The sequence below is a fragment of the Levilactobacillus yiduensis genome, from assembly GCF_024718525.1.
Classification (GTDB): Bacteria; Bacillota; Bacilli; order Lactobacillales; family Lactobacillaceae; genus Levilactobacillus; species Levilactobacillus yiduensis.
On record NZ_JAMXAZ010000001.1, the window covers coordinates 1 to 56,062 of the forward strand.

Annotated in this window: 60 protein-coding genes, 1 tRNA gene and 2 riboswitches (1 of these 63 cut by a window edge); of the genes, 32 read left to right on the forward strand and 29 right to left on the reverse strand. The window is 52.1% G+C overall.

Annotated features, from left to right (window positions below):
- The first annotated feature begins 308 nt into the window (after positions 1-308).
- Positions 309-794 carry a C40 family peptidase gene (locus NGM66_RS00005; RefSeq protein WP_208909046.1) on the forward strand — a complete coding sequence of 162 codons (486 nt, stop codon included), beginning with the start codon at positions 309-311 and terminating at the stop codon, positions 792-794.
- 355 nt (positions 795-1,149) lie between these two features.
- On the forward strand, positions 1,150-2,052 hold the full coding sequence (locus tag NGM66_RS00010) for a rolling circle replication-associated protein (protein WP_208909044.1): 903 nt from the start codon (positions 1,150-1,152) through the stop codon (positions 2,050-2,052).
- On the opposite strand, the gene NGM66_RS00015 is transcribed toward NGM66_RS00010, so the two are convergent.
- The 4 genes from NGM66_RS00015 to NGM66_RS00030 form a co-directional block, all read right to left on the reverse strand.
- Complete coding sequence (locus NGM66_RS00015; protein ID WP_208909042.1) at positions 2,049-3,431, reverse strand: hypothetical protein; 1,383 nt, start codon at positions 3,429-3,431, stop codon at positions 2,049-2,051. The two genes, NGM66_RS00010 and NGM66_RS00015, sit on opposite strands and share 4 nt — an antisense overlap.
- 14 nt (positions 3,432-3,445) lie before the next feature.
- A complete protein-coding gene (locus tag NGM66_RS00020) occupies positions 3,446-4,309 on the reverse strand; it encodes a hypothetical protein (protein ID WP_208909040.1) in 864 nt (287 codons plus the stop codon).
- A gap of 200 nt (positions 4,310-4,509) precedes the next feature.
- Complete coding sequence (locus tag NGM66_RS00025; RefSeq protein WP_208909038.1) at positions 4,510-5,337, reverse strand: hypothetical protein; 828 nt, start codon at positions 5,335-5,337, stop codon at positions 4,510-4,512.
- A 35-nt stretch (positions 5,338-5,372) separates the two neighbouring features.
- Positions 5,373-5,540: a hypothetical protein gene (locus tag NGM66_RS00030; RefSeq protein ID WP_208909036.1), complete on the reverse strand. Its 168-nt coding sequence runs from the start codon at positions 5,538-5,540 to the stop codon at positions 5,373-5,375.
- Between the two features lie 294 nt (positions 5,541-5,834).
- On the opposite strand from NGM66_RS00030, the gene NGM66_RS00035 reads away from it, so the two are divergent.
- The gene (locus NGM66_RS00035; RefSeq protein WP_208909034.1) at positions 5,835-6,206 is read left to right on the forward strand and encodes a helix-turn-helix domain-containing protein; all 372 of its coding nucleotides are present in this window, start codon (positions 5,835-5,837) and stop codon (positions 6,204-6,206) included.
- A 146-nt stretch (positions 6,207-6,352) separates the two neighbouring features.
- Here the strand turns inward: NGM66_RS00035 and NGM66_RS00040 are convergent, their stop codons facing one another.
- Both NGM66_RS00040 and NGM66_RS00045 read right to left on the reverse strand, forming a co-directional pair.
- Complete coding sequence (locus NGM66_RS00040) at positions 6,353-6,787, reverse strand: GNAT family N-acetyltransferase (RefSeq protein ID WP_208909032.1); 435 nt, start codon at positions 6,785-6,787, stop codon at positions 6,353-6,355.
- A 14-nt stretch (positions 6,788-6,801) separates the two neighbouring features.
- The gene (locus NGM66_RS00045) at positions 6,802-7,467 is read right to left on the reverse strand and encodes a histidine phosphatase family protein (protein WP_125577770.1); all 666 of its coding nucleotides are present in this window, start codon (positions 7,465-7,467) and stop codon (positions 6,802-6,804) included.
- A gap of 345 nt (positions 7,468-7,812) precedes the next feature.
- Between NGM66_RS00045 and NGM66_RS00050 the strand changes: the two genes are divergently transcribed.
- Positions 7,813-9,903, forward strand: a complete 2,091-nt coding sequence (locus NGM66_RS00050) for an LTA synthase family protein (protein ID WP_208910999.1) — start codon at positions 7,813-7,815, stop codon at positions 9,901-9,903.
- 722 nt (positions 9,904-10,625) lie between these two features.
- On the opposite strand, the gene NGM66_RS00055 is transcribed toward NGM66_RS00050, so the two are convergent.
- The gene (locus NGM66_RS00055; RefSeq protein ID WP_208909023.1) at positions 10,626-11,621 is read right to left on the reverse strand and encodes an NAD(P)/FAD-dependent oxidoreductase; all 996 of its coding nucleotides are present in this window, start codon (positions 11,619-11,621) and stop codon (positions 10,626-10,628) included.
- A 34-nt stretch (positions 11,622-11,655) separates the two neighbouring features.
- Between NGM66_RS00055 and NGM66_RS00060 the strand changes: the two genes are divergently transcribed.
- Positions 11,656-12,411 (forward strand): alpha/beta fold hydrolase, encoded by a 756-nt coding sequence (locus NGM66_RS00060; protein WP_208909021.1) that lies wholly within the window; start codon positions 11,656-11,658, stop codon positions 12,409-12,411.
- On the opposite strand, the gene NGM66_RS00065 is transcribed toward NGM66_RS00060, so the two are convergent.
- The gene (locus NGM66_RS00065; RefSeq protein WP_208909012.1) at positions 12,396-13,436 is read right to left on the reverse strand and encodes a PrsW family intramembrane metalloprotease; all 1,041 of its coding nucleotides are present in this window, start codon (positions 13,434-13,436) and stop codon (positions 12,396-12,398) included. The two genes, NGM66_RS00060 and NGM66_RS00065, sit on opposite strands and share 16 nt — an antisense overlap.
- 313 nt (positions 13,437-13,749) lie before the next feature.
- Here NGM66_RS00065 and NGM66_RS00070 point away from each other — a divergent pair, with 313 nt between their 5' ends.
- From NGM66_RS00070 to NGM66_RS00085, 4 genes are all read left to right on the forward strand, one after another.
- Positions 13,750-14,709 carry a nucleoside hydrolase gene (locus tag NGM66_RS00070; protein ID WP_125577762.1) on the forward strand — a complete coding sequence of 320 codons (960 nt, stop codon included), beginning with the start codon at positions 13,750-13,752 and terminating at the stop codon, positions 14,707-14,709.
- 214 nt (positions 14,710-14,923) lie between these two features.
- Positions 14,924-15,106 (forward strand): hypothetical protein, encoded by a 183-nt coding sequence (locus NGM66_RS00075; RefSeq protein ID WP_208909010.1) that lies wholly within the window; start codon positions 14,924-14,926, stop codon positions 15,104-15,106.
- Positions 15,107-15,132: 26 nt separating this feature from the next.
- Positions 15,133-15,579 (forward strand): SRPBCC family protein, encoded by a 447-nt coding sequence (locus NGM66_RS00080; protein ID WP_208909008.1) that lies wholly within the window; start codon positions 15,133-15,135, stop codon positions 15,577-15,579.
- 74 nt (positions 15,580-15,653) lie between these two features.
- The gene (locus NGM66_RS00085) at positions 15,654-16,100 is read left to right on the forward strand and encodes an RrF2 family transcriptional regulator (protein ID WP_209280002.1); all 447 of its coding nucleotides are present in this window, start codon (positions 15,654-15,656) and stop codon (positions 16,098-16,100) included.
- 55 nt (positions 16,101-16,155) lie between these two features.
- On the opposite strand, the gene NGM66_RS00090 is transcribed toward NGM66_RS00085, so the two are convergent.
- The 5 genes from NGM66_RS00090 to NGM66_RS00110 form a co-directional block, all read right to left on the reverse strand.
- A complete protein-coding gene (locus tag NGM66_RS00090; RefSeq protein WP_208909006.1) occupies positions 16,156-16,818 on the reverse strand; it encodes a hypothetical protein in 663 nt (220 codons plus the stop codon).
- A 79-nt stretch (positions 16,819-16,897) separates the two neighbouring features.
- Complete coding sequence (locus NGM66_RS00095; protein WP_208909004.1) at positions 16,898-17,713, reverse strand: Cof-type HAD-IIB family hydrolase; 816 nt, start codon at positions 17,711-17,713, stop codon at positions 16,898-16,900.
- Between the two features lie 128 nt (positions 17,714-17,841).
- On the reverse strand, positions 17,842-18,642 hold the full coding sequence (locus tag NGM66_RS00100; RefSeq protein ID WP_208909002.1) for an alpha/beta hydrolase: 801 nt from the start codon (positions 18,640-18,642) through the stop codon (positions 17,842-17,844).
- Complete coding sequence (locus NGM66_RS00105; protein WP_208909000.1) at positions 18,632-19,912, reverse strand: PTS transporter subunit EIIC; 1,281 nt, start codon at positions 19,910-19,912, stop codon at positions 18,632-18,634. The genes NGM66_RS00100 and NGM66_RS00105 overlap by 11 nt, the downstream gene beginning before the upstream one ends.
- A gap of 80 nt (positions 19,913-19,992) precedes the next feature.
- Positions 19,993-20,850: an HAD-IIB family hydrolase gene (locus NGM66_RS00110; protein WP_208908991.1), complete on the reverse strand. Its 858-nt coding sequence runs from the start codon at positions 20,848-20,850 to the stop codon at positions 19,993-19,995.
- A gap of 284 nt (positions 20,851-21,134) precedes the next feature.
- Between NGM66_RS00110 and NGM66_RS00115 the strand changes: the two genes are divergently transcribed.
- The gene (locus NGM66_RS00115) at positions 21,135-21,887 is read left to right on the forward strand and encodes a DUF2087 domain-containing protein (RefSeq protein WP_208908989.1); all 753 of its coding nucleotides are present in this window, start codon (positions 21,135-21,137) and stop codon (positions 21,885-21,887) included.
- Between the two features lie 23 nt (positions 21,888-21,910).
- Positions 21,911-22,576, forward strand: coding sequence for a chloramphenicol acetyltransferase (locus tag NGM66_RS00120; protein WP_208908987.1), 666 nt, complete (start codon positions 21,911-21,913; stop codon positions 22,574-22,576).
- A 49-nt stretch (positions 22,577-22,625) separates the two neighbouring features.
- Here NGM66_RS00120 and NGM66_RS00125 read toward each other — a convergent pair whose 3' ends face one another.
- Both NGM66_RS00125 and NGM66_RS00130 read right to left on the reverse strand, forming a co-directional pair.
- Complete coding sequence (locus tag NGM66_RS00125; protein WP_208908985.1) at positions 22,626-23,792, reverse strand: D-alanyl-D-alanine carboxypeptidase family protein; 1,167 nt, start codon at positions 23,790-23,792, stop codon at positions 22,626-22,628.
- A 591-nt stretch (positions 23,793-24,383) separates the two neighbouring features.
- A complete protein-coding gene (locus NGM66_RS00130) occupies positions 24,384-25,553 on the reverse strand; it encodes a D-alanyl-D-alanine carboxypeptidase family protein (RefSeq protein ID WP_208908976.1) in 1,170 nt (389 codons plus the stop codon).
- A 222-nt stretch (positions 25,554-25,775) separates the two neighbouring features.
- A riboswitch (TPP riboswitch) is annotated at positions 25,776-25,866 on the forward strand.
- 87 nt (positions 25,867-25,953) lie between these two features.
- Here NGM66_RS00130 and NGM66_RS00135 point away from each other — a divergent pair.
- The 5 genes from NGM66_RS00135 (at position 25,954) to NGM66_RS00155 (ending at position 30,144) form a co-directional block, all read left to right on the forward strand.
- On the forward strand, positions 25,954-26,520 hold the full coding sequence (locus NGM66_RS00135; protein ID WP_208908974.1) for an ECF transporter S component: 567 nt from the start codon (positions 25,954-25,956) through the stop codon (positions 26,518-26,520).
- Positions 26,521-26,964: 444 nt separating this feature from the next.
- Positions 26,965-28,377, forward strand: coding sequence for an ABC transporter ATP-binding protein (locus NGM66_RS00140; protein WP_208908972.1), 1,413 nt, complete (start codon positions 26,965-26,967; stop codon positions 28,375-28,377).
- Positions 28,374-29,027: an energy-coupling factor transporter transmembrane component T family protein gene (locus NGM66_RS00145; RefSeq protein ID WP_208908969.1), complete on the forward strand. Its 654-nt coding sequence runs from the start codon at positions 28,374-28,376 to the stop codon at positions 29,025-29,027. Before NGM66_RS00140 ends, NGM66_RS00145 begins: the two co-directional genes overlap by 4 nt.
- 19 nt (positions 29,028-29,046) lie before the next feature.
- The gene (gene tenA, locus NGM66_RS00150; RefSeq protein WP_208908967.1) at positions 29,047-29,691 is read left to right on the forward strand and encodes a thiaminase II; all 645 of its coding nucleotides are present in this window, start codon (positions 29,047-29,049) and stop codon (positions 29,689-29,691) included.
- Positions 29,692-29,781: 90 nt separating this feature from the next.
- Positions 29,782-30,144 (forward strand): hypothetical protein, encoded by a 363-nt coding sequence (locus NGM66_RS00155; RefSeq protein WP_373418435.1) that lies wholly within the window; start codon positions 29,782-29,784, stop codon positions 30,142-30,144.
- A 509-nt stretch (positions 30,145-30,653) separates the two neighbouring features.
- Here NGM66_RS00155 and NGM66_RS00160 read toward each other — a convergent pair.
- Entirely contained in the window at positions 30,654-30,827 is a 174-nt protein-coding gene (locus NGM66_RS00160; RefSeq protein ID WP_208908954.1) for a hypothetical protein, read from the reverse strand.
- A 289-nt stretch (positions 30,828-31,116) separates the two neighbouring features.
- Between NGM66_RS00160 and NGM66_RS00165 the strand changes: the two genes are divergently transcribed.
- Entirely contained in the window at positions 31,117-31,311 is a 195-nt protein-coding gene (locus NGM66_RS00165) for an LBP_cg2779 family protein (protein WP_125577738.1), read from the forward strand.
- Positions 31,312-31,395: 84 nt separating this feature from the next.
- Here NGM66_RS00165 and NGM66_RS00170 read toward each other — a convergent pair whose 3' ends face one another.
- From NGM66_RS00170 to NGM66_RS00190, 5 genes are all read right to left on the reverse strand, one after another.
- Entirely contained in the window at positions 31,396-31,911 is a 516-nt protein-coding gene (locus tag NGM66_RS00170) for an O-acetyl-ADP-ribose deacetylase (protein ID WP_208908951.1), read from the reverse strand.
- Between the two features lie 5 nt (positions 31,912-31,916).
- Entirely contained in the window at positions 31,917-32,171 is a 255-nt protein-coding gene (locus NGM66_RS00175) for a zinc-ribbon domain-containing protein (protein WP_208908941.1), read from the reverse strand.
- A 12-nt stretch (positions 32,172-32,183) separates the two neighbouring features.
- Complete coding sequence (locus NGM66_RS00180) at positions 32,184-32,528, reverse strand: DUF1682 domain-containing protein (protein WP_208908939.1); 345 nt, start codon at positions 32,526-32,528, stop codon at positions 32,184-32,186.
- A gap of 514 nt (positions 32,529-33,042) precedes the next feature.
- The gene (locus NGM66_RS00185; RefSeq protein ID WP_208908937.1) at positions 33,043-34,206 is read right to left on the reverse strand and encodes a hypothetical protein; all 1,164 of its coding nucleotides are present in this window, start codon (positions 34,204-34,206) and stop codon (positions 33,043-33,045) included.
- Between the two features lie 81 nt (positions 34,207-34,287).
- The gene (locus NGM66_RS00190; protein ID WP_308706578.1) at positions 34,288-35,271 is read right to left on the reverse strand and encodes an asparaginase; all 984 of its coding nucleotides are present in this window, start codon (positions 35,269-35,271) and stop codon (positions 34,288-34,290) included.
- Positions 35,272-35,400: 129 nt separating this feature from the next.
- Here NGM66_RS00190 and NGM66_RS00195 point away from each other — a divergent pair, with 129 nt between their 5' ends.
- The 10 genes from NGM66_RS00195 to NGM66_RS00240 all read left to right on the forward strand — a co-directional run bounded on the left by NGM66_RS00195 (position 35,401) and on the right by NGM66_RS00240 (position 44,461).
- The gene (locus NGM66_RS00195) at positions 35,401-35,556 is read left to right on the forward strand and encodes a hypothetical protein (RefSeq protein ID WP_208908933.1); all 156 of its coding nucleotides are present in this window, start codon (positions 35,401-35,403) and stop codon (positions 35,554-35,556) included.
- Between the two features lie 51 nt (positions 35,557-35,607).
- Positions 35,608-35,706: riboswitch (purine riboswitch) on the forward strand.
- A 118-nt stretch (positions 35,707-35,824) separates the two neighbouring features.
- Positions 35,825-37,195: a nucleobase:cation symporter-2 family protein gene (locus tag NGM66_RS00200; RefSeq protein WP_208908931.1), complete on the forward strand. Its 1,371-nt coding sequence runs from the start codon at positions 35,825-35,827 to the stop codon at positions 37,193-37,195.
- A 191-nt stretch (positions 37,196-37,386) separates the two neighbouring features.
- On the forward strand, positions 37,387-38,283 hold the full coding sequence (locus NGM66_RS00205) for an ABC transporter ATP-binding protein (RefSeq protein ID WP_208908929.1): 897 nt from the start codon (positions 37,387-37,389) through the stop codon (positions 38,281-38,283).
- Entirely contained in the window at positions 38,276-39,493 is a 1,218-nt protein-coding gene (locus NGM66_RS00210) for an ABC transporter permease (protein WP_208908927.1), read from the forward strand. The genes NGM66_RS00205 and NGM66_RS00210 overlap by 8 nt, the downstream gene beginning before the upstream one ends.
- 74 nt (positions 39,494-39,567) lie before the next feature.
- Positions 39,568-39,640, forward strand: a tRNA-Ala gene (locus tag NGM66_RS00215).
- Between the two features lie 565 nt (positions 39,641-40,205).
- Positions 40,206-40,340 (forward strand): hypothetical protein, encoded by a 135-nt coding sequence (locus NGM66_RS00220; protein WP_258115281.1) that lies wholly within the window; start codon positions 40,206-40,208, stop codon positions 40,338-40,340.
- Positions 40,341-40,682: 342 nt separating this feature from the next.
- Positions 40,683-41,792, forward strand: coding sequence for an ABC transporter ATP-binding protein (locus tag NGM66_RS00225; RefSeq protein ID WP_208908925.1), 1,110 nt, complete (start codon positions 40,683-40,685; stop codon positions 41,790-41,792).
- Positions 41,770-42,594 carry an ABC transporter permease gene (locus tag NGM66_RS00230; protein ID WP_208908917.1) on the forward strand — a complete coding sequence of 275 codons (825 nt, stop codon included), beginning with the start codon at positions 41,770-41,772 and terminating at the stop codon, positions 42,592-42,594. The genes NGM66_RS00225 and NGM66_RS00230 overlap by 23 nt, the downstream gene beginning before the upstream one ends.
- Positions 42,591-43,394, forward strand: coding sequence for an ABC transporter permease (locus NGM66_RS00235; RefSeq protein ID WP_208908915.1), 804 nt, complete (start codon positions 42,591-42,593; stop codon positions 43,392-43,394). The genes NGM66_RS00230 and NGM66_RS00235 overlap by 4 nt, the downstream gene beginning before the upstream one ends.
- Positions 43,391-44,461 (forward strand): ABC transporter substrate-binding protein, encoded by a 1,071-nt coding sequence (locus tag NGM66_RS00240; protein ID WP_208908913.1) that lies wholly within the window; start codon positions 43,391-43,393, stop codon positions 44,459-44,461. Before NGM66_RS00235 ends, NGM66_RS00240 begins: the two co-directional genes overlap by 4 nt.
- A 54-nt stretch (positions 44,462-44,515) precedes the next feature.
- On the opposite strand, the gene NGM66_RS00245 is transcribed toward NGM66_RS00240, so the two are convergent.
- The 5 genes from NGM66_RS00245 to NGM66_RS00265 all read right to left on the reverse strand — a co-directional run bounded on the left by NGM66_RS00245 (position 44,516) and on the right by NGM66_RS00265 (position 49,077).
- The gene (locus tag NGM66_RS00245) at positions 44,516-45,346 is read right to left on the reverse strand and encodes a hypothetical protein (protein ID WP_208908911.1); all 831 of its coding nucleotides are present in this window, start codon (positions 45,344-45,346) and stop codon (positions 44,516-44,518) included.
- Between the two features lie 108 nt (positions 45,347-45,454).
- Complete coding sequence (gene pstB / locus NGM66_RS00250; protein WP_208908903.1) at positions 45,455-46,258, reverse strand: phosphate ABC transporter ATP-binding protein PstB; 804 nt, start codon at positions 46,256-46,258, stop codon at positions 45,455-45,457.
- A gap of 12 nt (positions 46,259-46,270) precedes the next feature.
- Positions 46,271-47,158 carry a phosphate ABC transporter permease PstA gene (gene pstA / locus NGM66_RS00255; protein ID WP_208908900.1) on the reverse strand — a complete coding sequence of 296 codons (888 nt, stop codon included), beginning with the start codon at positions 47,156-47,158 and terminating at the stop codon, positions 46,271-46,273.
- Positions 47,148-48,101: a phosphate ABC transporter permease subunit PstC gene (gene pstC, locus NGM66_RS00260; RefSeq protein ID WP_208908898.1), complete on the reverse strand. Its 954-nt coding sequence runs from the start codon at positions 48,099-48,101 to the stop codon at positions 47,148-47,150. Before pstC ends, pstA begins: the two co-directional genes overlap by 11 nt.
- A gap of 82 nt (positions 48,102-48,183) precedes the next feature.
- Positions 48,184-49,077 (reverse strand): phosphate ABC transporter substrate-binding protein PstS family protein, encoded by an 894-nt coding sequence (locus NGM66_RS00265; protein WP_208908896.1) that lies wholly within the window; start codon positions 49,075-49,077, stop codon positions 48,184-48,186.
- Between the two features lie 285 nt (positions 49,078-49,362).
- Here NGM66_RS00265 and NGM66_RS00270 point away from each other — a divergent pair, with 285 nt between their 5' ends.
- The gene (locus NGM66_RS00270) at positions 49,363-49,713 is read left to right on the forward strand and encodes a hypothetical protein (RefSeq protein WP_208908894.1); all 351 of its coding nucleotides are present in this window, start codon (positions 49,363-49,365) and stop codon (positions 49,711-49,713) included.
- 63 nt (positions 49,714-49,776) lie between these two features.
- Here the strand turns inward: NGM66_RS00270 and NGM66_RS00275 are convergent, their stop codons facing one another.
- Both NGM66_RS00275 and NGM66_RS00280 read right to left on the reverse strand, forming a co-directional pair.
- On the reverse strand, positions 49,777-49,980 hold the full coding sequence (locus tag NGM66_RS00275) for a hypothetical protein (RefSeq protein ID WP_208908892.1): 204 nt from the start codon (positions 49,978-49,980) through the stop codon (positions 49,777-49,779).
- Positions 49,981-50,146: 166 nt separating this feature from the next.
- Positions 50,147-50,419 carry a PTS sugar transporter gene (locus tag NGM66_RS00280; RefSeq protein ID WP_208908890.1) on the reverse strand — a complete coding sequence of 91 codons (273 nt, stop codon included), beginning with the start codon at positions 50,417-50,419 and terminating at the stop codon, positions 50,147-50,149.
- A 153-nt stretch (positions 50,420-50,572) separates the two neighbouring features.
- Here NGM66_RS00280 and NGM66_RS00285 point away from each other — a divergent pair, with 153 nt between their 5' ends.
- From NGM66_RS00285 to NGM66_RS00295, 3 genes are read left to right on the forward strand one after another with little or no spacing between them, the layout of a single operon-like run.
- Positions 50,573-52,936: an ATP-dependent DNA helicase gene (locus NGM66_RS00285; RefSeq protein ID WP_258115291.1), complete on the forward strand. Its 2,364-nt coding sequence runs from the start codon at positions 50,573-50,575 to the stop codon at positions 52,934-52,936.
- Positions 52,933-53,625 carry a hypothetical protein gene (locus NGM66_RS00290; protein WP_208908885.1) on the forward strand — a complete coding sequence of 231 codons (693 nt, stop codon included), beginning with the start codon at positions 52,933-52,935 and terminating at the stop codon, positions 53,623-53,625. The genes NGM66_RS00285 and NGM66_RS00290 overlap by 4 nt, the downstream gene beginning before the upstream one ends.
- Positions 53,622-54,539: a sce7725 family protein gene (locus NGM66_RS00295; protein ID WP_258115293.1), complete on the forward strand. Its 918-nt coding sequence runs from the start codon at positions 53,622-53,624 to the stop codon at positions 54,537-54,539. Before NGM66_RS00290 ends, NGM66_RS00295 begins: the two co-directional genes overlap by 4 nt.
- 166 nt (positions 54,540-54,705) lie before the next feature.
- On the opposite strand, the gene NGM66_RS00300 is transcribed toward NGM66_RS00295, so the two are convergent.
- A complete protein-coding gene (locus tag NGM66_RS00300) occupies positions 54,706-55,746 on the reverse strand; it encodes a lactonase family protein (protein ID WP_208908881.1) in 1,041 nt (346 codons plus the stop codon).
- 139 nt (positions 55,747-55,885) lie between these two features.
- Here NGM66_RS00300 and NGM66_RS00305 point away from each other — a divergent pair, with 139 nt between their 5' ends.
- Positions 55,886-56,062, forward strand: the 5' portion of a protein-coding gene (locus NGM66_RS00305; RefSeq protein WP_208908879.1) for a GNAT family N-acetyltransferase. 267 nt of this gene lie beyond the right edge of the window; only the first 177 of its 444 coding nucleotides appear in the window; its start codon is at positions 55,886-55,888; its stop codon lies off the right edge, out of view.

Consider the following 56,062-nt stretch of genomic DNA (forward strand, 5'->3'; position numbering starts at 1 on the left):
CTGAAGCGGATCCACCGAGGGTTCAAAGGACTCCAGGACACCTTGGAAGCATCATTTATTTAAGTTAGATACATATTATATGTACGAAGGCATTTCGTTTACACAAGATTCTTGACGCTACCGCTTATGTAAACTAAGTTACCAATTATGTGAGATACTTGCAAATTATACCCCCCAATTACGGTCTTCTGGTCAAAAGTAATGATTTGTTTAAGACATTTAACAGCTCTGAAACTGGCTTGTTACATGTTTGTCATATTACATTGCTATTCTAGAACTTGTAAAATTCATGAGGGGTGTTTATTAGGATGAAAAAATTTATTAAAACAATCGCAGCAAGTGCTTTAGTTTTCGTTGGCTTTTTCGCTTTTAACGCTAGCAACACGACGACCGCTTCGGCCGCTACTAAGAGTGACTTCACGTCAATCTACAAGGTTGCCAAGTCTCACTTAGGTGCCCGTTACGTTTACGGTGCTACTGGTCCTTCCGCATTTGATTGCTCCGGCTTTACCGGTTACATCTACAAGAAGGGTGCTGGCGTGACCTTACCACGGACTGCACAAGCCCAATACAATGCTTACAAGCACGTTAGCTACAAGAACATCAAGAAGGGTGATTTGGTCTTCTTTGGTGGTAGTGCCTACTCCATTTCCCACGTTGGGATGTACATTGGTAAAGGCAAGATGATCGATGCCCAAAACCGTGGGGTCGTTCGCGAAGCCGTTCATGCCCCATGGTGGCACGCTGTTGGTTACGCACGGGTAGCCACTGATACCGCTGACGACGCTGATTAATTAAATTGACATCCGTTCAGTAAACACCTCATGAATTATCTGAACGTTAAAAATGCGACACGCTACGCACTGGCTAGAGGCCGGTGGTAGCGTGTTTTTTTTCGCACCAAATTCCTGCTGGTCACGCTGATGACCGCAAGAAGCACCCTAGATGCTCGGGCTGGCCACCTGCTCATGAATGTCCACCCTAGTGGCGTGTTTCCAAAGCTGATTACGTCTCAGGATTAGCCGGATATAAATTTTCGACAAATCTAAACTTCGGAGGCTGCTACTATGAAGCACCCTAATTCAGTTCCATTTAACTTGATTAACACCAAACTTCTCACCGCTCGCACCATGTGGGGAGGTGACTACCATGCCTGAAACCAAGCAAATTCGTATCATCCATCCAGTCGAATCCATTGACGCAAACGCTCGGGTCAGCGTCACGCGGATGCAGCAGATTACTGAGGTCCAGTATTGTCGCCGGCGTAATACCTGTGCCACCATTCGCCGCCTCAACAAGGCCAAGTACCTGGTCCTCAGTACCGGTGAGGTTAAATTCTATACCCACAATGACAGCCGTGCCCAAAATCTCGCTTCACTCAAGGCCAGCTTCAAACGGCTCCGGCGGCTGATCAACAATAACTTTTCGGGAGCTAGTGATGAGCTGTTCATCACCCTGACCTATGCCGAAGATGTCACGGATCCAAAACAAATCAGTCACGACTTCGATTGCTTCATGAAACGGCTACGGCGCCGCTACCCTGACTGCGAATACATTAAGATTGCGGAACCCCAAGGACGGCTCAAATCCGGTCGTGCGGTCTGGCACTACCATCTTCTCCTAAAAGGCGTGACCGTCCTAACCCCTACGCAATTAACTCAGCTCTGGCCTCACGGTTACACGAAGACCAAGGCCCTGCACGACGTCGATGACATTGGTCGTTACCTCACCAGTTACCTGACGGACATCCCCTTAGCGGAACTGAGCCGCGTCGACCATTTCGAAGGTAATCCACCTATCGTGACCAAGCACGTTGGCAACCAAACCAAAGCCATCGTGAAACGTGGTCGCCTCCAGTATTACCCGTCAGGAATGAACTTCTATACCTCTTCACGGGGAATCAAAGCGCCCACCAGCACCCTCATGGCCTACAATGAAATCAAACGCGACCCGCACCTGGGCAAGCGAACCAGTGCCCGCGAAGTCATCATCGAGTCTGCCAACTTCCACAACAAAATTATCACCGAAGAGTACAATGCCAAACGCCATTAATGGCGGCACCACAGACTGCTAGCAGAAGCTGGCGGTCTGTTTTTGATACCAACGGGCCATTTCAAGTCCACGTTGGGGTGCTTGGTCATGTAGTCCCCCATGTTCCCCGTGATATGGAAGGTGACCTTCTTGTTCTTGCCGTCCAGCTTGTCATTCTTCAGGGTTGCCTTAAACTGGTGGGTTGCATTGACATCCGCCACAGAATTATGCGAGAAGTTGGTGACAGAAGAAATCTTCGTGACGGTAAACCGCTTAGGCAAGGCATCGGTAATGTAGGCCCCCTTCTTGGCCGAGACGGTCGCGTTGATGTTGTAGACCATGGGGTCGTCTTTGTCCTTCAACGTATTGGCTTTGGTGGTCTTGCCGTTGTAGGTGATGGATTTGGAGATGGAAGACTTAGATTTCTTAGGAGAAACCTTGATATTAGCATCAGACAAAATAAATTCATCATTTCCTTGAGAGTGTCCACCTAACAAAAACGATATATCCTTAGATCCAGAAGCAGCCTTGTAAACTGCAATTGCCCCAGTATAATGCAAACCTGCACGCAAGTCTCGGTTCAGAGCAGTTGGGTAAGTCCAGAAACTGTGAATATACTGGCGAACTGAAGACTTTTCTTTTTCGACCTTCTTAGTTTCTGGGTTGTAACCGTACCCCTTCTTCAACGAGGAGTACAATGGGAAGTTCCAAAAACTGTTACTCTTGGCCTTATCCATATGAAAGTAACCATTATCAGCATCAGCATTATTCAAAAAAGTCTGTTTACCCGTCAAATTACTGTACGGGTTCCAACTATCAATGGCAGATATTTTTTTCACATACTGGCCAAAAGATTTAGCAACCACTCCGTCAGCTCCAAGCTTTTTAGGCTCCAAATCTGAAAAGGCAATACCAATAGAATCATCATCCCACTTAACTGCTGTATTCGTTCCATGGTAATAGAAAGATAACTGAACTTTCATAGTACGACCAGCGCGGCCACCACCATTCATGTTAACTGATATACCATGAGCTTTCTTGTAGCCAACCGACGAAATCCTAGAAGACATGCTATACAATTTCACTTTCATGTCAACATACTTCTTAGAATTTGGGTCTTTCCCAATAAACGTATACTTGAACACCGTAGGATCTTTTCGTGAATAAAATACTGGATCTCCGCCTAAACCATTATTACCTATATAGCTACCACCAGATACCTTGGTAATCTTAGTTGTACCCCCAGTATTCACCTTGGGCGAAAATGTTACCGTTGGAAAATCTTCCTGTTTACCATTTGCTGCGTGAGCAGTAGTGGAAGACGCGTTTAGGGATACCCCCAATGCAGTTAATGTTAGTAATGATAATAAAGAATACTTGAAAGACTTAGATAATTTCATGTTAAGGTTCACCCCTATTCGTTATTTACGTGTTTACGCTGGCGAAGCCACAAGGCCAATGCCGTACCCCCAAGACCCAGGATACTAAGAATCCCAATAACTGAGATTAGGACGACATTATGTGAATCTTCACCAGTACCTGGTAAGTTACTCTTTTTAGAATTCGTCTTAGTAGGTGAAACTGCTGTAGAACTTGTAGAACTAGAACTACTACCAGAGTTACCTAGTGCATTCACCTGTTGTTCACTAAATGCACTGGCACTATGACTATTTGGTTTCGTTGAAGAAAAATTTTCAGTGGCAGAACTTGCATTAGAACTGTGAGAAGAATTATTAGTAGCATTACTAATGGCATTTGAGTCACTCCCACTATTATCTACATTAGCTGTAGACTCTTCATACTCATGGGCATCTTGAGTATCAGTGATAGGGTCAGATGAACCAGTATTATCTGTATCTTCTACCCCATCCCCACCATGATTATCGCCAGCTTCGATAGCTTCTTCATCTTTACTGGGGTCTTCATTCTTCTTAGACCCGTCAAGATTATAACCTTCAAAGTATTGGCTAAGTGCTAAACTATAAGACTGCAAATCATCAACAGTTACTTTGCTATCTTTCAACGCCTTAGTTGCATTCTTATACAGTGTCTGCAATTCTGCGTTTGCGGGATTTTTCTCAGCAATAACCTTCATAGAATCCACAGTCTTCTGCAAGTCAGCCTTTGCTTCTGCTACCGTTTGGGTTCGCAAAGCTGCTTCTGCAACAGCGGGTGGACAAAGTACACTAGGTGCAATTAATCCCGTACCCCCCAGAGTCAACGATAGTAAACCAACTGTCGTCAACCCCACCAACTTTCTCTTCTGTATAATTGCCATACCTCTCGACACCTTCCTGATTGGATTATGTAACCGAATTATTCCGTATACAAGAATTGACTTGAGGCTGGTATCTTGTGGTACAGATTAACACCAAAAAGCAAGATTGGTTTACAGGTGACAATATTGGTCAGATTAACCTGCAAAAGGACATAAAAAATACCAACCCAGTTAAGGATTGGTATTTTCGCATACTAAATTTAACAATTAGCACGACTCATCCAAGTATCCACATAATCAATACCTTCATCAATTGTCTTTTGAGTTACTAATCCGCTAGTATGCCCCCCAGCAAACGTTACCTTAAGATCATAGGTGTACCATTGATACTCTTCAGTATAAACTTGGTCTACCAAACGATGGATTTGTTCATGTGTATACTTATTCTTTTTGCCCCAAGCATCCCAAGCAGAGGGATGATTCTTCAGCATAGTACCCCACTGGTTAATCTTATCACGATAAGTGGCAACATTTTTAAGTCCCATGAAGTTAGAGTTAGATACACGGTCAGAAATAATATTTACCTTTACGGCATCCTTCTTGTAAACTGGGTCTGAAGAAGTCTTCTTCAATGGTGTTACCGTAGTCTTCTTGGCAATTTTTACATTAGTCGTTGGTGCTTTCGTTACCTTGTTAGACACGCTGGTCGTCTTGCCCTGCTTACCGGTTAAACGGCCTGACCAAATCCACCCCTTGACGGTGCCCTTCTTGTTGGTGACATAACGATAAGTGGCGCTCTTGCCCGTAGACTTCTTGACTCGAACACTTTGGGTAGAGTAGAACACATGCGTCTTCTTAGTCGTCACGTGCTTCGTCAGATACCGGCTGGAATAAAGCGCAATACCCTTCTTAGGCGCCTTCTTGGTGAAGGTGCTCTTCTTATAATGCGTGTTCTTGGTGATCTTGGTGACACGGAAATTCGTGGTCTTAACAGCCTTAGCCGAAGCATTGTCGACTGTAGCAGCACCGCCTAAAAACAAAGCGACAGACAACAGTGATACGGCTTTGACGACATTGACTTTTTGCATTGATATTACCTCCAGGTTCTGAGATGAGTTGACATTTAATTTCGATAGCGTTTAAAGCCATCAGCAGCCTCTGTAATCCAGTTCAACTGCTGGTTTTTCTTTTCAATCGTCAATGAATACCGAAAACGGACCACACGATTATCATAGTGCTTACTATCGGCATCCATGGAAACTAAATATTCATCAGAATAAGTATTCGTCACTTTAAAGTCCTCCCTTGACTATCCACCATGAGCTAGTATCGCCCAGCCACAATATGTAAAACCTGTGAACGCCACAAATCCAACTCATCACCGCACTAAATCTTAAGAACTCACCTCATAATCCCAAATCAGCCCGGCAGACTTAGTTGCGTAAATTGGCATTTCACAATGTTAAGTTTACTTCTCTATTTTAGCAACGTCAATAAGATTATTATCAGTTTTAGAGATATACCATATCGAAAACTGAAACTTAAGTATACTGTGTTGTGAAAACAGAAAGAGAGGTACTACACTATGAGCAAAACACTAGCCGAACGGGTCACCGACCTCCGAGAGGCCCTAAATATTACGCAAGGTAAGTTAGCTGCTGAGATTGGCTTAGACAAGTCCACCATGAGTCGAATTGAAAACGGCACGCGCAAGGTCTCCAGTGATGAAGTGATTAGCCTTGCCAACTTCTTCAATGTCCCCGCCGACTACCTCTTGGGCCGGACAGATGACCTGATTGAACCTGCTTTGGTCAAAGACCAGCTCACGTCAATTAGGCTCGACGACTTACCTTTCTCCTATCGCTTCGCCACTAAGCTCTTTATCGACTTTCAACGCGAACAATTTCAAAAGGATCTACAGAACGGCAATTTCTCATCTCTCGATTCTTCCAAGTAGCCCTGCCGGCACAAAAAAACCACCTCCTCAACAACTGAGTAGGTGGCATCTTTAGCAAGCAAAATCATTGGCAACAGTAATTTTAAATCATGCACTAAATAAAAACGCCCAATCAGTTAACCTGATTAGACGCCCATTGTGTTACCCTATTTCCCCGCATACCGCACCGTCTGATGCTGAATGCCAGCTTCTTCAAACGGGTCGCCGATGGGTTCAAAGCCGAGTTCTTTGTAGAAATCCATGGCCGTTAGCTGGGCATCCAGCTCGACGTGGGCCACGTCTGATTTCTTGGCGTCCTTGATGATTTGCTTGATCAATTCCGCTGCGTAGCCGTGCTTGCGTTGGTCAGCGACCGTGGCGACGCGTTGGATCTTCACGCGGTTGCCGGCGAGCATGTCGATTCTGGCCGTCGTGACGGGTTCGTCATCAATATACCCAACGTAGTGCATCTTATCTTCGTCGGTCCCGTCCAGCTCTACCTTCGGGTCAATCCCCTGCTCTTCAATAAAAACATCCTTACGCATCTGCAGGGCATCCTTAAATACCGGATTTAATTTACCCCAAGCCATTCTAATTTCCATCAAACCATCCTCGCTTAATCTTTTTGGTTGTAGCTTAAAACCTGAATATCATCAGGCGTTAATAATAATTTTGTGACACTGCCATTGGCTGGCCGAACACTGAGGTCGTACTTGCCTTGACCATAGCGTTCCATCAGGCTCAGCAGCGTGTTGCCGTGACTGATCATCAAGACGTTGTCGCCGTCGTTCAAGTCCGGGTTGTGGCGAATCAAGTCAAAGCCTTGGTCCACGCGCGCCCAGTATTCATCGTTGTTTTCGGCTTGACGGAACGGGTCGGCTTCCTTCAAGAAGTCCTTGGCCTTGCCAATCGAGTATTTCTCTTCAATCGCCTTGAACGTTGGTACCCCATGCGGCGCCCCGGCGACGTACCAGGCCTGGGCCATGTCCGTGCCTTCATAATAGCCGTAGAACTCTTCTCTGAAGAAGGAGGCCGTCGTCAATTGGGCCGCCGGTTGGGAATGATTGGCCGCCAAGATGGTCTTGGCCGTCTGTTCCGCGCGGGTCGTGTCACTGCAATAGGCCGCCGCAAATTGCACGTCCTGGAGCCGTTTACCAGCGCCTTCCGCATCCGCGATACCGGCCTCGGTCAGGGGCGAATTACTCCAGCCTTGGAGTTTATTGTAGATGTTAAAATACGTTTGCCCATGACGGACCACGTACAGCGTGAGTTGTTTCGTCATAATCTAGTCACACCTTTCATCTGAATATACCTCTAGTGTACCAAAGATACTGCGAGAGCGGTTACAATTTTACAGCCTGACTTAAAGTTTTCCTAAACTTGGCGGCAAAACGCGTTACCCGACTGAAAGTTTGCTACCATTAGTGAAATACGTAGTCGCACACCTAGCCATTCAGTGGGTCATTATATAGTAGTAGTAAAGTCATCGCCACCGATCCAGGGCGTTCGGAGTCGCCTCACGACACCCCACTGGTTCTATGGTAAAATGGGACTACTTTAACCGTACATAAAGGAGCGAAAAAACTTGGAACGTTTCAAAAAAATATGGGCCAGAACCGGCACCCGGATGGGCTTTGTCACCCTGATGGTCGTCCTGTTCTGGCTGAAGACTTTGGTCGCTTACTTTGTCGACTTCAAGTTAGGACTCAGTGATCCGTTTCAATTTCTGATCCTGCTCTTGAACCCGCTGGCCACGACCATTCTGCTTTTCGGGCTGGCGCTTTACTTTAAGCGGGCGCGCTTTTTCTACCCGTTTTTATTTCTGATCGACATCTTAAACACCCTACTGCTGTACATCAATGTCATCTACTTCCGTGAGTTCACGGACTTCATGACCGTCAGTACGGTGTTGGGCTACTCCAAGGTCGACCAAGGCCTGTCCGGCAGTTCGCTGGCGCTGACCTCGCCACACGACATTCTGTATTGGCTGGACCTCGTGGTGGTGCTGGTCTTGATGGCCACGCGGCGCATCTACATCGACCCGCGGCCGTTGAACAAGCGCGTGGGGCTGGCCGTCACGTCTAGCGCCCTACTCCTCTTCACGGTCAACCTGACCATGGGCGAAATGGACCGGCCACAACTGTTAACGCGGACCTTCGACCGTACCTACGTGGTCAAATACCTGGGGCTGGACGCCTTCACCGTGTACGACGGCATCAAGTCGCAGCACACCAGCGAGTTGCGCTCGCACGCCAAGAAGTCCGAGCTCAGTGGGATTTTAAAATACGTGCACAAAAACTATGCCGCGCCGAACAAGAAGCTCTACGGCGTGGCCAAGGGTAAAAACGTCATCATCATTCACCTGGAGAGCTTCCAACAATTCCTGATCAATAAGAAGATCAACGGCCAAGAGGTCACGCCGTTCTTGAACAAACTGTACAAGAGCAAGTCGACCTACAGCTTTGACAACTTCTTCCATGAAGTCGGCCAAGGCAAGACGTCCGATGCCGAGACCATGCTGGAGACCGGGACGTACGGCCTGTCGCAGGGCTCGCTGTTCACCCAACTGGGTAACGACAACACCTTCCAGGCGGCTCCCGCCATCTTCGACCAGGCCGGCTACAGCACCGCGGTCTTCCACGGCAACGTCGCCAGCTTCTGGAACCGGAGTAGCACCTACAAGAACCTGGGGTACCAGTACTTCTTCGATGCCAGCTACTACGATACGTCCGGTGACAAGTCGCTGGGTTATGGCCTGAAGGATAAGCTGTTGTTCAATGATTCCGTGAAATACCTGCAGCATCTCCAGCAGCCATTTTACGTGAAATACCTGACCGTCACCAATCACTTCCCGTTCACGCTGGACAGCGAAGACTCCAGCTTCAAGACGCCCAATACCGGTGACAAGACGGTCGACAACTACTTCAAGACCGCTCACTACCTGGACCAATCCGTGAAAGAATTCTACGCCTACCTGAAGAAATCTGGGCTGGCCAAGAACTCACTAGTCATGATCTACGGGGATCACTACGGCATTTCCAACTCTTCCAACAAGAGCCTGGCCAAGCTGTTAGGTGTCGACCCGGATGACTGGAACGATTACGACAACGCCCAGCTCCAACGGGTACCCCTGATGTTCAACATGCCTGGCTACAAGAAGGGCAAGGTCGAACACACCTATGGCGGCGAAATCGACGTGCTGCCAACGTTGATGCACCTGATGGGCATGAATACCAAGAAGTACATTCAGTTCGGGACCGACCTGTTCTCCAAGGCCCACAACCCGGTCGTCGCTTTCCGGAACCGCGATTGGGTCAGCCCCGAGTACACGTCGATCGACGGCACCGTTTACAGCAACAAGACCCAAGAGGAGATTCACCCCACCAAGCAACAGCAAAAGCTGATCGACGCCATGCAAAAGCACGTCAACCAGGGGCTCAATGATTCCGATTCACTGAACCAAAAGAACCTGTTGCGCTTCTACCATCCCAAGGGCTTCAAGGCCGTTGACCCATCCGATTACAATTACTCCGATGGGTTGGAGAAGGAAGAGAAGCTTGAGAAGAAGTTAGGCTTGAAGTCGACCAGCTTGTTCTCCCGCAACGGAGACAAGTCCACGCAGTCGCTCTACAAGACGGATGCGCCTGAGTTGGGCCACAAGACGACCGATTCCAACCGGATCAAGATTACCAACCAGGATGATACTAGTGGGAAGTAATTTTCTAAATTGATCACCGACGTCGCCTGCGGCTGCCAGGGGTTCCGCCTGCTATGGGGGACTTAGCGTTATCTGGCAGCACTGTGCTGAACTGGCCGCCTGCCGTTGCGCGAACCTCTAGGCTGGAACGCTGGGGAAGGACGGCCCGAGCCAAAGCCCGGTCTCGGCCCTTGCTTTGAGCCGCAGACCACGTCTCAAAGTCACCAATTTACCAGCAAAGACCGCTGCCAAATTCCCCGGCTGAGCCTAGATTTCGCTTCACTCTCGGCTACGTTCGTGACTAACAGATACACTAATTTAGGTTAACCAATTGCGGGTGTCTCATCAGTTAGCAAGCACCCTACACGTTTGGTAAGGCATCCACACCAAATAAAGAAGCTGTCCGTTCAATCTTAACGATTGGCCGGGCAGCTTCTTTGCGTTTGGGAGAAAATCTTCTATTGTTAGAGATGGAACTGGTGACTACTCGGCTGCAGCGTCTCACCCGACCTCAGCTAACATAGTTGGTAGATAACCACTGTAGCCGAGAGTGAAGTAAAATCAGCGCTCAGCCGTGGGATTCCCTTAGCGGCGATTTTTGCCGATTAGGGAACGGCGTCTTTGAGACGCGGTCTTCGGCTCAAAGCGAAGGTCGAGACCGCACTTTGGCTCGGCCTGTCCGCCACCGCGTTCCAGCGCTGATTTTGCGAACGGACAAGCGGCCAGCCCCAACCAACCACCAACTAATGCTGGTCGGACAGTGAGGTGCTGTGGACCGGGCCGCGGCGGTCTGGGAAGTAGCGCGTCATGATGCTGCGGACTGCGACTGGTGCTTCACCGTAGCCCGTCGCAATCAGCGGTTGTTTACCGGGATACATGACACCGTCGCCAATCGCGTAGATGCCGGGCACACTGGTGGCCATGGTCGAGTCCACCGCAATCAGCCGGTGGTCTTCCGCCAGGTCCACGTCCCAAGCATCCAACGCGTGGTGGTCCGCCGTGAAGCCGTAGCTGACGACCAAATCGTCAACGGTGGCGTGCGTCATATCATCTTGTGACCCGACCTGTTTCAAGGTCACGTCAAGCCGGTCATCGGCCGTCGCTTGCAGGTCGCGGATCAAGTATGGCGTTTGCACAGTCACCGTGGAGGCCCGTAGCAAATCGACCATGTGGGCTAGTCCTCGGAACTGGTCGCGGCGGTGTAACAGCGTGACTGACTTTGCCACCTTTTCCAGCATCAATGCCTGGTCGATGGCGGCGTCCCCACCCCCGGCGACCATGACGTCATGACCACGGAAATGGTCTAGGTCGCGCGCACTGTAAAACAGGTGCTGGCCTTCAAAGTCGGCGGCGTTGGCCACGTTTAATTTCCGCGGTGTGAAGGCCCCGTTACCGACCGCAATGATGACGGCCTTGGTCTGGGTGGTGCCGGCCGCCGTGGTGATGGTAAAGCCATCGTCGGTCGCCGCAACGTTGGTGACCGCTTGGCCCGTCTTGATGGTCAACGGGAACTGGTCCAGTTGGCGGCGCTGATTGGCAATCAACTCGCGCCCACTGACGGCTGGAAATCCGGCCACGTCCAGAATCGTTTTTTCTGGGTACAAGGCGTTGACCTGGCCGCCCAGTTCGGCGAGGCTTTCAACCAACTGGGTCTTGGCATTGTGCATGCCGGCGTAAAAGGCCGCGAACATCCCGGCCGGGCCGCCACCAATAATCGTGATATCATACGTTTCTGTCATTATCATTACTCCATTTCTTAAGGAGGTGGTCACCATGAAGCATCAACGGGGACTCACCGTTTTACTAACTAGCTTATTGGTACTGGGCGGCCTAACGCTCTGGTGGAACCACCGCTGGGCCGTCTTGACGACCGTGCGCGTGCCGCAAACGCGAACGGCTACTCTTTTCTTGCCGGGATCTCACGGCGCGTGGCTGTCTCTACGTAGTATGGTGACCAGCCTGGACCGCCCACATCTGGGCACCTTTGACTTGACCGCCCACGTCTCTTGGACCGGACAAGTGCATTGGCAACAACGACGGTCTGTGGCCGCCAACAATCCGTTGGTACCGGTCATTTTCGCCGACAATACACACCCACAAAAGCAGGCCCGCCAACTGACGACCGTTTTGACCCAGCTGCATCGCCGCTACGGCGTGACCCGCGTCAATCTGGTCGGTCATTCTTCGGGCGGCACCATTGCCTATGACTACCTGGCCGACCATGCGCCAGCGCCAGTTACGGTGCGGCGGATTGCGATGATTGGCGCCGACTTTCCGAATACCAGTCTGCGTGACCACTACCCGCAATTGCAAATTCTAAACCTGACCGGCGTGATTGGCTACACCAAAAACGACAGCGAGGTGCCCGCCAACACCGTGACGCCGTTACGCCGGTTGGTCGCGGGACATGTGGGCCGGTATCAATTTGGCACCATCACCGGACCCGTCTGGGACACGCAACACTCACTGCTCCACGAAAACCCGGCGCTGGACGCACGTTTGATGCGCTATCTCTATCCGCCGAGCTGAGTTGCCTTTAAAATGCGCTGTCCCTGTAGCGTGCGGGCCTCACGCAGACCAGCGTTGATCAACACGAAGATGGCGACCCAGCCCACGGCGATCAGGACCCACTGCTGCAGGTATAAGATATCTAATAAAGCAAACGGCGCGTTCCAATCCCAGATGGCGTGGAGCGCGATGGCCAGCAGATAGAACCGTAGAAATTTCGGCGCAACCATATTACTCCCGGTCACCGGTTGATGGCGCTCCTTGGCCAGGATGATGGCGGCGCCCATGATGGCTGACCAAATCGTGTGGGTGCCGATGGCTTGCCAACTGCGCATCAGCAGCGTGACCAACCCGTACTGGCCGGTGTACCCCGCCGTTTCAAATACGGCAAAGCCCGCTCCGATGGCCGCCCCCACCAACAGGCCGTTAAAAATATAATTCAGGTGGAACCGGTTGATGAAGTAGGCAATCACCAGCATCTTGGCGGTCTCCTCAATGAAGCCGACAATCAGTGCCGACTCCCACGAGGTCCCATTGCCAGACGGAATCAGTGAATAGAGAATCATCGTCGCTATCAATGATAGGATGCCACCGACCAGAAAGACCGTCATCAATTGATAGACTGAGATATTACGGAAGACATTGATTTCAAAGAACATGATCAGTAGCGCAAATGGCACGGTCAGCGACCCAATGAAGATCATGCCAGGCACGGCGTTATTGCTACGAAAGACCAGGAACAGCATCGCCAGTAAGACGAAGCTGGCGCCCAACAACGCGAAGACCCGGGAGAACAACCACGGCTTGACCGGGGCCGCCGAGACGGCTTCCAGTGAGGGCGTGGTTTCGCGGGTGCCGACGATGAACAGCGCCTCGGCATCGTCAACGTCGTGGTGTTTGAAGACCTCCGAGAACATTTGGAACAGGTGGATCTCCACCACCTTATTCTCGCCGGTCCACTCATTTATTTCCTTGGTCGCATCATCCAGCAAATGGTTGTGATACTCGAAACGTTTCTTTTCTAACTTACGAACATTCTTGGCCATGGCTGGCCCCCCTCTATATCCACCGTATTCCGGCGGTACGCTAAAAAAATTTAAAAAATTTTGATTGGTGCTATTTGGCAACGTTGTAAGCGGTTCAAACGTTGATTAGATAGTGCGTAAAACGCTTTACTCAAGCCTTTCCATCGACCTCGTGACGGGCAAATTTTACCGGTCAGTTGGCTTCTTCATTTTACCCTGAACCGGGTTTTGCTTCAACTTGGTGACGGCGTGAGCTTGCTAAATGTAACCAGTTACATTATAGTTAAAGATGGATTTAACCTAAAACTTTACTCAAAGGGGAGATACGCTTATCATGGCAAAACGTAAAATGATTTTGGACTTAGATACTGGGATCGATGATTCTCTTGCAATCGCTTACGCATTAGGTGCACCTGATGTTGACTTAATTGGGATCGTTGGCTCATACGGCAACGTTGTCGTTGAAGAAGGCGGCAAGAACGCCCTGAAGATTTTGGAACTGTTGGGTCACACCGACATCCCTGTATACTTAGGTGAAAGTCATTCCTCAACCTCTGATCACTTCGACCGCATGGAAGTTAGTGCAAATATTCACGGTCAAAACGGTATTGGTGAAGTTGAACTGCCAGAACCAACCCGCGCCATCGAAAAGGAATCCGGTGTTGATTTCTTAATCGAAGCCGCCCACAAATATGGGAAAGACTTGACGTTGGTCCCAACTGGTCCAATGACGAACTTGGCCGCTGCCTTGAAGAAGGCCCCAGAAATCGCCAACGAAATTGGCAACATGACCTTCATGGGTGGGGCGTTGACCATGCCTGGGAACGTCACCCCATTTGCCGAAGCCAACATCAACCAAGATGCTGAAGCTGCCAACGCCGTGTTGACTAGCCCACTGCACTCAACGATGGTTGGCCTGGACGTCACGCTGCGGACCCTCTTAACGAAGAAGGAAACCCAACAATGGCGTGACCTCGGGACCGTTGCCGGTGAAAAATTTGCCGACATCGTGGACTACTACATCGAAGCCTACAAGCAATTCAACGACAACCTGGGTGGCTGTGCGCTACATGATCCACTGGCTGTTGGGGTTGCTTTGGACCCTAGCTTTGTCACAACGATCGACCTGAACATGGTCGTCAACTACAACAAGGAAACTTACGGCCGGACGATTGGCGATGACAACCGCCTGAACGAACCGACGAACGTCAAGGTTTCCGTCATGGTCGACAAGGACCGTTACCTCAAGGTCTTCATGGACTACCTGACCACGTTGTTCAAGAATAACAAGTAACCTATCGCACCATTGAAACGCTGTCCTCGCTTCTGGAGACAGCGTTTTTTAGTTGCCGTAGCCCCCCCTCCTGACGCCTATCAAAAAAATTTGCTAATATGTGCTTAAAATTGTTGCATTTAAAAATAGCTGTGTTATACTGTGCTTATAGAAGTTGCAGTTAGTGATTTCTAAATGTGCTTTTAAAAGTTGCATATAACCCGGAGGTAATATTATGACTGAACACAAATTTAATTTCACCGCACCTCATCTGACTGTCGCCATCAAAGCGGACCTACCGATTGCTCACAACGTCAGTCCCGTTCGCGCCATCGGCCAACTCTACCGCGCCTACTTTAAGTTCGCCACGCAACAGACCCTGACCTTCTTCAAGCGTCCTGCCAACACCGCTAAATAACCCAACCCATCTAAGGAGATAATCTTATGTCTAATCAAATCATTGCCCAAGCTTCCGCTACTGTCAACGCCCCTGCTGCTAAAGTCTACACCCTGCTCGCCACCCCGCAATTGCATGCCACCTTCCAAGACAAACCATTTTACGATTTCAAAGTCGAAAATGATATTCAGGGAGCCGGCGCGGTCGTCAGCTTCAAGATTGACTTCGCGGGTGGGGCCATTGCCTTTCGGATGGTCGTGACTGAACCAGAACCGGGTCACACCTTAGTTTGGACCGATACTAACGACTCTGGTCTCGTGACGACCTACACGGTGACTGACCAGGGCGAACAAAGTATGGTCACCATCTCTTCCCAGTGGGACGGCCAAAGCGGCGTCATCGGTGCGATGGAAAAATTTATCTCGCCTATGCGGATGAAGAGCGTTTACAAGAAGGAACTCGACCGAATCAATGCCTATGTTCAGAACGCTTAATTGTGCCTAAAATCATTGCATATTCGCTCAGGTTCTCGTATACTGCGGTTAGACACACGAAGGAGCGAATCCCCATGACAACTCGTCATATTCACATTGGCCCACCACGCTTGCGAACCGCCATTCAAGCGGTCGTGTGGCTGGGTAAAAGCGGCGGCATCATCAGTAGTTCACTGATTGCCAACCGCGTCAAGACTCACGCCACCTTTGTCCGCCGCATCATGACCTCGCTGGCCAAGGCTGACATTATTGCCTCTAAGGGCGGTCGCGACGGCGGCTACTATCTGGAGAAGTCCCCGGCGGAAATCACGCTGGCCGACATCTATTTGGCCGTTGGCGCAGACGCTGTCCCCAAGAAAGACAAGGTCGAATTCGACTACCCCGAGGGCGAGGAACGCCTTGACGTCGCCGGCTTCCAAGACGCTCTCGAAAATATTCTAGGCGATGCTGAATCACAGGCGATTGCGTACCTTAAAGGCATCACGATCGCCCAACTGATGGCTGAAGTTAAGATGGTTTAATCAAAAAAACGCCGTCCTGCTTAATTGCGGGACAGCGTTTTTGCGTTCTAACCGATTATGCCTTGTAGTTAAAGTTGTTGATCATGGTCTTGACCGCGTTGTTCGTGTATTGCGTTGCGTACTGTTTCTTTTGCGCAGCGGTCAATGTGGTCGAACTGTTAAACAGCGTGGTGTACTTCTTTTGCAGGGCTGGCTTGACGTACTTCTTGGCGTACGCGGAAGCTGGGCTCTTCTTGACCTTGGAATACGTGTAAGACGAGCCAGTCGTTGCCAGACGCCGGTTCAACTTCTTGCCGGTCACCTTGGTACTGAAGGTCGTGCTGGATTTCTTGGTCAGCTTAAAGGTGTATGACTTCTTGGTCAGCGACGTGGTCGTCTTGTTGCTAGCCGTCTTGAATTCGATCAGCTTGTACTTGGTCGTCAGCGTCTTCTTGTTCGCGCTAAGCTTAATGGAAGTTGGTACCCCGTACTTGACGTTCGCATTGGTACCATTAAAATCACCAAAGATCAATAATGTCCCCGTTTTGCCATTGGACTTATAGGTCTTGAAATAAAAGGCTGTCTTGGACTTTGCATTCTTGTAGTAACGCTTCAAATCAGTGTTCGTAAAGGTTGGCGCCTTCTTGGTGCTAGCGCTAGCCACACTCGGCGTCGCAATGCCCCCTAAGGTCCCTGCTGCCAATACGACTAACCCGAGTTTAACCATCAAACGTTTCATGCCATAATCCTCCTTAAGATTTATCCTATACACATTTAATACTGCCATGACATTACCAAAATAGCAAGCCTGCACGCCCTTAACGTAAGAGTTCAGGGAACGTTTGTTGCAGGTATGACGCAACGCCTGCCTCATTATTGACTTTTGGTGTAATGTGATTGGCGGCTGCCTTGACTGCGGGTTGACCATTTAACATGGCCACACCATCGCCGGCGGCCTTAATCATCCCCAAATCATTTTCCGCATCGCCAAAGGCCATCAGGTTACTGAAGTCCCAGCCGAAATGCGTCAACAATTGGCCTAAGCCAACGGCCTTGTCCATATCAGCCGCCAAGAATTCCAAAATCTTGGGTTGTGAGCGGACCACGTGATATTGCGCGTGCATCTCCGGCGTGAGCGCGGCGACTGCGGCGTCCAACGTCGCCGGATCAGTGGCCATGACAGCCTTACTGAAGAGATGATCGGGTAAATCAGCGAAGTTTGTCGGCGTAAAGGTCATGGGTGCCTTCAACATCTGTTGATAGACCGAAGGCGTCAGGTCCGCCAAGGGGTAGACCTGCTCAAAATCCAAGACGTCTAGCGGGTAACCGTGTTCCTGAGCAAAGGCGTGTAGCGGCTTGAAGTCGACGTGACTCAACCCACTTTGGGCCAAAGCTTCCTTGGTCGTGTTTTGAATCACCAAGGCCCCGTTGAAGGTAATCGTGTAGTCGTCAGCCGTGGTCAATCCCAGTTGTTCCAGGTAACCCCAGATGGCATTGATGGGCCGGCCGGTACACAAGACCACCTTGATGCCGGCCTCATGCAACCGCCGTAAGGTCTCGGCGTTCGTGGTACTAATCGTTTTATCCGTATTGAGTAACGTCTCATCTAAATCGAGCGCAATCATCTTGATCATTCGTTGTTAGCCTCCATGAATTTCCTTATATCCCTAGTTTACTCGTCCCGGCGAACGAAATAAACCGTTCTTGACTAGGAATCGGCGACAATCACCCCCAATTGCTCACAAACTCACGGTTAAGTCACCTAGGACAAGATGTTCTGGCAAATCAGATTAACGATCTGTTGGTTCTCCGGCAGATCCGCGTGATTGGCGTTGGCACCGGTCACCGTGACTTGCGTGAATCCCTTGACCTGGTCTTGGAACAGATACTTGCCGCGGTTAACGCTGTCAAACGGCACGATGCCATCCCCGGTGTAGGTCTTACTGCCGGCAATCGAGTACACGACCAGCTCACGCGGCAGGCGTTTGCGACCGGCCTCAAGGCGTTTGAACATCGGCGTATCGACATCTGCATCGGCCTCCTCCAGATTAAATGGCGTGGCAATCGTCATCAACCGATCGGCATGGGCCTTGGTCGCGGCCAGGTCATCTTCCATGAACAGCGTGAGGATCAGGCCCCCGTTGGAATGGCCCATCGCCGAGAAATGATTGAAGTGGTAGGTTGCCTGAAGTTTCTTGAAGGCAATCGTGAACCACTTCGCTTGTTTTAAAATATTTTGATAGCCATCGCGGTGGTTCTGAAAGCCCACGACGATAAAGGGATGCGCATCGTTGGGTTTCAGGGTCCCACTGTACGTCAATGTCCCATTTGTCATGACCTTCACCCGCAACAGGCTGTGGGCCTGCGACGTCTCATGATTCAATTCCTTGACCAGCGCGTTGAACCGATTTTGCGTGGCACTTGAGCCCGGCACCAAGATGATGGGATCCAGATAGCTCCGGTAATTGGCCCGGACCGTGGCGGTTTGATGCGGCTGCCAGAGAAAGCCAGGCACGCACAGCAACAGCAATACGCCCAATAGAATTAGCCAGCTACGCTTCATCTGTGCCGCCCCCTTCCAGTTGTGCCATCTGTTGCCATTTGACAAACGGGTAGTAGATCGCGGTACTCAGCGCCAAATCGACCAGCGCTAACGCGAGCGCCGCCCAGTTGCCGCCGGTTCCCAGGTAGGCCAACAGCGGTCCCGGTGCGCCAGTCGCCAAAGGATAGGCAACGGCGGGCACCCAAGCAAGCCGGACGCACAACCAACTGAGGCTGACGGTCGCCAGCGGCGCTAAGAGAAAGGGAATCCCTAGCAACGGACTCAGGATAACCGGCAACCCAACCATCAGTGGCGCGCCCACGTTTCCCAGTGTAGGTACCAGGCTCAGCCACCCTACCCGCTGCTGACGCTGCGTACCGCGGACGATGAAAATGGCCAACAAGAGGCCCAGCAGCATCCCGCTCCCGCCAAATTCGGCGTAGACATCAACGATGGTGTGGACCGTGATGGGATGCGGCAACTGCCAGCCGTGGTGATTGAGCACCGCCGCTAGATTCTGCGTTGATTCCATCGACTGCCCACCAATCGTAATTGGCCCCAACATCCCTAACCACTGATAGAGACTGGACAACGCACTAAAGCCGACCAGGCCTAGTAGCAGGTGGGGCAAGCGAAACGCCCCGCGGAGCATCCCGGTAAAAATCGTATTGATGCTAGTCGTCTGTGTGCTGATCCACAGAAGTCCCAGAGCGGCGGTGCCAAGGAGCCAACCGCTAGTGACCGTCAACGTGAGTCCTAGATCTTCGTCATTTTGCTGCCGGTCAAGACACCAGCGATAGGTGTTGCCGACTAGTAAGCCGACCAAGATGCCCAGCAACACCCCCGTTAGCCCCAGATCCGTCGACAGCCAACTGATGGGCCGCGACGTCAGGACAGAGGACCGACTGATGTTAAAGAATTTCAGACTGATTACCGCCGTGATTCCCGCCATTAAGCGGTCAGTCGTCCGTTGCGTACTTGGCACTACTAAGTAGAAGCTGACCGCAAAGGCCATGAACACTGCCACTAACCCCAGCGTGCCCGCACTGATCAGGCGCAGGTATTCGCGCGCCAACCGTAGTTGCAGCACCCATTTGGCCACGTGTAGCGTTTGATAGTAATAGCCATTGGTCTGCAGCCACGCTTCATTGATGACCTCCGCCAAGCTTCCCAGCAAGACCAGTGGAAAAATCAGCCGCAAAGCCCGACGAATCGCGATGATCTGTCGGTTGTGTTGCCAACTGATTTCAAGGTGAATCAGATAACGCGCAAATCGATTCGTCGTTTGCATTTTCCCACCCCCATACTGGCCATTGTACGGCTAGTCCTGCGGGGTGGTCGCTTCTCTGACTTGGTTAGCAAAGCCGCTACTCAAACCAACGATTGGTCAATTTGTTCACAGACGGCGCCATCCTCATTGGTGTGCACCAACTGCTGCGGTGCGCCCGCCAAGACCTCTGGCGCCGCATTGGCGACCGCAAATCCTTGACCGACCTGTTGGAGCATGGCCAGATCATTACCGGAATCCCCAAACGCCGCCATTTGCGCCGTGCCAATCTGCCACCGTTCTCCGAGAAAGTCCAGTGCGGCGGCCTTGTTGACGCCGGGGAGCGTCACGTTCATCCCGCCCAAGCCACTACTGGTCGCGACCAACGCACCGGCGAAGCGCTGATTGAACGCCGCTACCTGGGCCGTGATGTCTGTCTTTAACCAGGTCAGATCCAGCTTTAAAATAGCGTCGCCGACCGTCGCCAGCTGGTCAACGTGCGTCAAGCTGGGATAGAATTCCTGTGAGTCGCGAAACCGTTGACTATCCGCCGCCAGCTGGGTGTACGAGCGTTTCCAGCCACAGGCCAAAATAAAGCAATCCGCCATGATGGGGTCGCGCTTGATCCAAGTCACCGCGGCTAGCCAGAGGGAGGGCGCGATGGCCGCTGTCTTCAGCACTTGACCGTTGGCAGACGTGATCAGCGCACCGTCCTCAACAACGTAGGTAATCTCATGGCGATTCTTCAGCGGGGAAAAGAGACTCTGGGCATGGTCAAGCGGGTCGCCGGTAGTCACGACAAAGCGGATGTCACGGGCTTTCATTGCCGCTAACTGCTGGTCAAATTTAAGCGCGTCATACCGCCCCACACCATCTAAAAATGTGCCGTCTAAATCCGTTGCAATCAACCGTGGAATCACTGCGCTCATCTTCCCTTCTGTTATTTCATGTAATCCCATCATACCGGGCCTGGCGACCTAACGCAACGATATTTGCTTACAAATAAAATCATAATGGGGTGGCCGGTTTACCGATTCTTAAGGGCCCTGCGCCAGGCGCCGGCGTAAGCGGTTGCGATTTTGGGCATAGGCTGATGTATTTAGAATGGTCTTTCAGCTAACGAACGTCTGGCGCTGTTTTTGGAAAATTCTTCCAGAAATTGTTTAGTTTAATCATAATCATTTGAAAATGTGTTGACTAATACGATAAACATTTGTATACTGGTGAAAAATTGGAGGAATTGCGAATGGCTCTACAAGATTTGACACTCACCGAACTTGAACAAGGCTGGCATCAGACCGCCAGCGCCTACGTCTGCAACTACTGTAACGCAGCCTTTGCCACGGATCAGGTCTTTGCCGTGAATGACCGCTACTTTCCGGCCGACCAAATGATTCGCCAGCACCTGACCCAAGTGCACCCGGATGCCTTGACCCAGCTCATCAATTCGTCCAGCAAATACAATACGCTCACGCCCAAGCAACGGGCGCTACTCGTGGCCTTCAGTCAGGGTCAAAAGGACGCCACGATTGCCCAGGAGGCCCACGTCGCGGCGGCAACGGTGCGCCACCAAAAGTTTACCTTCCGCGAAAAGGCCAAGCAGGCGAAGCTGTACCTGGCCATTTACAACCAAGTCTTCAATCAACCGGCCGCTACGGATACGCTGATCACGCTTCCCGACCAGGCTGGCAATCTGGATGACCGCTTTGCCATCACCACCAGCGAGTATCAAGCGCTGGTGGCCAAATACTTTACCACGACCGCGCCGCTAGTTCTGGCACGGTGGCCCAAGCATCAGAAGGCCATCCTCGCCATTCTCAAGCGCATCACGGCCGACATCCCCGCCAACCAACATTTTACCGAGCGCGAGTTGACTCAACACCTGCAGCCCATTTACGCTGACTTTCCATTGATTCGTCGCTACCTGGTGGATTACGGCTTCCTGCAGCGGACCACCGACGGCAGCGACTACTGGCGCAATCCGACTTACCGCGCCTAACCCCCACATGTTAAGGAGACCTCATGACACTGAATACCATCCATACCGCCATTGACCAGACCACCTGGTCACGCCGCGAATACTTTTACTACTTTACCAAAATGATGCCCACCGGCTTCACGTTGACCGCCGACCTCGACGTCACCGCGACCAAGGACTGGCTTGCTGCGCGGCAGCTGAAATTTACGCCCGCCTACCTTTACTTGGTCTCGACCGTGATTGCCCAGCTGCCAGAATTTCGTATTGGCCAAACGCCCACCGGCGACCTGGTCCGCTACGACGTCTTACACCCATCGTATTCAGTCTTCCACGCCGATGACCACACGATTTCGAATCTCTGGACCGCTTACGACCCCGACTTCACGGCCTTTTACGCCAATTACTTAGCGGATCAACAGCAGTACGGCGATCAGCACACCCCCATGCCCAAGCCTGTTCAAAGCGCCAACACCTACATGATTGGTACCATCCCCTGGACGCACTTCACCAGCTACACCCCGTTGCCTTTCACCCCGCTGAACACCTTCTTTCCGGTGATTCAAGCCGGGCAATTTCAGGCCGAAAATGCGCGCTGGCAAATGCCCCTCTCCGTGACGATTCATCACGCCGTGGCGGATGGCTATCACGTGAGCCAATTCTTCAGTCGCCTCCAAACCGCCTTTGACCATCCCAACGATTGGTTAGGTTAGGAACGATAATCAAAAACGGCAGCCCATCTAGCGACTGCCGTTTTTTAGATTAAGCATTCATACTACTATCACTGTAAGCTTTGTTCATCAGTGACCGTGTTTCCGTGAATTCATTGATGTCATGAAGCACAACCGTGATGACCCGGTGCTTGCCGGTCTTTTGGCCCGTCCCAACGAAGCAGTAGCCGGCCAGTGGCGTGTACCCGGTCTTCAAACCGTCCACGTTCAGGGCTGACTGATAATATTTCCGGCCTGCCAGCAGGTTATTGTAGTTGTAAGCCGTCTGACCATCAACCGTCTTAGAGCCAATGGCGCCGTCCGTCAAGATCCGGGGGTAATCCTGGATCAAGTGTCGGGCAATCAGCGCCACGTCCTTGGCGGAGACCATGTTGGCGTTGGCACTGCCGTAAGCGTAGCCAAAGGCCTTCAAGTCACTGTTTTCTAGACCAGAGGCGGAGACGAAACTGGCCTTATCCAAGCCCCAGCTCTTCGCCTGCGCGTTCATTTGCTGGATAAACTTGGCGTTGCTCCCAGCGACCCATTTGCCCAACGCGATGGCAGCGTTGTTAGAGGAGTCCAGAAACGCCGCATAGTACAGGTCTTGGACCGTGTACTTGTGACCGCTCTTGAAGAGGAAGCCCCCACACGATGCGCTTTGGCCCATGGCAATCAGGCCCTTGCTGCTGGTATCGACCACGTCGTCCCAGCTACCAGACCCACTGCCGACCTTTTGCAAGACCAAATACAGCGTCATTAATTTCGACACGGAGGCAATTGGCCGCGCGGTGTTGGCCTTCTTGGACCAAACGGCCTCACCAGTCGTATAGTCCATGGCAATCGCGTTTTTGGCATACTTCAGGCCAAACGGCGCCTTACCCTTCTGCAGATAACCGTGCCAGATCCAGCCCTTCACGGCACCGGACTTATTCGCCACGTAATAGTAAATCCCCTTGGAATTACCATGCTTCAACGTCGCCTTTTGCGTCACGTACCAAGTCGTGTTGGGATAACCCTTCATGGTCGCCAGCTTGCGGTTATGGGCCTTGTTATAAATGGCACCGGCCGTACTCTTCTTGTGGTACGCGGTCTTCGTCACATTCGTGGTCGAGACCGTGGTGTACACCGCCGCATGGGCAGTCTCAGCACTGATACCAGCTCCCATTGCCGCTGTGAATAAGACCGCCAGTGCGGCCCATTTGATACGCTGTTTTTTCATGATGAATTGTCCTCTCCTTGTGCAAGCTTCCACAACTACCCTAACACGGGCAATCCCGGTGCAACAAGGCTGCGTGCGACTTTGTAACTAACTTGTTGGGGACGTAACGTTCGCGTAATCCACCACTTCTTGCCATAATCAGTTGGGGCGTTAATCAATCTGAAATTGAACCGGCAACACGGGTGGTACTGGCCGCCTTACCGTTCGCTAGAGATGAGCTGGAACGCTGAGGGTGGACGGCCCAAGCCAAAAATCGGTCTTGGACCTCAAGTTGGAGCAGATAACCCACGTCTCCAACTTGCCAGTTTTCTAACCAGCAAGCTGCTAAAAAAACTCCCACAGCTGAACTCATCTCTAGCGAACTCCCGGCTACACAGAAAACAGTCAGCTTCATTGCTGATAGCCCGGTATTCGTCTCACCACTATCACACTAGCCAAGTATCTGCCAATTTTCCCTAAGCACAAAAATGCCAGGACCTTACTTTCGCCCTGACATTCCGCGTTTACCGATTCAATTGACCTGTTTCACGTGCACTGCTGCTGAACGGGTTATCACCCGCCCTTTAATTGGGGGCGTTCCCCATAGCAGAACTAGTTGCTCATACTACTCAGCCGGTAAGCATGTTCCATCAACGACCGCGTCTCCGTGAACTCGTTGATGTCATGCAAAACCACTGTGATGACGCGGTGTTTGCCCGTCTTGTGGCCGGTACCCACGAAGCAGTAGCCCGCGCTTGGCGTGTAGCCCGTCTTCAAGCCGTCGACCTTCAAAGAAGCGCGGTAGTATTTGCGCCCCTTCAAGAGGTTGTTGTAGTTGTGACAAACTTGGCCGTTCACCTTCATCGAGCCAATCTTGCCGTCCTTTAAGACGCGGGGATAGGCCGTTATCAGGTGCCGCGCCATCAACGCCACGTCCTTGGCGGAGACCTTGTTGGTGTTGGCCTTGCCATAAGCATAGCCGAAGCGCCGCAGGTCACTATTTTCCAGACCCGATGCCGAGACAAAGTGGGCCCTGCCCAGTTTCCAAGACTTGGCTTGGGCGTTCATCTTCCGGACAAACTTGCTATTACTGCCGCTGACCCATTTGCCCAGGGCAATCGCGGCGTTGTTCGATGAATCCAGGAAGGCCGCGTAATACAGCTGTTTAACAGTGTAGCGGTGATTTAATTTAAAATGAAAACCGCCACAATCGGCGCTCCGACTCATCGACACCAATCCGCGGCTGGTAATCTTGACCTTGTGATTCCAGCGACTCTTCTTGCCATCGATTTTCTTCAGTGTCAGGTACAATGTCATGATTTTAGTGACGGAAGCGATGGGCCGCGCGGTGTTGGCGTGCTTGGACCAGACGACCTTCCCCGTCTTGGCGTCCATGGCGACCGCCGCCTTGGCCTTGGTCAAGACAAATGGTGCCTTGCCCTTCTTCAGGTAGCCGTGCCAAATCCAGCCCTTCACACTGTGCTTACTATTCTGCACGTACAGGTAAATACCGGTGGACTTGCCGTGTTTCAGCGTGGCCTGCTTGGTGGCGTACCACGTGGTGTGGGGATGGGTCGTTAAGCTGCTGACCTTTTTGGTGTGCGCTTTATTGTAGATGGCCCCGCTACTGTGTTTCTTGTGATAGGCCGTCTTCTTGATTTTCTTAGTGCTAACGGTGTGATAAGCCGCAGCTTCGGCGGGCACCGTGGTTGTGGCCGTACCGCCCAGCGCGACCAGCATGCCAACTGCCATGGCCCAGTGACTGAGATGTAAATTTCTCATAAATTCAATACTTCCTATCCTTTAATAATTAATCTAACTAACTATATAGAATAGCACGCCTCCCCTAACCACGATAGCCACGTTCACCGCTTTAGATGTCTTCGGCTGGCTTTGTAACTGAATTGTAAAAAACGTTTCCATCCTGAACAACTCAATGACTGGCCACAATAATTTCCAGTCACGGTTGCATTTACCCGCTAAATTGGTTACGCTAAGGGTAATCAAATACGACTGGGGTGCCTCGCGGCTGAGATCAAACCCATTGAACCTGCTCTGGTTAACACCAGCGAAGGGAATGCGTACTTTTGTGCTATCAATGAACCCCTACTAAGTAACTTTAGTGGGGGATTTTTTATTCGTTGGGCACCCCCGTCAATACTCTCATAGGAGGCTTCATTTTATGAAAAGTTGGCATATCCGCGATATTATTCTGGTAACGATTCTCGCAATTTTTATGGGTGTTATTTTCTGGATCATTAATCCTGTCTACACGATTCTAGCGGCCGCACTGGCCCCGTTTGGACTGCAACCCTTGGCAAATGAAATTCTACTAGGTATCTGGGTCATGGCTGGCCCTTTGGCCGGATTCATCATCCGGATTCCTGGGTCCGCCACACTTGGCGAGTTCCTAGGTGCTGTGGTTGAAATGTTTCTAGGCGGCATCTGGGGAGCCAGCACCTTAATTTCTGGTGCGGTTCAAGGGATTGGCGCCGAGATTGGCTTCGCCGCCACTGGCTACAAGCGTTACAACTGGGCCAGTCTATCCATCAGTTGCCTGACGACCGCCATTGTGACCTTTGCTTGGGACCTGTTCCGGAGTGGTTACGCTGCTTATCATCCCGGCTTCTTGATTCTCTTGTTCGTGGTTCGTTGTGCTTCCGTCTTCCTCTTCGGTGGCGTGCTGACCAAGCTGATCACCAACCTGCTGGCCCGCGCCCACGTCTTACCTAACGTCAGCACTAAGTAGCTTGAGACTGCTGCCGCCTGCCGTTACGTGAAATTCTAGGCTGGAACGCTGGGGGAGGACGGTCCGAGCCAAAGAACGGTCTCGGACCTTGCTTTGAGCCGAAAATCACGTCTCAAAGTCACCAATTTAGCGGCAAAAATCGCCCCTAAATTCCCCGGCTGAGCCCAGATTTCACTTCACTCTCGGCTACGATTGGTAGCTATACGCTGTCCCAAGCCAACTGTAAAGCCAGACAACACTAAGGACCAAACGAATTGTCGTTTAGTAATCACCTCAGTAGACAAGAGTCTACCCGCTCGCACCAGATTACTCGCACAACTGGCGATGGTCGTTGGCACCGTTTTTCAGCCAATGCCCATCACCACGCAATTGAAACCGCTAACGTAAACAATCTATGTATTACCCTTATTTTTACCAACCCTGTTTCACATTGGAGGAATTTTCGTGGCCACTGTAACCGTTCATGCACTTACATTTACCTATCCCAAACGCACGCAGCCGGTCTTGGATGACCTCGACGTGACCTTTCCCAGCGGCAAATTTTCCCTGCTGACCGGGGTGTCCGGTGGTGGGAAGTCCACCTTACTCAAGCTGATTGCGGGACTCACCCCACTCCCCGACGCCGGAGCCATCACCTTTGATGGCCAGCCGTTGGCGCAGATTGCGCCGGCAAAACGTGCCGCGACCGTTGCCATGCTCTTCCAAGAACCCAGCACGCAGTTCACCATGGACACCGTGGTCAACGAGCTACGGTTCGCTCTGGAAAATCAGCAGGTCGATCCCGCGGCCATCCCCGCTAAGGTCACGGCTGCGCTGGACTTCATCGGCATCACCGACCTCCGCGACCGCCAGCTGATGCAACTCTCCGGCGGCGAACAACAGAAGGTCGCGCTGGCCATCATCGTTGCCATGGACAGCGACGTCATCTTGCTAGACGAACCCTTCGCTAGCATCGACCCGCCCACTCGGCTGGCCCTGCTGGAAAAGCTGGTCACGTTGTGTACGCAACGCGGCAAGACCATCATTTTGGCCGACCACGATCTGAGTAATTACGACCGCTGGGTGGACCACTTGGCCGTGTTGGACACGGGTAAACTGACCCTGTTGTCGCCCGCTGCCACCCAGGCTCGCTTTGCCGCCTTTACCCCCGACAAGCTCCGGCTGACCCACGTGGCCTTGCCCGCAGACGACCTCACCGTCAGCCTGCAGGGGACGCAACTGGCCCTGGGGCACGCGCAACGCCAGTTATTACAGCCACAGGATCTGTCGTTGTTTGCTCACCAAGCGACCCTGATCACTGGCCCTAACGGCAGTGGCAAATCCACGCTGTTTCGTGCCCTGGTACGGCTGGGCAACTACCAAGGCCGCATCACCTACGATGGACAAGACATTCACAAGCTCTCTCGGAAACGGTACGCGCGGCAGGTCGGCCTGATGTTCCAGTCGGCCAGCGCCCAATTTCTCAACGTGACCGTGGCCGAGGAACTGGCGTTGTCACAGAAGTTCGGCAACCAGACCTACTTCACACCGGAACGGGTGCAGGACCTCTTGACCCAGCTGCACCTCGCCAACCACGTCGACCAGGTTATTTACTCCCTGAGTAGTGGCCAGCAAAAGAAGTTGCAGCTTCTGTGCATGCTGATGATGGCGCCAAACGTCTTACTGCTGGACGAACCCTTGAAGGGCCTGGATTTTGCGTCCATTCAAGTCGTCATGCAGATTTTGACGACCGTGCAGCGCGACCTCAAGCTGACGTTGATTATGATCAGCCACCAACTCAGCGGCCTGGACGACCTGATCACGCTGCATCTCGCGCTCGACCACCAGCAACTCACTTACCAGGAGGCGACAACATGAATCCGAGTTTGAAATTAGCACTGGTCGTGTTGATTGCCCTGGAAGTGTCCTTCACGCAGGTCTGGGCGGTCAACGTGGCCCTCATCATCGTGAGCCTCGGGCTGATGCTTTTTAATCACATCACGCTCAGACGGCTGTTGTGGCTGACGCTGGTACCGTTGTTCTTCGCCAGCGCCCTGGTCTGGTCGTTGACCCTGCAAGGCACGGCCAGCCACCACTTTCTCATCGTCTTATTCACGCGGATGTTCGTTTACGTTTACATGGGCGGGCTGTTCACGCAGACCACCGATCCTCTGACGCTAACCCGTTCGCTGGAACAAAACGCCAAGCTGCCGGCGAAATTCGCTTACGGCTTTCTGGCCGCATTCAACTTGATGCCCAAGATCCAAGCGGAGGTCGCCACTATTCGGGCAGCCGCGTTGATGCGTGGTCAGGAGCTGCACGTGTGGTCGCCGCAACTGTATTTCAAAGTCATCCTCGCTGCCATGAACTGGTCCGACCAGTTGGCTGCCGCCATGACCTCACACGGCTTTGTGGAAGGGACGCCACGCACCCACGCAGTCACGGTCGCATTACGGTCCCGCGACTGGTGGCTCTTCGCCCTCAGCCTAGTGACCATTCAAGTTGGTCTCTTCATCGGCCTACCTTAAAAAATAAAGGAGTTTTTGTATGTTTACTGATCAAGCGCACGCCAATGCCCAAGCCCTCTGGGACGCGTCCAAACGCCATCCCTTCATCCAACAACTACAGGCGGGGACGTTACCAGCCGCAACCTTTCGCTATTATTTGATTCAAGACCATTACTACCTACACGAATTCGGCAAGCTCCACGACCTGGCCGCCGACCAAAGCAACGACCCCCGTGTTGTCAAACAGCTCCGGGCGGGTGCTGCCAGTCTACGCGACGGTGAAATCGCCGTCCGGCAAACCTTCTTCGACCGCCTCAATGTCACGGCCGAAGAGATTGCCCAACAGTCCCCGGCGCCCACCTGTTACGCCTACATCAGCCACATTTACCGGTCGCTGATGACTCAGGGGCCCGCGGGTGCCGTGGCTGGCCTGTTACCATGTTACTGGCTGTACGCGGAAATTGGTCAGGCGTTGGCGGGCACGGGTTCTCCAGTCCCCATCTATCAATCTTGGATTGACACCTATAACGCCGATGATTACACCAGTTCCATGCACGATCAGCTGGCCTTAGCCAACTATGTCGCCACGCCAGATAACACGGCCGCCCTACTAGAGATTTTCAAAAAGAGCAGCTGGTATGAATTACAGTTCTGGCAAATGGCGTTGGACCAAGAAAAGTGGTAAGTGACTGGTGCTAACGCAGCATCTGTATTTTCAACCGGTTAAACGAGCGTTATAATGGAGCTACCGTACGAAAGAAAGCAGGTGGCACTTTTGAAAACGTCACGTTTAACATTTCTAGAATTTTTCGGTTACCTGGCTGTGGCGCTGGGCGCAGCCATTGAGTTGTACGCCCTGTTCAGCAATCCTGGTAGCAAATTAAGTGGTGACAACATGTTTGGTGGTGCCGTCGTCATGGCGCTTGCTGTCGCCTTCATTCACAGCAAGCACCTGATCTTTAATTTGATTTTAATTGGCCTCAGCACCCTGGGCTTTGCCTACTTCACCTTCATCCACACGCAAAATTGGCTGTGGACGGTGGTGCTAGGTGTGGCCGTGGCGGCTTTTCTGATCTACTTCTTCGGTATCCGCAGTGATGTCCGCCGCAATCAGAGTGACTGGTTTCATTTTAATTAATCGCTAGTGACACGGTCCGTGCTGACCGCCTGCAGTCTGCCAAATATGGGTCGGAACGCGGTGGGCGGCGGGACGAGCCAAAGTTCGGTCTCGTCTCCTCGACTTTGAGCCGAAAGACGTGTCTCAAAGTCGCCAGTTACCTAACCGGCATAAAACCTGCCGCTAAGGTAACTCCCACGGCTGAACCCATATTTGGCAGAGTTTCAGCTACTAGAGTAAGCGTTAATCAACAATTAGTTCAGCTCTCTGTACCAGGCTACTGAGAAGCCTATTAACGACCAATACACACGAGACCTATCCTAATCTGGACAGGTCTTTTTAGTTCCCGACAATGTTGAGTCACCTTACATACCAACGTGACTTTTGTGTAGAAAAACAGGCCTGCCCGAAGGCCGACCTGTTTTCCTGCTTGATAAACTACAAGTGACTGTAGTGTGTAATCACAATGATTACCAAAAGTTTAAAATGACACAGCCGGGAGACCCGACTTCGGGGCGGATAATTCCGCGTTATTTCACACTAGCCCGAAAATTACGGACGTGTGGGGCGTCCAAAACGCCTACGGGAGTAGTACTTTGGTGCGTCACAGTGCGTTTGCCCATCGTGAACCAGGCAAGGCCACTCACGACGCCCAAAATGATCACTGCGGCCATGAGGCTGCCAATAATATGTCTTAAATTCACCCTGCCACCTCACAGTCAGCTTACTAAAATAATCTAATAACTAGCTTAACCGCTTCGCATTGCAAAACTGTGACAGGCTAACGTTAGTTTTCTAACAAATTCGCAACATTGGTTGACAACCGCAGTCCGACCCGTTTTCATATTGCATTTAATTTTACGCAATTTTTCCCGATTCAGCAAGCTTTATTGAAAAAAACTTCCAGATATCGGGACTTATTCCACCGCTTTTTGAAAAGTTTAGTATAATGAACTTAAGCAGTCATTAGGATTATCATTTGGAGGGATATTAATGAGTCAAGAATTAAACGATTTGGCCGAAGCAATCATCGCCTACCAAAAGAAATACGATAAGACAGATGGAGAAATGGCCTTTGGCTCTCGGCTGTCCGTCGAGAAGTTTCACGCCATCAAGACCGGTGAACTCGCCCCAACCAGCGAGGAACAGAGTGCTTTAAAGGGGTTCATTGCCACAAAGCCCCACTAACAACACGAATGAAAAGACCAGACGCACCAAGACGTTAGGGAAACCCACTAACGTTTTGGTGCGTCTATTTGTTTACAAATTAATTCAATCGACAACTTGCGCCCAAGCACCACGGTAGGCCGCCGCAGTGGCATCGTCAAACGCCACTAACCGGACCCGCTGGAGATCATTGCTCTTGGCCAAGACCGTCGCAATCGTTTGGGTCGCCACGGCCGCCGCGTCTTCTAGCGGGTAACCGTATACGCCAGTACTCAGCGATGGAAAATCAACCGTCTGGCACCCGTGCGCCATGGCCAGGCGTAAGCTATTGCGGTAACAGCTGGCCAACAGCTCTGGCTCGCCCTGTTGCCCACCGTGCCACACCGGTCCTGGCGTATGAATCACCCATTTGGCTGGTAGCTTAAACCCAGGGGTGATCTTAGCTTCACCCGTCCGGCACCCGTTCAGTGGGACGCAGGCCGCAAAAAGTTCTGGCCCCGCCGCACGATGAATGGCACCGTCAACGCCACCCCCACCTAACAGCGTGGTGTTCGCCGCATTGACGATGGCATCCACCTTACTTTCGGTGATGTCGCCGCGAATCACTGCAAATTCAGCCATTGTTGTCACTCCTTTGACCAGGGCCAGTGCCAGCGCCGTTTTGACTTGCTAGTGGTAGCCCCTTCTTTGGCCTGCAAACGTTTCATGCCTTCACGGTACGGGTTGGCGTACAGCGATGACAAATTTAATTTCTGACTCTTAGCTGGCGGCTTGGGGGACTCCCGGTAAGGTCGCAGGTCGGTCTGGCACTGCGGACAAACCGTATCAGTCGCACTCACAGCCGCGCCACAATGCGGACAAAATTTCAGTTCAGCTGCCACCGCGATCCCTCCTTAGTCGTTTCGCCGTTGCTGGTGTGCCTGGTTGCGCGCCAAGTTCTTCTCCCGGGTCGCCGCAGCCATCTTGGCACCGGCCACCTTTTCGGCTTCGCGCTTTTCTTGGCGCTGTTTAGCTGCCTCGGCCTTCTGTTGCTCAGCCAGCTTGCGTTTCTGCTGACTGCGGTAGCTAAAGTAGCTCCACACGCCAACGGCTAATAATGCCACCACGATTTGGATGGGTACCAGTACCCAGTTAACGTGCTTGGCAAAAAACGCATCGTAGATGACCAACAAAACTGCCATTGCGCCGACGACAGAGATCGTGTCCCGTGCCCAGCGCGGTAAATTTTGCCATTTCATGTTTAACAAACTCCTTATGTAAGTGGCCGGCAATCCCGGCCACAGTTAGTCAATTTGATTCAAATTTTAAATTGGACATAGATCTGACCGGCCGCCTTACCGTTACGTGAAGCTCTAGGCTGGAACGCTGGGGGAGGACGGCCCGAGCCAAAGAACGGTCTCGGACCTTGCTTTGAGCCGAAAACCACGTCTCAAAGTCACCAATTTAGTAGCAAGAATCGCTACTAAATTCCCCGGCTGAGCCTAGATTTCACTTCACTCACGGCTACAGTAAGACTTGTCAATGACAACCAGCGCTTAGAACCAGTTGCCCTCACGCACCAACCCGCCGGAGGCTGCCAAGAACGTAGCCAGCTGTGTCGACCCAGTAACCTAGCACAAGCGAACTGGAAGCCCGCCTTTTGGCTGAAGGTGTTCCCCATAGCAGGTGGAGTTTTTAGCAGCCGCAGGCATCCAGTTTAGCCAATTTAACCAGCGTTCCAGCCTAGACTTTCGCGCAACGACAGGCGGCTGTCTAAGGTTCACCTTCGATGCGCAACTGGCGTTCGACCAGGTAAGCGTCCATGTAGCCGAAGGAAATCTCGTCCACATCGCTGATCTGATAAACCGTCCCCACGTGGTCGAGGTCGACGTCTTCCACCTTGTGGAAAATGAACCGGCCGCCGGCAACGTGACTGGGATAGCCGCTCAGGTCATCGCCACCCTTAAGTTTGATGTGAACGATGGTTTGAAACGCCGCGGCTTGGCTCAAGCGCGCCTGAAACTGATCGACCGTCTCATCGAACAACCGCTCGTCGTTTAATACCGGCTGAATCGGCTGTTGCCGAGCCCGGTTGAGGAGCGTGAACAGGCGCATGGTCTGCAGGTAATCCGACTCGATCACGATGGCGTGTAACTCGCTCAAGCGCATCAGGGTGTAGCCCCCGAACTGCCCCGTCATGTCGAGCAGGCTCAAGATGACGGCATCGTCTGTCAGGGCGTTGATGCGGCCGACGTAGAATAATTCACGATTGTGCTCGGGAATCAGTGCCACCAGTGGGTCCTTGCCCACTAGTTGTGACAGCGTATCGTGAAACTGGTCGGCATCCGTGACGGCTACTTGGTCCTCATGGGCCAACTGCCGTAGCCGTGACGCCGCGATGCCTTGTAGGGTCAACTCGCGGCCTTGAAATTCAATGACTTCAATGTCAGCTGGGTTCAACGTCAAGGCTGGCTGGTCGCTGAAATCAAATTTATTGATCAACTGGACCCCCACCACGTCGCTGGCAACGCTGGTGACCAGGCCTTCGTAGAAGTGTTCATCATTTTTCAAGACGATCATCAAGACTAAATGGTCGACCCAAGCGTGACTCAACACCTGTCGCCGCAAGTCCCGACGACCATCGAGCGTCATGGACAAGCCACCCGCTTGAATGAATTGTTCATCCCGCGCAAGTTGAATCCGAAACGCCATATTTTCCAAATCTTCGCTAGCAAACTCAACTTCATCGATCACATTTAACGCTAAGAAGACGGCGCCATCGGATATCCCGAAGTCATCATAGGTGGCTAAGATGATGCCGGTTGCGCCAACTGCCGTCACGTATCCGGTATAAACCACATCTTGATTTGTTTGGTACACATTGACCAGCAAATGCCGATCTAATGCCCGGTTTAAGTCATTCACAATTGAATTCACATGACGACCCCCTTTTTCTTACTATGCAGAAAATCTTACCATATATTGACAGAAATAGCCCGTCAAGTACGTTACCGTTGCTTAAGAAACGGCCGTGCTCAGAAATTTAGCCAGTGTTTGTCCTGTCAGACCGGCGCTCAGTCCGACTAACAGCTTGATACGGGCCTTTTGACCGTTAAGGCCTTGGCACAACATCAATCCCATTTTCCGGAGTTCGATGCCGCCGCCTTGGTAGTCGTAAATATCTTCGGCGACGCCATTATAACACCGTGAGACCAGGACGATGGGAATTTGCCGGTCCAATAGGCGCTGAATGGCCGGTAAGGTTTGCGGTGGCAGGTTTCCTGCGCCTAGACCTTCGATGACTAATCCCGTGGTCCGGTCGTTGTCGAGAAAATCAAATAAACTGCCATCCATCCCCGCGTAGGCCTTCAAGAGGTATACGCCGGCCGTGACGTGGTCGATGTCGCAGGTGTCTTGGCGAATTAATTTTTGGAAATACACCGCGTGATCCTTGGCGACAATCCCAATCGGGCCAAAGGTCGGTGTCCGGAACGTGGCCACGTTGGTGGTGTGGGTCTTGGTCACGTAGCGCGCCGTGTGAATCTCGTCGTTCATCACGACCATCACGCCATTGCCCCGTGAGGCGTCGTCTGCGGCCACTTCGATAGCGGATTGAAAATTATACAGGCCATCGGAACCGACCTCGTTAGACGAGCGCATAGCCCCTGTCACCACGACAGGAATCGTACTGGGTAGCGTCAGGTCTAAGAAGTACGCCGTCTCCTCCAACGTGTCGGTCCCGTGGGTGATGACCACGCCGTCGATGCCGTCACGTTCGGCCTGAGCGATGCGTTGCTTGATTTGCAGCATTTCCACGGGCGTCATATGCGGTGAGGGCAGATTGAACATCTCATCGGTAAATAACTCGACGCGGCCAGCCAGGATGGTCTCCTGTTGGGCAATCGGGTTCTGGGCGTTGGGAACGACCTCGCCTTGGTCATTTTGCGACATGGAAATGGTGCCGCCGGTGTGAATGGCTAAAATTTTCTTCAAAACTGTCAGCTTCTTTCGTCAAAGGATCAGAGTGGTGTTGGGAGACTGAACCGCGTGGCAGCTCTCTCAAACTCGTTATCCACATTGTACCTTACTTGCGGTAAAATTAAGTTAGAATTCGGAGAGGATGACTCATAAATGTCAAAAAACGAAGATCGCGACAAAGTCTATGTTCCCGGGGTTCACGTCCATCCCAAGAAGTACAGTTCATCGGGCGGAATGGCCGACTGGGGCCCGGTGCTCCACTGGTTCGGCGACATTCTGAAAAATCTCTGGCACAAAATCCGGAAATGACAACAGGGATTGTTTTTTTCAGGAGCACGTGGTAAAGTAAGTGTCATTCTAATTTAAAAATATGTGATTGCCTATATAATGCCATAATAAGGTTGGCGAGTTTCTACCCAGAACCGTAAATTCTGGACTATAAGCAAATTGAGGACGAAACTCTTTTTGCCGATGAAAAGAGTTCGTCGGCGAGTTTTCAAAGCCCCCTTTTTGCAAAGGGAGTTTTTTTGTTTTCATCAACCGGGCGAATAGACATCACATCAAGGAGGAAATTGTCTTGCAGTCCAAATCAACAACGTCCACATCATCAGCGACCAGCCAGCCACTTTCCACATGGCGTGCGGCCATCTTAGGGTTTCAGCATTTATTAGCAATGTATTCCGGCGACGTCATTGTGCCCCTCCTAATTGGGGGCGCGCTTCACTTCAACGCCATGCAAATGGCCTACCTGATCAGTGCCGATATTTTCATGTGTGGGGTCGCGACTTTGTTGCAGCTCAAGCGCACCCCGTTGACCGGGATCGGCCTGCCTGTCGTGTTAGGCTGTGCGGTACAAGCCGTGACGCCATTGAGTGCCATTGGTAATCAGTACGGGGTGGGCGTCATGTACGGGGCCATCATCAGCGCCGGTATCTTCGTCTTCTTAAGCGCTGGCTGGTTCTCGAAGATCAAGCATTTCTTCCCGCCAGTCGTGACCGGATCTCTCATCACCATCATTGGCTTCACCCTGATTCCCGTGGGCTTTCAGGACTTGGGTGGCGGCGACGCGACGGCTAAGAGCTTCGGTGACCCCAAGATGTTACTGGTCGGCTTCTTGACCATGGGTATCATTTTGGGCCTCAACGCCTTTGCAAAAGGCTTCCTGAAGTCATTGTCGATTCTGGCTGGTATCTTGATTGGGACGTTCATTGCGGCGGCCATGGGAATGGTCTCGTTGAAAGCAGTCGGCCAAGCCAGCTGGTTCCACCTGCCCCAATTCTTCTACTTCGGCACGCCCAAGTTCGAGTGGTCCTCGATTCTGACCATGATCTTAGTCTCGTTGACCACCATGGTCGAATCGACCGGCGTCTTCTTTGCTTTAGGTGAGATCACCGGCAAGCAAATTGGCGAAAAGGACCTAAAGCGTGGTTACCGGGCAGAAGGCATCGCCGTGATTCTGGGCGGCCTGTTCAACACCTTCCCTTACTCAACCTTCTCTGAAAACGTCGGCGTCGTCCAACTCTCCGGCGTGAAGACGCGTAAGCCGCTGTATTTCTCCGCAGCCTTCTTGATGCTGCTGGGTCTCTTGCCTAAGATTGGGGCATTGGCAACGGTCATTCCCGATCCCGTCTTGGGTGGTGCGATGATCGTGATGTTTGGGATGGTTGGGGTACAAGGCATCCGGATGCTCCAACAAGTTGATTTCAAGGACAACAACAACCTGTTGGTCTCCGCCATCTCGATTGGCTTGGGCTTAGGCGTCACGGTCTACCCACAGATTTTCCAAGCCCTGCCCCAGTCCTTACAGATCGTCATGAACAACGGCGTGGTCATCGGTAGTTTCTCCGCCGTCTTGCTCAACATCATCTTCAACATGCGTCCGGCCCGTAAAGTGGCCCCGGCGCAAGCGCAGGTCAACAGTACTGCGCAACCGCAGAATAGAAAGTAAAAACGTTCAAGACGACCAACCGGGCCCCTTTGCCCTGGTTGGCCGTTTTAGTCTCTCCCCCGTATTATAATTAATATTATGGTACAACGCGCTTAGATGACAGCAACCTTACAAAGTGTCTACCCGCCTTTAGTTTCCAACCCAGGTATGCGTATAATAACAGTATCAATCGCGATAGGAGCGAAAATGCCATGTTAAGCATTCAGCACATCAGTAAGGAATTTGGCCCCGTCAAGGCGCTCAATGACGTGAGTTTTGATGTCCCTGACGGCCAGATACTAGGCTTGATCGGTCAAAACGGCGCCGGTAAGTCCACCACTTTTCACAGTATTTTGAATTTCATTGACTACAACGGTCAGATTCAGTGGCAAGGCCACACCTTGTCCGCTGAAGACTTCGACCAAATCGGCTACCTGCCAGAAGAACGAAGCTTAATGCCGAAGCTCACCATTGAACAGCAAATCGTTTACCTGGCCCGGCTCAAGGGACAATCGGCCAAGGCCATTCGGCCCCAGATCGACGACTGGCTACAACGCTTCGCCGTTAAGGGGACCCGAAAGAGTAAGATCAAGGACCTTTCCAAAGGGAACCAACAAAAGGTCCAACTGATCTGTACGCTGATTCATGAACCCAAGCTCATCATCTTAGATGAACCATTTAGTGGGCTGGACCCGGTCAACGCTGACTTGTTGAAGCAGGCCATTTTAACCGCCAAGCAACGGGGGGCGGCCATTATTTTCTCCAGCCATGACATGGAAAACGTCACGGCAGTGTGCGACCGGCTGGTGATGCTACGCAAGGGCAACGTGGTCTTGCACGGCACCCTCGATGACGTTCGCGAACAATTTGGCAAGACCGAACTCTTCGTGACCACCAGTTGGTCGACCGAACAACTGGCCGCGTTACCCGGTGTTGCCAGCGTCACGCACCGCCATGGTCACCGTTACATCCTGCACCTGACCGCGGCCACCGCGGGCCCCGCCATTTTTGACGCACTGACGCAGGGCCACTACATTGAAGAATTCAGTCAACAGCCGCCGACCCTGGACGAAATTTTCCGCTTGAAAGTAGGTGAGGAACATGTCTAAAACCTGGGTCGTCACCTTTGAGACTTATCTGCGACAGGTCAAATCCTGGAGCTTTCTGTTCATGATCCTCGGCCCCTTTCTGATGATTGCCTTAACGGCCGGTATCAGCTATATCAGCGCCAATAGCAATCAAAGTAGTAGCCAAGTCGCCGTAATCAGTAACACCAAGGCCCTGCGTACCAGCTATCTGCAGCAGCATTCGGACAACATCAATACCAAGATCACCACGGTCTCCACCGCCAAAAAAGCCGTTAAGGCCAACCATTTGGCCGGCTACCTGACCCTTAGTAATGACGGTGCCCGGTTACGCGGCGATTATCATGGCAGTAAGTCCATGAGTAATGGGCTACAGGCGCAGGTCAAGAACTTCCTGACGCAATACCAGCAGGTCAAAAACTATCAAACGGCCAACTTATCGCCGAAGCAACAAAAGGCCCTGGCCCAAACACCCGTGTTGAAACAACACGTCGCCACTAAGGCCGGGACCTCCAACCTGGTCAGACTGATTTCCTTCTGGGTACTGGTGACCATGATCTATATCATCCTCATCACCTATTCCTCGATTACGTCCCAGGAAATCGCCTCGGAAAAGGGTACGAAGATTATGGAAATCATCTTCTCCAGTACCACGGCGACCAGCTACTTTGTGGGTAAGATTACCGGGATTCTCCTGATGATCATCACCCAAATCGTCATCTACCTGTTAGGTGGCTGGGCGGGATACGCCATCGCCATGAACTACGCTGGCATTCACCGGCTGGTCGTCGCGCATCAAGCCCTGGTCAGTGGCGTGTTCCACAACCTGTTTAATCTAAACATGCTGTACCTCCTGTTCGGCGTGGTTATTTACACGATTCTGGCCGCCTACAGTGGGGCTTTGGTTGCCAAAGCTGAGGATGCCTCTAAGGCCGCCCAACCGGTTGTTATGTTGGGGATGTTAGGCTTCTTTGCCACCTTCCCGTTCCAAAACAATATGGATGCGCTGGCCGTAAAAATTCTGTCGTACGTCCCCTTCTTCTCGTCATACTTCATGCCGATGCGGATCATCAATGGTACCGCAGGTTGGGGCGAGCAATGGGGATCATTGGCTATCTTGATTGTGGCAACGGCCCTCTTCGCCATTTATATTGGTCGCCAATACCAGCGGTTGATGCTACAAACGGATAGCCAAAGCCTTTGGCAACACCTCTTCGAGAAGTTCAAGCACTAAATTTTTAAAGTCAAAATCCACTTTTGCATTAACATTTTCAATCATCGTGATATAATGGAAAGCATAAGTGGTATGGGCCCTTAGCTCAGTTGGGAGAGCGCCTGCTTCGCATGCAGGAGGTCGTCGGTTCAAATCCGGTAGGGTCCATTGAAGAATGCCCGTAATGAGAACGGTGGCACCAAGCGTGGCTACGATAACGTTCTCATTTTTTTATGGCAACTTCGCGTACACTTGCCTTCACCGCAGATAGTCGCCTTTGCGCGGCTATCGCTGAAAACACACCTTGGCAGGGGCAACATGGAACTGTTAGCTTAGCGGCTGGCAGTTTTTAATTTTCATATTTGTTCATAGGATGACTCGTTTTGAGCCTGCCAGTTGTCATCTATGACAATTGTGGTATACTTAAGGTACAAAAGAAGCTTGTAACACTGGATTCACCAAAGCCCCCGACTATTGGACTAGTCGGAGGCTTTTTTATACGTCAAATTAAATAAACGGGTGGGTCAGAAGTCACCTAAAGCTACCTATGCCGCCTACGTTCCAACCAGTCCGTAAAGATGGCAACCAGGAGTCCAACAACGAGTGGCGCAAAAAAAAACTTGCAACATAAGGATTCACCTCCCCACTGTTGCTAGTGTGGGTAGGAAACCTCTTAATTATCAGGTATAGCTGTTACGATTGCAACATTTTGTGCGACTTTTTTCACTATAAATTGAAAGTATTTTTCTCTGCAACCGCCATCAACAAAAAGTGCTATATTCAGCGTAACCTCAAGCATCAACTGCTGCATCCCCTGTTAGCCGCGGTCGCACATTCAACCGTGTTGTGGGCCACCGACCGCGGCTAACTCGTTGGGATAGTTCGCGACATCACCGATCAGCACACCGCAAACTTACGGACGCGCCTTCGTCTTAGAACGACGGTTTTAGACGGTCCGCTTAATTTTAGACACATCCACTAGCCTGACGATGGTCTTTGTTGTCAGCGCCTGTTAGGCTATAGGCAACATCCCACGGTCGGGGCCATTGGTCTCGGCCGTTTTTGGATAGTCTCTGCCCTAAATCTCACGTCTAAATTAGCTGATTCAATCGCCATCTTTTTTCGTTTCATTTTCCCGCTAAACCCGCTATAATCAAAAAGGTTGCCCCGTTACGGCCGCAACCAAAATTATCTTAGAGGAGGTCGCCTGATGTCCCAATCGATTATTGAATTGCGTCAAGTCACCAAGCGTTACGGCTCCCATACGATTTTGAAAAATATTAACCTGACGTTGGAGCCCGGGAAGTTTTACACCCTACTCGGCCCATCAGGCTGCGGTAAGACCACGATTTTACGTACGATTGCTGGTTTTACCGATGTGACTGAAGGTGACGTGCTGTTTGCCGGGAAGCGAATCAATGCCGTGCCCGCCAACAAGCGCAACGTCAACACTGTCTTCCAAGACTACGCCCTCTTCCCCCACATGACCGTGGCGGAAAACGTGGCCTTTGGCTTAACCTTGAAAAAAACACCGAAACCTGAAATTGAAAAACGCGTGACCCAAGCGCTGAAACTGGTCCAACTTGCCGATTACGGTGACCGTGAAATCAGCGCGTTGTCCGGGGGGCAACAACAACGGATCGCCATTGCCCGTGCTATCGTCATGGAACCGCAAGTCCTGTTGCTAGACGAGCCCCTGTCCGCACTGGATGCCAAGCTGCGCCGCCAAATGCAATACGAATTGCGTGACCTCCAGCAACGGCTGGGCATCACCTTCTTATTCGTGACCCACGACCAGGAAGAAGCCCTCGCCATGAGCGATGAGATCTTTGTCATGAATCAAGGCGAGGTCTTGCAGAGTGGCTCGCCGGTCGACATCTATGACGAACCCATCAACCATTTCGTCGCCGACTTCATCGGCGAGAGTAACATCTTACCCGGTAAAATGATTGCCGATTTCCAAGTGGCGTTCGGCGGCCACCAGTTTGAGTGTGCTGACGCTGGGATTCCCGTCAACGAACCGGTCGAAATCGTGATTCGCCCTGAAGACCTGACACTGACCGACCCTGACCACGCCAAGCTAACGGTAACCATCAACACCCAGCTGTTCCGCGGCGACTACTATGAAATCGCGGCCACCGACAATCTGGGCAATGACTGGCTGATCCACTCAGTCAACCCCGCAGAGGACGGCGCGGCCGTGGGCATTACCTTCCGCCCCCAAGACCTGCACGTCATGCGCTTTGGCGAGAAGGAAGCCGAATTCGACGCGCGCCTGGAGACTTACGAAACGGAGGATGAGACCCGTGACGAAACGTAAGACCTGGCTATACTTCATCCCCTACGGCCTGTGGCTGGTGCTGTTCGTCATCGCACCAGTCGCCTTGATCATTTACCAATCCTTCTTTGATCTGGGCCACCACTTCACGTTCGGCAATTACAGCACTTATTTCCAATCCGCCACCTATCTCAAGATGACGTTGAACTCCGTGTGGTATGCCTTTCTGATTACCCTATTTACCGGGCTGATCAGCTACCCCACGGCCTACTTTCTCCATCAATTGAAACACCGTCAGTTCTGGCTATTATTGGTAATCTTGCCGACCTGGATCAATATTTTATTGAAGGCCTACGCGTTCATTGGCATCTTCAGTCAGGCTGGCCTGGCGAATCAGTTTCTCACGTTCATCGGCATCGGACCGCAACAAATTCTCTTCACCAATGCCAGCTTTATCTTCGTGGCCACCTATATCCAGATTCCGTTTATGATTCTACCGATATTTAACGCGCTCGACGACCTGAATCCTGCGTTCGTCAACGCCAGCCGTGACCTCGGTGCCAGCAACTGGCAGACTTTTCGGCGGGTCATCTTCCCGCTGACGTTGCCCGGTGTCAAGGCTGGGGTCCAAGCCGTCTTCATCCCCTCGCTCTCCCTCTTCATGTTGACGCGCCTGATTGGCGGTAACAAGGTCATCACCCTAGGGACGGCGATCGAAGAACATTTCCTGACCACCATGAACTGGGGCATGGGATCTACGATTGGGGTGGTCCTGATTATCGCCATGATTATCGTCATGACCCTGACCGGAGATCAACGGCCGAAGGGAGGGACACCACGATGAAACAACGATTGGCGAAGGCCTACCTGATTCTAGTCTTCATTATTCTGTACGCGCCGATTATTTTTCTGATCGTCTATTCCTTCAGTCAGGGCGAGACCATGACCAATTATCACGGCTTCACCTGGCGCCATTACCAAACGCTGTTCAGTGACGCGCGGATGCTGGCAATCGTGGCTAACACGTTGTTAGTCGCTCTATTGTCCTCATTGATTGCCACACTGATTGGGACCCTGGGCGCGCTGAGCATCAACCGAACCACCAAGCGGGTCACGCGCGACTCACTCCTGACGCTGAACAACGTCTTGATGGTCTCGCCCGACGTCATCATCGGGGCCAGCTTCCTGATTTTCTTCACGATGCTCAAGATTCCCCTGGGCTTTGGCTCGGTCCTGATGAGCCACATTGCCTTTGAGATTCCCATCGTGGTCTTGATGGTCCTCCCCCGGCTACGGGAAATGTCGTCGTCCATGCTGGATGCCGCGCAAGACCTCGGGGCCACGACCCGACAACTGTTGTCACAGGTCATCATCCCCTTCATTTCGCCCGGCATCTTCGCGGGGTTCTTCATGGCATTGACGTATTCACTAGACGACTTTGCCGTGACCTTCTTCGTGACCGGTAACGGCTTCTCCACGTTGTCCGTGGAAATCTACTCGCGAGCCCGGCAAGGCATCAACCTGGAGATCAACGCGCTCTCCGGGGTCATGTTTTTATTTTCACTGTTACTGGTGGGCGGCTACTACTGGATCCAACAAGCCAGTCGCAAGCGTAAGCATCGTAAGCGGGAGGTGGCCTCATGAAACGTTTAGTGAGTCTGATTATCGGCCTGCTTGCCATCTGCGGCCTACTTGCCTATAGCAGTTCGCAACTGGAACGCTCCAGCGGCAGTACTGGTGATAAAGTCTTGAACCTCTACAATTGGGGCGACTACATTGATCCCAGCCTCCTGACGAAATTTCAAAAGGAAACTGGTTATCACGTCAACGTTGAGACCTTTGACAGCAATGAAGCCATGTACACCAAGATCAACCAGGGCGGGACGCACTACGATCTGGCCGTGCCTAGCGAGTACATGGTCGCAAAGATGAAACGCGCCCACTTACTTCAGCCGCTGGATAAAAGCCGTCTGACCGGTTGGCACAACTTCAACCCGCAATTTCTCAACCAGTCCTTCGACCGCGGCAATCGTTACTCCATGCCGTATTTCTGGGGCACCCTGGGCATCATTTACAATGACAAATTCGTCAAAGCCAGTCAGGTTCAGCATTGGCAAGATCTCTGGTCACCCAAGTTCCGGGACCAAATCATGTTGATCGACTCGGCTCGTGACATCATGGGCATGGCGCTGGTCACCCAGCATCAGTCGATGAACACGACTGACCCGCAGAAATTGCTGGCTGCCGAGAAGAAGCTCAATCAGTTGGCGCCCAACGTGAAAGCCATCGTGGCTGATGAAATCAAGATGTACATGGCCCAAGACGAGGCGGCTATCGCGGTGGACTGGTCCGGTGAGGCGGCAGAAATGCTGGCCAACAACCATCACCTCCACTACGTCGTGCCGAGTGAGGGCAGTAACCTGTGGATCGACAACCTGGTCATCCCCAAGACGGCGCAACACTACAACGCCATTTACGCCTTCCTGAACTTCATGAGCAAACCTACCAACGCGGCCCAGAACGCGGACTACATTGGTTACGCCACGCCGAACACCAAGGCTAAGGCCCTGTTACCCAAGTCAGTCCGCGACGACCGGCAGTTCTACCCGACGCAAACCACCCTTGACCACCTGCAGGTCTACCGTGACTTGTCGCCAGCCAAGGTCCAGCTATACAACGACCGCTACTTGGAATTCAAGATGCATCATTAAAAAACAGCAAGTCAACTCAGTCAACGCTGAGGGACTTGCTGCTTTTTTAATTGGTTAAGCTGGGTAGACCGTGGACTCGCTCATGAAGTACTGCTGCTTACCGACCTGGTAGCCGGCCGCAATCTCAATGGAATTCAAGACGTTCTTGGTCTTGGACTGATAAAATGTGGTGGCGTAATACTGTTTAAGCCGCTTAATCGTTATCTTGTAACGGTATTTACCACTAGTCTTGACCTTGGTCCCAATGGCCTTGGGCACCGCGCTCTTGGTGTACAGGGTCGTCTTGCCGCTCTTCCCCGGCCGCACAGCCTTAGTAATCTTGACCGATGTCGTGGGCTTGCCGTCAACTTTCTTATTAATAAAGGCACTGCGCTTATAATACTCCAGGTAACCATCCGGCGTGATGTGTACACGGGCCAGCTTGGCCTTCGTGTCATTCTTCGGATACTTGGTTCCCTTGAACAGATTACCATCACCCTTGTAGTTGCGCAACGCACCATCGGGATAGGTCTTTTGTGTCGCGTAAAATGCTAAGTATTTGGGCACGGAGACGTGTTTAAAATTCTTCGTGGTCGCCGCAATCGACCGGGTCATAAGGCCCTTTTGGTGGTCCGTCTTGCGAATGTGATAGCTCAACTGATTAATGTTCAGACCGACCGCCGTCTTACCATTGCTGGCACTGATGGCTTGAATCTGCACGACGGTCCCCTTGGGGATAGTGATGGTCGCAGTCTTCGCCGTATTTTTGGTCACAATCTTACGTTTGGTCTGTAAAAATTTGTGGGTCGTGACTCCCAGATATTGGGTGCTAGCATTGGCCGTCACCGTTCCGCCAGCCAGCGCGCCCAAGAGGGCCACCCCCACCATGCACGCTTTCCTATTCATCGGCAATTCCTCCCAAAACCTTGATATGTTCATTATACGACAAGCAAGGTCTTGACGGCACTCAAAAAAGCTCGTGGATCAGCGTCTTGTACTGACCCACGAACTCGATTAACCGAAGCTCCCGGCGATATAATCTTGGGTGACTGGAATTTGTGGATTGCTAAACATCGTTCCCGTCGGCGTGTATTCCATAACGTGTCCCAAGTGGAAAAAGGCACATTGACTGCTGACCCGCGCAGCTTGTTGCATGTTGTGGGTCACAATAATAATCGTGTACTTCTTCTGCAGTTCTAGCAGCGTCTCTTCTACCTTGACCGTGGAAATGGGATCCAGCGCGCTACAAGGTTCATCTAGCAACAGCACATCGGGTTCCATCGCAATTGACCGGGCAATGCACAGCCGTTGTTGCTGACCCCCGGACAGAGATAATGCGCTCTTGTCCAGTGAGTCCTTGACTTCATCCCACAGCGCCGCGCCACGCAAACTCTTCTCCACACGTTCTTCTAGTTCTGCTTTGTTCTTCAGACCATTGGCCCGTAACGCATAGATAATGTTTTCTCGAATCGACTTGGCAAACGGATTAGGTCGTTGGAAAACCATGCCGATGTGCCGGCGAATCTCGTAAATATTAACGGTCGGTTCATTGATATCAACGTGGTGATACCAAATCTTGCCGGTGACCGTGGCGATGCCATCGTTCATTCGGTTCAATGACCGCAAGTACGTCGACTTCCCAGAACCAGACGCCCCAATCAATGCGGTGATCTGATTCTTAGGAAAGGCCAAGTTGGCATCGTGCATGGCATGATTGGTCCCGTAAAAGACTTGGAGGTTCTCCGTCTTCATGGCCAATGGCGTCTTGTCGTCGAAGGTCTGCACCGCAGTTTCTTCAAATGAATATTGTTTTAACATAGCAGTCCCCCCTTACTTGCTGGCCGTGACACGACGGTAGAGGAAGTTTCCCAGTAGCCGTGCGCCCAAGTTGAACAACAGAACGGCAATGATCAGCACCGCCGAAGCCGCCGCGGACAATTGCGCCGCATTGGAGGCCAATCCTTCCGTGTTCACTTTCCAGATATGAACCGCCAACGTTTCTGCTGGTCGGAACGGGTTCAGCGGACTGGCCGCATCCATCGGGTTCCAGTCAGCGAAGTTGGTGACGGGGGCGCTTTGCCCAGCCGTGTAGATCAAGGCAGCGGCTTCCCCGAAGACCCGGCCGGCACTCAAGACGATCCCGGTCACGATTCCTGGCAAGGCAACGGGTAAGATGATACCGATTTCCGTCTTCCATTTGGACAGACCGAGTGACAGCCCGGCTTCCCGTTGGCTTCGAGAGACCGCACTAAGTGACTCTTCAATGTTCCGCGTTAACAGCGGCAGGTTGAAGAAGGTCAGCGCGATGGCCCCAGAGATAACGGAGAAACCAATCTTGAACTTCACCACGAACAGTAGGAAACCAAACAACCCAACGACCACGGATGGCAATGAGCTCAAGACTTCGATGGCGGAACGAATCAAGCTGGTCCGCCAATTGTCCTTGGCGTATTCCGCCAAATAAATCCCTGCTCCCAATGAAATGGGAATTGAGATCACCATAGTCAGAACCAACAGGTAAAAGGAATTGAACAGTTGCACGCCAATCCCACCGGCACCACTGAAGGCATCGGTCGTTCCGGTCAGAAATGACCAGCTCACGTGTGGCAACCCAGAAATTAGAATGTAAGCCAGTAGGAATACCAGAATTCCCACCACGGTAGCAACGATTAAGTCAATGATGACCGTCGCCAGAAAATCCGTTCGTTTAGCGTTCATGTTTGAGTTGCCCCCTCTTAGCAATGACCCGTACGAGTGCGTTAAAGAATAATGACATCAGTAATAAGATTAAAGCTAATGACCACAACGCGTTGTTGGGTAACGTCCCGTCAATGGTGTCCCCAATCCCGGTGGTCAATTGACTCGTCAGCGTTGAAGCCGGTGAGATCAAGTTTTTCGGCATAATTGCGGCGTTCCCAATAACCATTTGCACGGCTAAGGCTTCCCCGAAGGCTCGAGCCATCCCGAAGATAACGGCGGTCAGAATCCCCGGCGTTGCGGAACGTAGGATTACCCGCGAAACGGTTTGCCAACGCGTGGCTCCCAAGGCTAGTGAAGCTTCCTTGAAGTGCCGTGGCACGGCCCGTAAGCTATCAACGGTCATTGACGTAATCGTTGGTAAGACCATGACGAACAGGACGAACGTGGCCGAGATGATCCCGAAACCAGAACCACCCACGATACTCCGCATGAATGGTACCACGACGGCTAACCCAATGAACCCGTAAACCACGGATGGAATCCCAACCAGCAATTCAATCACAGGTTGCAGTAATTTGCGACCCTTGTTCGGTGAGATTTCCGTCATGAAGATGGCGGTTCCCACTGCGAATGGCGTGGCAACGATTGCGGCGGCGAAGGTCACCGCAAATGACCCCACGATCATCGGCAAGGCACCGGTCTTCCCTTGGTCAGGTGCCCAGTCAGTCCCGGTCAAGAACTTGCCCAGACTCACGTGATTTTGTGTGAAAGTGGCGATTCCTTTAGACGTAATGAACCACAACATGGATGCCACCACCAAGATGATGACGCCGATACACAGGTAACTGATACCTTTACCGACCCAGTCTTCTCTGGTGGCCCGGGTCGCGTGATGCAACCGAGCCGACCAGTCATTAGACTGTGTCTTTTGTTGTTTAAGTTGAAAATTTGTTTGCTCCATGAATTGACTCCCCCTTTAAAAAAAGTGAAGGTGCTCCATTCGCACCTCCACCCCTGTGACTACGACCATTAATAGCGATTACTTAGTTTTGGGTAACAGTTCCCTTAGCGTCCTTGGACACCTTCATGTCATGGATACTAATGTAACCCATGTCCTTAACCAAACTGTTTTGAACAGCCTTGGAATCCATGTACTTCAGGAAGGCAGTCGTGGCTTTATCAGGCGTGCCCTTCGTGTACATGTGTTCGTAAGACCAGATCTTCCACTTGTTGTTTTCAACGTTGTTGTCCGTTGGCGTGACGTTGTCGATGGAAACAGCTTGTAATTTGTTCGTGAAGTAAGAGAAGGCCAGGTAGCTAATGGCACCAGGTGTCGTGGCCACAATCTTTTGAACCGCACCGTTAGAATCTTGTTCTTGGGACTTCACGGCAGTGGCACCCTTCAAGACAGCATTTTCAAACGTTGCTCGTGTCCCACTTCCTTGGGCCCGGTTGATGATGACGATCTTTTGGTCTTTCCCACCGACTTCTTTCCAGTTGGTGATCTTACCAGTAAAGATTTGCTTAACTTGGGCCATCTTCAGGTTCTTGATACCGGCATCCTTGTTAACGACGGGTGCCATGCCGACAACAGCAACCTTGTGGTCAGTCAGCTTATCAGCCTTGATGCCGGCCTTTTCTTCAGCGAAGATATCAGAGTTCCCAATTGAAACGGCTCCTGCTTGGACTTGACTCAACCCAGTCCCAGAACCACCACCTTGAACGGTCAGGTTAACCTTGCTGTTCTTGGCTTGGAAATTAGCACCTGCCTTGGCTGCTAAAGGTTGTAAGGCCGTGGAACCCACTGCCGTCACCTTACCAGATAAGGCTTCGCTACTACTGCTCTTGCTGCTGGTCGAACTCGTTGCCTTGCCACAACCAACTAATAATAAACTAATTGCCGCAATCCCCATTGCTAACTTTGATCCCTTATTCATCTCTGTCACTCCATGTCTTTTAAGATAGTAGAATCACCACGACGTAAGCGAAGACCCAAATAACTTTCGCGGTGCTCCCCTTTAACTTACAACCCTGATTCTACGTGGTGAATATATATTTTCCGTCGCATTCGTGTAAATTTTCGGTAAATTTTGCCAAAAACCGATTTTTTTGACAATTATGCCGATAGTTAAGGGACAAACACGATTAATTGCTTAACAATGTGTGATTAATTGCGTAATATGCCGATAATGGCTAAAATTAAGGGTAAGAGGTGACCAGAAGTGGCAAACAAAAAAGAAAGAGTCTCACGGCACGCCATCATCGTTGATATGAATGACTTCCTGATGGATTATGCCGCTATTAAATTAGGGAAACAACCCAATTTAGCCGAAAAGGTCGCGGCTGCGGCCAAATCAGATTTAACCGGACTGGATCAATTGTTCAAGGACGATGGTGCTGGCCGACGGACCAAGTATTTGGACCTTGCCGAGGGCTTCTTACATGACGAAGCCGATGCCGACGAAGCGGACGCCCCCCACGACTTTACCGCTGCTAGCAACGCCTTAGCCAGTGAGGCTATGAGCTATCTGAGTAGCCACCCCAACGAATTCGACCGTTGGGAAGAAGAATAAATCTGTCTATAAAATTAGCGTCGTCAACTCATCAGGAGCTGCGGCGCTAATTTTTTCTGTTGATCATTGCCATTGCCATAAATCAGCCTTCATATTAGTCGCAATCATTTTAGATAAGAGGTCAATAAATTGATCGGGCATATAGCTTGCTGTATCGAACGTCGTGGGTTGATCGTTAATTTTCGTAATTATCAAGCCCTGGTGCTCCAGTGTCAGACCGTACTTCGGCGCAATCTGACAGAGACGTTCCACTTGTGCTTCATCCATAATCGTTCCTCCCTTAGCCGTTTGCTTTGAGCTTAGCGAATCGGCCGGCCATCGTCAAGCGCCAGTCAGCTACCGAAGGCCTGGCATCGCCAGCTGACATTGGCGCGACCTACGCAAAAACGAGGTCGCTTAGACACGGCGACCTCGCATTTTAATCCTTAACTTGTTAATAACAATACTTATCTTTGGCCAGCTGCTGATGAATGGCGGCCGCCAACTTAGCCTCATCCGGGCCGTCCGCAACGACCTGAACAAAATCGCCACCATACTCAGCAAGCTGCGCCACTTCATGGGCCAGCTGCGGATCCAGTTCAACGTTGGCGTTGACCCGAATCTTGGCTGTCCCGGCGTAACGCTGGCAAATTCGTTGCAGGGCTACCCCTTCCTCTTCTTGGATCGTGGGCATTTCTTCGTATAATGGAAATCCGATTGTCTTCATCTATAATCACCTCTGAATCCTATTGTAAGCGATTACATACGTTTTGCCAATCCTTTTACAACTTTTTCACAAGCTTTCCACTTTCCGCGAACACGCGTTCAAACTCGGCGGAAAGTGTGGTATGATATTGCCAGAAATGGAGGCGATGGCCGGATGCCAATTAAATTAGGCGTACGTGAGTTGGTGGAGTTCACCTTGCGTACTGGTGACCTCAGTGCCACCTCAGGCAGCCAGAACACCGCGCTACTCGGCGCGCAGATCCACCGTCGCCTGCAAAAACAGCGCGGCGAAAACTACCAAAAGGAATATTACTTAGAACAGGCGCTCACCTTAAACGGCGACGACTACCTGATTCACGGCCGAGCTGATGGCGTGACCCTGACGGAAAAGGCCGCCAGCATTGAGGAAATCAAGACGTCCGAAACCGTCTTCGACCAGCTCAGCGACAACACACTGACGCTCTACTGGGCGCAGGTCAAGATCTACGCCTACCTACTAATGACCAAGGAGACTGACCTCGACCAGGTCACGTTGACCCTGACTTATTTCCAGACTAATACGGAAACCACCACCCAGACGGACCAAGTCATCACGCGAGACGAGGCGACGGCCTTCTTCAATCAGGTCATCGCGGAGTATGTGACCTGGCTGAAATTTCGTTCTGACCTACGCGACCGGCGTGACCCGACCATCCAGCAGCTCGACTTTCCCTTCGGTGCTTATCGGCCAGGACAACGCGAACTGGCCGTCGCCGTGTACAAGACGATTCTCACCAGTAAACGGCTGTTTGCCGAAGCACCCACGGGAACCGGGAAAACGATTTCTACGCTCTTTCCTAGCATCAAGGCAATTGGCGAAGGCGTCATCCAACGCATTTTTTATTTAACAGCCAAACAAAGCACTCGGCGCGTGGCCGAGGAAGCCGTGAGCCTGATGGCCAGCCAAGGGTTAAAACTCAAGAGCATCACCCTGACGGCCAAGGATAAGATCATGTTTCCCGAAGAAGCCGACCTGACCCCCGAGGAGAATCCCTACATGCTGGGGTATTACGACCGGTTGAAGCCGGCACTACTGGATCTGATTCAGCACAATGACCAACTCACCCGCCCCGTTATCGAGGACTATGCTCGCAAACACACGCTGGACCCGTTTGAATTTCAACTGGACGCCAGCCTCTTTTGTGACGTCATCATTGGCGATTACAACTATCTGTTCGACCCCCAGGTCCATCTCCAACGCTTTTTTGCGACGGAAGACCCCGACAACTTTTTCCTGATCGACGAGGCCCACAACCTGGTCAGCCGCTCACGGGACATGTATTCGGCGGCCATTACCAGTCGCCCGCTGGACCATCTGATCGACGAGAGCCGCGATTTGGCCCAAGCCACACCCAAACTACGACGGCGACTCCAAGACTTGCGGGCCACCTTTCATGACGTGGCCCAACCGATGCTGGCTGACGGCGAGACCGACAAGACCTTTTTGTTGCCGCCAGAAAACTTTGACCACGACCTCGCTCGCCTGGTCGAAGCCATTCACGATTGGCTGGTCGACCAGCCGCAGACGCCCTTTACCCAGGCCATTCTGGACTACTATTTTGCCGCTATCAGCTACCAGCGTATCGGCGAATATTTCGACGACACCTACCGCATGCGGCTGGAAGTGGCGGACGGCAACATTACGCTCAAGGAACTGTGCCTGGATCCCAGCGCCTTTTTGGCCGACAGCCTGGCATTGGGCCACGGCGCCGTGCTCTTCTCCGCGACCCTGTCGCCCATGACTTACTACCAAACGGTGTTGGGCGGCGATCAGGACAGTCTGGCCTACCAATTGGACTCGCCCTTTGAACCCGAACACCAAGCCATCTTGGTCACCAACTACATCCAGACCACTTACAAGCAACGCGACGCCAACCTGGCCAAGATCCTGCTGGCCATCAAGACGCTGGTCGACGGCAAGACTGGCAACTACCTGATCTTCCTGCCGTCCTACAGCTACCTCTTAACCGTCAGTCAGGCCTTTCACCTGGCCTACCCGCACATCAAGACCGTCTGCCAAGAGGCGAAAATGGCCGAGGCCGACCGCACCGCCTTTCTGGCCAGCTTCACCGCCGACCCCAGCGAAACGCTGGTGGGCTTTGCCATTCTCGGCGGTATCTTCTCCGAGGGCATCGACCTCAAATCCGACCGGCTGATTGGCGTGGGTATCGTCAGTGTGGGTCTGCCCGGTATCAATCCCGAAACGGACCTGCTGCGCGACTACTTTGATGAACAGTCCCACCGTGGCTTTGCGTTTGCCTATCAGATTCCCGGGTTGAACAACGTCTTTCAAGCCGCCGGTCGACTGATTCGCGGGTCCAAAGACGTGGGCATCATTTTACTCATGGATCAACGGTTTGCCAGCCCCCGCTACACCGATCTGTATCCCCGGCACTGGCAACATTTTCGACGACTCTATCGGCCCGAACATCTGACGACCGCCGTGCAAAATTTCTGGCATCAGGAGGTTCCGCAATGAAAACCAAATTAACGTTAGCCCTCGAGGCCACACTCTACGCCTATTGCCGCGAAGCCGGTGCCTTTGCCGTCGAGGAAGTCACCATGCCCGATGACCAGGGTATCGTCGACACGCTCAGCTACCAGGAGATGCCGGACAAGTCCATCGAATGGCGCTGCTACGAGCTGAAGGTCACCAAGAGTGATTTTCACTCCAAGGCCAAATTGTCCTTCATCGGTCACTACAACTATTTCGTCTTGCCGCTCAAACTCTATCAGGAAGTTGCGGACGAAATTCCGGCTAAAATTGGCGTCCTGATCTACCGGCCCTTTGATCCCGCCCTGTTGGCCACCGCAACGGAAGCGCCCAGCACACCGGGCTATTTGACCGTCGCCCGTCCACCACGACGCCAGGACTTGCAGGTCCCCGAATCCGAGTTGACCACGCGCTTTATCGCTTCCCAAGCGCGTGAGGTCGGTAAGGCCAAACAGATGGCCACGGGCTTAAAACAATACAGCACCGAACGGTTATACCAGGAATTAAAAAAGCGTCATCAACATTATGATATTTACGACCCGGATGCCAATTTTTACGACCAGTTCATTGAAGATACCCAGTCCGCGGCGGTCACGGCCTTGCAGAGCGAAATTGACGCGCTGAACCTCGAACGCCACCAGCTCCAGCAACAGCTAAAGGAGTCGCAGTCATGATTTATTTTCCTTACTTTCGTGGGCGGCAGTATGACCTATTGGCTTTGAAAAATATTGCCCAGCAACATATCCTGCCACCCAACATTATTCCCATCATCGAACCTGTCCGTGACATTCGCGCGCTCCCCCAAACCGTGGCGGCCTTCGTCACGCACGACCAACCACTCGTGGTCATTGCCAATCCGACCGTCAGTGACTACGCCTTGACCCAGCAGAAGCTCTATGATTGGCGGCCCTACGCGACCAATCCCCAGCTCATCGTGGGCCACGTGCTCACGCCAACCACGATTCCGGATAGCCTGACGCCAACGGCTGACCACCGAACGCTACTGGTGGCGCGGCAATACGACGAACTGGTCGCCGCCAAACAGGCCGGTTGGCTAGCGGCCCCGACCTATTTGTTGGTCCCACCGGAAGCCCGGATTCGGCAGTTGATTGACCGGCCCAGCGTGAGTTTATTTGACCACGCCTGGCTGCCCGAGCACGACCGCAGCTACGCCGACATCACGGACGGCTTTTTCAGCGATGACTGGGCATTGGCTGCCCTCGATGGCTACCAAGGCGTCAGTGATTACACCATTGGCGGCGCACACTACAGCGAGCACGGCTATCCCGCTCGGGCCGTCACCCTCCATCTCACCTACTTTGCCGGCGACCAGTTGCGGATTCACCGATTCGTTTCCGACGACCGCGACGACTTCCGCCACCCCAAGGAAAAGTTCTTCCAGGCCGTGGCCAAATTGGCGCAGTGGTTGCCCGAGCAAGATGCGGCGGTCCAAACGCCAGCAGCCCAGGCTTTGGCGGCATACCATGACCAGCAACACTTCCCCGGCCTAGGCGTGGTCAAGCGCTTGAGCCTGGAGCACCACCTGCAAACGATGGCCGCTTACTTCAAAGCCCATTATCCAGTCTAGTGGCGATAGCGTTAGTCTGCCCGCCTACCAGTCATTGCTACTTCATTTCCTAAATTACGGATTAGCCTAGCCTGTCATAGGCGGACAGAGACCCCAACCATGACGTAAAAAAACCACAGTCAGTAATTTTCAACCGACTGTGGCTTTTGAATTAATCTTATTTAAATTAAGCGGGTAAGACGCTAACGCCTTCTGGAACCATGAAGTCCTTTTGAATCAGCGTCAACTTACCGCTCTGCGCGTCACGCTTGTACAACGTTGCGTTGTCTGAGTTTTGGTTGACCACGACGACCAAGCTTTGGTCTGACGTCCAGTTGAAGTCACGCGGGAAGTCCCCCTCCGTGGAGATGCGTTGTACCAACGTCAATTTGCCGGCGTCGTCACTGGCAAAGACAGCCAGCGAGTTGTTGCCCCGGTTGGAGACGTAAACGAACCGGCCATCGCTACTCAACCGAATGGCTGCGGCACCGTTGTGAGTCGTCCAGTCAGCGGGAATCGTTGAGGTGATTTCTTTCACAGCAAATTTGCCAGTGGCAGGATCGTAGCTTAATGTGGCCACGTTACTGCTGAGTTCGCCGACCAGGTAAGCCACACCCTTCTTATCGTCAAAGACGATGTGCCGTGGGCCGTAACCTGCGGGCATTTCCAATTGACTGACTGGGGACAGCTTACCAGCTGCGGACACGTCGTACACGTAAACGCGGTCTGAACCCAAGTCGCAGACGACTAACCGGTTGTCCGGCGTCAGGTCAGCGAAATGGGGGTGCGGGCCATCAGCTTGTTCTGGTGCTGGGCCAACTGGATCAGAATCAATGACCTTATCCGCTTCGGTCAACGTTCCGTCTTCAGCGATGGCGTAAACCGTGACTGCGGCCGTGTGGTAGTTGGCCGTGTAGACCAATTGCCGGGCTTCGTCGACCGCCACGTAGGCTGGTGACGACCCTGGATCCAAGACCTGTTGGATGGCCCGTGGCTTTTCTTCGGAAACGTCATAGATGATCAACCCACCGTGGGTCTCGCCATCCGTTTCCTTCTTGTTGATGACGTATAAGCGTTTGGCTGCGGCTTTGGCAATGTAGGTTGGGCTTCCAGCTGAAGCTAACCATTCACAATCCATGAGCTTAGGTGCTGCGGTGTCCACGCTGATCCGGTAGATCCCGCGACTAATGCGCTTGGTATAAGTTCCAATGTAAAAATCTTCCGTCATGTGTGCTGCCCCTTTCAACTTGTCACTATCACTTTTAAGTATAGCACAGCTCGCGGGTAAACACCGAGGAAGTCACTGGTAGAAATCTGTAAAGACCGGTACAATGAAGATAAACACTATTTGAAAGGACCCACCACACATGTCTAGTTTTGAAGGGTATCATCCCCTACTGACCCCCCTCTTTCGTTTCGATTGGCTGACTCAGTTCAAGTTGAAAAATGTTGCCGACCTGACTGGCAACGACCTCGGTGCCACCGCCGATTGGGTCAATACCACCATGCATGACACCATGAACCGGACGGCGTTGACCTGGGGT

What these genes read in the sequence shown, in the direction of transcription:
- NGM66_RS00145 (WP_208908969.1), top strand. Translation starts at nt 28,374, where the DNA reads ATGAATCCGAGTTTGAAATTAGCACTGGTCGTGTTGATTGCCCTGGAA.
- NGM66_RS00045 (WP_125577770.1), bottom strand. Translation starts at nt 7,467, where the DNA reads ATGACGAAACAACTCACGCTGTACGTGGTCCGTCATGGGCAAACGTAT.
- NGM66_RS00120 (WP_208908987.1), top strand. Translation starts at nt 21,911, where the DNA reads ATGACACTGAATACCATCCATACCGCCATTGACCAGACCACCTGGTCA.
- NGM66_RS00040 (WP_208909032.1), bottom strand. Translation starts at nt 6,787, where the DNA reads ATGGAAATTAGAATGGCTTGGGGTAAATTAAATCCGGTATTTAAGGAT.
- pstA (WP_208908900.1), bottom strand. Translation starts at nt 47,158, where the DNA reads ATGAACGCTAAACGAACGGATTTTCTGGCGACGGTCATCATTGACTTA.
- pstC (WP_208908898.1), bottom strand. Translation starts at nt 48,101, where the DNA reads ATGGAGCAAACAAATTTTCAACTTAAACAACAAAAGACACAGTCTAAT.
- NGM66_RS00205 (WP_208908929.1), top strand. Translation starts at nt 37,387, where the DNA reads ATGTTAAGCATTCAGCACATCAGTAAGGAATTTGGCCCCGTCAAGGCG.
- NGM66_RS00170 (WP_208908951.1), bottom strand. Translation starts at nt 31,911, where the DNA reads ATGGCTGAATTTGCAGTGATTCGCGGCGACATCACCGAAAGTAAGGTG.
- NGM66_RS00280 (WP_208908890.1), bottom strand. Translation starts at nt 50,419, where the DNA reads ATGAAGACAATCGGATTTCCATTATACGAAGAAATGCCCACGATCCAA.
- NGM66_RS00035 (WP_208909034.1), top strand. Translation starts at nt 5,835, where the DNA reads ATGAGCAAAACACTAGCCGAACGGGTCACCGACCTCCGAGAGGCCCTA.
- NGM66_RS00285 (WP_258115291.1), top strand. Translation starts at nt 50,573, where the DNA reads ATGCCAATTAAATTAGGCGTACGTGAGTTGGTGGAGTTCACCTTGCGT.
- NGM66_RS00085 (WP_209280002.1), top strand. Translation starts at nt 15,654, where the DNA reads ATGACAACTCGTCATATTCACATTGGCCCACCACGCTTGCGAACCGCC.
- NGM66_RS00050 (WP_208910999.1), top strand. Translation starts at nt 7,813, where the DNA reads ATGGGCTTTGTCACCCTGATGGTCGTCCTGTTCTGGCTGAAGACTTTG.
- NGM66_RS00110 (WP_208908991.1), bottom strand. Translation starts at nt 20,850, where the DNA reads ATGATGGGATTACATGAAATAACAGAAGGGAAGATGAGCGCAGTGATT.
- NGM66_RS00080 (WP_208909008.1), top strand. Translation starts at nt 15,133, where the DNA reads ATGTCTAATCAAATCATTGCCCAAGCTTCCGCTACTGTCAACGCCCCT.
- NGM66_RS00090 (WP_208909006.1), bottom strand. Translation starts at nt 16,818, where the DNA reads ATGAAACGTTTGATGGTTAAACTCGGGTTAGTCGTATTGGCAGCAGGG.
- NGM66_RS00015 (WP_208909042.1), bottom strand. Translation starts at nt 3,431, where the DNA reads ATGAAATTATCTAAGTCTTTCAAGTATTCTTTATTATCATTACTAACA.
- NGM66_RS00100 (WP_208909002.1), bottom strand. Translation starts at nt 18,642, where the DNA reads ATGAAGCGTAGCTGGCTAATTCTATTGGGCGTATTGCTGTTGCTGTGC.
- NGM66_RS00300 (WP_208908881.1), bottom strand. Translation starts at nt 55,746, where the DNA reads ATGACGGAAGATTTTTACATTGGAACTTATACCAAGCGCATTAGTCGC.
- NGM66_RS00135 (WP_208908974.1), top strand. Translation starts at nt 25,954, where the DNA reads ATGAAAAGTTGGCATATCCGCGATATTATTCTGGTAACGATTCTCGCA.
- NGM66_RS00070 (WP_125577762.1), top strand. Translation starts at nt 13,750, where the DNA reads ATGGCAAAACGTAAAATGATTTTGGACTTAGATACTGGGATCGATGAT.
- NGM66_RS00240 (WP_208908913.1), top strand. Translation starts at nt 43,391, where the DNA reads ATGAAACGTTTAGTGAGTCTGATTATCGGCCTGCTTGCCATCTGCGGC.
- NGM66_RS00055 (WP_208909023.1), bottom strand. Translation starts at nt 11,621, where the DNA reads ATGACAGAAACGTATGATATCACGATTATTGGTGGCGGCCCGGCCGGG.
- NGM66_RS00295 (WP_258115293.1), top strand. Translation starts at nt 53,622, where the DNA reads ATGATTTATTTTCCTTACTTTCGTGGGCGGCAGTATGACCTATTGGCT.
- NGM66_RS00095 (WP_208909004.1), bottom strand. Translation starts at nt 17,713, where the DNA reads ATGATCAAGATGATTGCGCTCGATTTAGATGAGACGTTACTCAATACG.
- NGM66_RS00125 (WP_208908985.1), bottom strand. Translation starts at nt 23,792, where the DNA reads ATGAAAAAACAGCGTATCAAATGGGCCGCACTGGCGGTCTTATTCACA.
- NGM66_RS00225 (WP_208908925.1), top strand. Translation starts at nt 40,683, where the DNA reads ATGTCCCAATCGATTATTGAATTGCGTCAAGTCACCAAGCGTTACGGC.
- NGM66_RS00065 (WP_208909012.1), bottom strand. Translation starts at nt 13,436, where the DNA reads ATGGCCAAGAATGTTCGTAAGTTAGAAAAGAAACGTTTCGAGTATCAC.
- NGM66_RS00165 (WP_125577738.1), top strand. Translation starts at nt 31,117, where the DNA reads ATGAGTCAAGAATTAAACGATTTGGCCGAAGCAATCATCGCCTACCAA.
- NGM66_RS00235 (WP_208908915.1), top strand. Translation starts at nt 42,591, where the DNA reads ATGAAACAACGATTGGCGAAGGCCTACCTGATTCTAGTCTTCATTATT.
- NGM66_RS00060 (WP_208909021.1), top strand. Translation starts at nt 11,656, where the DNA reads ATGAAGCATCAACGGGGACTCACCGTTTTACTAACTAGCTTATTGGTA.
- NGM66_RS00195 (WP_208908933.1), top strand. Translation starts at nt 35,401, where the DNA reads ATGTCAAAAAACGAAGATCGCGACAAAGTCTATGTTCCCGGGGTTCAC.
- NGM66_RS00025 (WP_208909038.1), bottom strand. Translation starts at nt 5,337, where the DNA reads ATGCAAAAAGTCAATGTCGTCAAAGCCGTATCACTGTTGTCTGTCGCT.
- NGM66_RS00115 (WP_208908989.1), top strand. Translation starts at nt 21,135, where the DNA reads ATGGCTCTACAAGATTTGACACTCACCGAACTTGAACAAGGCTGGCAT.
- NGM66_RS00245 (WP_208908911.1), bottom strand. Translation starts at nt 45,346, where the DNA reads ATGAATAGGAAAGCGTGCATGGTGGGGGTGGCCCTCTTGGGCGCGCTG.
- NGM66_RS00275 (WP_208908892.1), bottom strand. Translation starts at nt 49,980, where the DNA reads ATGGATGAAGCACAAGTGGAACGTCTCTGTCAGATTGCGCCGAAGTAC.
- NGM66_RS00210 (WP_208908927.1), top strand. Translation starts at nt 38,276, where the DNA reads ATGTCTAAAACCTGGGTCGTCACCTTTGAGACTTATCTGCGACAGGTC.
- NGM66_RS00105 (WP_208909000.1), bottom strand. Translation starts at nt 19,912, where the DNA reads ATGCAAACGACGAATCGATTTGCGCGTTATCTGATTCACCTTGAAATC.
- NGM66_RS00230 (WP_208908917.1), top strand. Translation starts at nt 41,770, where the DNA reads ATGAGACCCGTGACGAAACGTAAGACCTGGCTATACTTCATCCCCTAC.
- NGM66_RS00130 (WP_208908976.1), bottom strand. Translation starts at nt 25,553, where the DNA reads ATGAGAAATTTACATCTCAGTCACTGGGCCATGGCAGTTGGCATGCTG.
- NGM66_RS00005 (WP_208909046.1), top strand. Translation starts at nt 309, where the DNA reads ATGAAAAAATTTATTAAAACAATCGCAGCAAGTGCTTTAGTTTTCGTT.
- pstB (WP_208908903.1), bottom strand. Translation starts at nt 46,258, where the DNA reads ATGTTAAAACAATATTCATTTGAAGAAACTGCGGTGCAGACCTTCGAC.
- NGM66_RS00265 (WP_208908896.1), bottom strand. Translation starts at nt 49,077, where the DNA reads ATGAATAAGGGATCAAAGTTAGCAATGGGGATTGCGGCAATTAGTTTA.
- NGM66_RS00180 (WP_208908939.1), bottom strand. Translation starts at nt 32,528, where the DNA reads ATGAAATGGCAAAATTTACCGCGCTGGGCACGGGACACGATCTCTGTC.
- NGM66_RS00290 (WP_208908885.1), top strand. Translation starts at nt 52,933, where the DNA reads ATGAAAACCAAATTAACGTTAGCCCTCGAGGCCACACTCTACGCCTAT.
- tenA (WP_208908967.1), top strand. Translation starts at nt 29,047, where the DNA reads ATGTTTACTGATCAAGCGCACGCCAATGCCCAAGCCCTCTGGGACGCG.
- NGM66_RS00020 (WP_208909040.1), bottom strand. Translation starts at nt 4,309, where the DNA reads ATGGCAATTATACAGAAGAGAAAGTTGGTGGGGTTGACGACAGTTGGT.
- NGM66_RS00010 (WP_208909044.1), top strand. Translation starts at nt 1,150, where the DNA reads ATGCCTGAAACCAAGCAAATTCGTATCATCCATCCAGTCGAATCCATT.
- NGM66_RS00075 (WP_208909010.1), top strand. Translation starts at nt 14,924, where the DNA reads ATGACTGAACACAAATTTAATTTCACCGCACCTCATCTGACTGTCGCC.